Below are 57,671 nucleotides of genomic sequence, written 5' to 3'. Positions count from 1 at the left end.
ATTAAATCCGGGCTTTTTTTTAAAGCGGATTCGGGCGGCCGCGGAGAATACTGACTCCTTGGCCAGGTCTCAAGTGCCCCGCAACAGCGCACCGACGACAGGTTTGAAGCACGGTTGCGGGCCATCTTAAAAGTGCACCTTCACCAGCAGGCTGGCGGTGTTTTGGTGGGTGTCGAGGCTGGCGCTGTTTTCGACGCCGTACTTGTTCTTCCAGTAGCTGTATTCGGTGCCGACGTAGAACTGTTTCTGACTCCAGCCCAGCGCTTTGCCGAGGTCATATTTGATCTGCGGATTGATGTGCAGGTTGGCGTGGTAAGTGCCGCGAGCGTTCTGATCGTTATCCACCACCCAGTCCATGTAACCATCGATCAACAAGTCCGAGTTGCCCAAGGGAATGCTGTAGGACCAGGCGGGCGTGATCTGCCAGACACCATCGCCGGGGCGCGGGCCTTCGGTCTGGCGGCGATAGAAGTTCAATGTGAAATAGTTGAAGCCCGGCACTGCAAGGTCGAAACCGGGGCCGATCAGGTAGGCCTCGCTGTCGCCTTCGCCATACTCATAGGTCATGGCCAGCAGCACGTCCTTGATCGGGCCGTATTCGAAGCGGCGGTCGAGGATCTTGCCTAAGGAGAGGCGGGGGCTGAACTCGCCGTAGAAGGCGCGCGGGCCTTTGTTGCGGTCTTCCTCGCCGTTGTAGAAGATCTTGTCGACGAACAGGAAGTTGTCGCCGTACTTCCATTTGTCGGCGTGCTCGAACGTCACCGTCTGCTGGATCGACGGGTTGATCGCGAAATTCTTTCCGTACAAATAGCTCAGGCTGTTGGTCTGCCACAGCAATAAATCGCCGGCCATGGCTTGGCTGGCAGCCAGCAGGCCACCGACCAACAGCAGGTTTGTATGAGTCCGAATCATCTGTTGCTCCCTCTTGTTTTTATTTTTTGAGGCACAGGCAGCCCTGACCTGTGGGAGCGGGCTTGCTCGCGAAAGCGGTGTGTCAGTCAACAAAGATGTTGAGGCTGAAGGCCCATTCGTGAGCAAGCTCGCTCCTACAGGTGGCTGTGTAATTACCTGTCAGTGCGAGTGAGCGTGGCAGTCGTTGATCGCCGCGCGTTCGGCGCCGCCGAGAATGTTGAACAACAGGTTCAGCATCAGGGCGCTAAGGGTGGCCATGGCAATTCCGCTGTGCGTGATCGGACTCATCCACAATGGCAGGTGCGCAAAAAACTCCGGACGCACCACCGGAATCAGCCCCATGCCGATGCTCACTGCCACCAGCAACTGGTTGCGACGGTCACCGATGTCGGCCTCTTGAAGAATCTTGATCCCGGTGGCGGCGACCATGCCGAACATCGCAATCGCAGCGCCACCGAGTACGGCGGGGGGAATCGAGGCCACCAGGAACGCTGCTTTGGGCAGCAGACTCAGCACGATCAGCAAACCGCCGGCGACGATGGTCACTGAGCGGCAGCGCACACCGGTCATCTGCACCAGACCGATGTTCTGCGCGAACGAGGAGTGGGTGAAGGTGTTGAAGAACCCGGCGAAAAACGACGCGCCGGCATCACACAACAGGCCGCGACGCAGCATCCGCGGGCAGACTTCCTGACCGGTGATTTTGCCCAGCGCGAGGAACATCCCGGTGGACTCGACGAAGATGATCACGACCACCAGGCACATCGAAAGAATCGGCGCGAGTTCAAACTTCGGCATACCGAAGTGCAGCGGGGTGACGATTTGCAGCCAGGGCGCCTGAGCCATGCCGCTGAGGTCGACCATGCCGATCACACCGCAGATCGCATAGCCGAGGCACATGCCGATCAACACCGAAATGTTGACCCAGAAACCGCGCATGAAGCGATGAACCAACAGGATGGTGGCCAGCACCAGCGCGGCGATGGCCAGGTAAATCGGTGAACCGAATTGAGCGGCGCCAGCGCCGCCGCCCGCCCAATTAACCGCCACGGGGAACAGCGATAATCCGATCGAGGTGATGACCGTGCCGGTCACCAGCGGCGGGAAGAACCGAACGACTTTGGACATGAACGGCGCGATGATCATGCCGAAGAACCCGGCGGCGATGGTCGCGCCGAAGATTCCTTGCAGACCGATGCCCGGCATGCCGGCCATGGCGACCATGCTGCCGACCGCGGCGAAACTGGCGCCCATCATCACGGGCATGCGAATGCCCATCGGGCCGATGCCCAGCGATTGCACGATGGTGGCGATGCCGGCGACCAGCAGGTCGGCGTTGATCAGGAAGGCGATTTCTTCACGACTCAGGCCTGCGGCCTGCCCGATGATCAGCGGCACCGCGATGGCTCCGCCGTACATCAGCAAAACATGTTGCAGACCGACCAGGATCAGTTGCAAAAGGGGCAAACGCTGAATGGCGGGTGCGTCGGGGATGCGCGCTTCGGATAGCTCGGACATGCAACACCTCGGATCTTTTTTATTCTTGTGATTTTTGTATCAGGGAGACCTGTGGCGAGGGAGCTTGCTCCCGCTGGACTGCGCAGCAGTCCCCTTCTTTCCAGATAGAAAGGGGGGCCGCTTCGCGACCCAGCGGGAGCAAGCTCCCTCGCCACAAAAGCCCGCTTTCACAGGCTTTTGTGTTGCTTAGTTGGTCGGAGCTCCCTGAACAATCCACGCGCCGATCAGGTCACGTTCCTGCTGGGTCATCTGGGTGATGTTGCCCAGTGGCATGATCTGGCTGGTGACGGCTTGCGCCTGGATGCGCGCCGCGTTCTGGCGGATCTGCTCGGGGGTATCGAACATCACCCCGGCCGGTGCCGCGCTGAACAGCGGGCTGGTGGGTTTGGCCGAATGGCAAACCGAGCAACGTTCCTGGATCACGCTGTGGACCTTGTCGAAACTCGGGCCGGCGTTTGACGCCTGGACCGGTGCTTCAGCAGGTTTCGCAGCGGCAGGTTTGGCACCACCACCGAGTGCAGTTTCCGGCAGCGGTTGGTACTCGATGGTGCCAGGGGCCTTGGCTACTTCCGGTGCGCTCGGCATCTGCGCCGGGCCTGTCACGTAAGCCAGGCAGATCATGCCTACGGCTGCGACGGGCAGGGTCCAGGCGAACTTGTGGCTGTCGTGACGGGTGTTGAAGTAGTGACGCACCAACACCGCCAGCACCGCGATCCCGGCCAGGATCAGCCAGTTGTACTGGCTGCCGTAGGTGCTCGGGAAGTGGTTGCTGATCATGATGAACAGCACCGGCAAGGTGAAGTAGTTGTTGTGACGCGAACGCAGCAAGCCCTTGGCCGGCAGCGCCGGATCCGGCGTGCGGTTCTCGGCGATCGCCGCCACCAGTGCGCGCTGCGCCGGCATGATGATGCGGAACACGTTGCCGACCATGATGGTGCCGATGATCGCGCCGACGTGCAGGTACGCACCACGACCGCTGAACACCTTGCTGAAGCCGTAAGCGGCGCCAATGATCAGCACGAACAGGATGAAGCCGAGCAGGGCAGGGCGTTTGCCCAGCGCCGAGTCGCAGAGGAAGGAGTAGACGAGCCAGCCGACGAACAACGAAGCGATGCCCAGTGCGACCCCTTCAGGGCCGGTCAGGCTGCTGCCCGGTGCCAGCAGGTACAGCGTCGGGTTGGAGTAGAACACCACGCACAGCAGCGCGATCCCCGACATCCAGGTGAAGTAGGCTTCCCATTTGAACCAGTGCAGGTTGTCCGGCATGGTCGGTGGGGCCAGTTTGTATTTTTCCAGGTGATAGATACCGCCGCCGTGGATCGCCCACAAATCACCGGCCAGACCGCTTTTCGGGTTGACCCGATTGAGGTTGTTCTCCAGCCAGACGAAATAGAACGACGCACCGATCCAGGCCACGCCAGTAATCATGTGAACCCAGCGCACGCTCAGGTTCAGCCATTCCAACAGATGTGCTTCCACAGTCTTTACCTCTCGCCTGTCACTCTGTTGTCGAGTGATCAGACCTTCTCTTATTGGTGGGGGGCGAGGATCAAACGCTCATCCTCTTTGAAAAAATGCTCATCGCAGTTATTGCCTGTGCCACTGCGATCAACCACCAGGAAGTCATCCCGCTTTTCGATCGTCAGCACCGGATGGTGCCAAACGCCGCGATGGTAATTAATGCCCTGCCTGCCGTTGGTGACGAAGGCGCGGACCAAGCCTGATACAGGTTCATCGCCAAGGGGCGCGACCACGATCAGAAAAGGGTTGCCGAGCAGCGGAATGAAAGCCTGGCTGCCCAGCGGGTGACGCTCCAGCATGCAGACGGTCAGTGGCATGTCCTGCGCGTCGGCGCTGAAAATGCTGATGATCGCCTTGTCCTCTGGCGTGGCGGTTTCCACCGTCGCCAGTTTGTGGAAGCGCATGGTCGAACCGTTGTTGATCATGAAGTGATCGCTGCCGTCGGTTTCGATCACGTCACCGAAAGGGGCGAAGGCTTCTTTGGTCAGCGGTTCAATCGTCAGTGTGCGCATGCTGTTTTTATCCGAATTCTTTGTTGTTGGTTCTATTGCTATCGCAAGCAGGCTAGCTCCCACATTTGGAATGCATTCCCCTATGGGAGCCAGCCTGCTAGCGATTGGGTTCACCGTTTATTTAGCGACCTTGCCCAATACGCGCAGGCGGCTCACACCACCGTCCGGGAACACGTTCAGGCGGATGTGGGTAATCGGGCCCAGCGCCTTGATCTGCTCGGCGAAGGTGTGTTCGGCGTGCATTTCCAGTTTCTGCGCCGGCAACAGTTCACGCCAGAACAGCGATTGAGTTTCGATCTGGCTGTCGGTGCCGCCCTTGACGAACGCGCCCTGGATGGAGCATGTGTCCGGGTAGTTGCCCTTGAAGTGCAGGGTGTCGACGATGACTTTCTCGATCTCGCCGGCATGACCCAGCGCGACGATCACCCAGTCATTGCCCGGCGTACGACGACGCGCCGTTTCCCAGCCATCGCCCATATTGATGCCACGGCCCGGGTTGAGGATGTTGCTCATGCGACCGAAGTGTTCGTCGGAGCAGGCGAGGGCGCGGCCACCGTTGAGGGCTGCGGCCAGGTCAACCTGCTCGTTGTCGCCGACAGCGGACCAGTCGCGGAACGGAATACCGTACACACGCAGACGGGCCACGCCACCATCCGGGTAGATGTTGAAGCGCAGGTGGCTGAAGGCCTGATCGTTGCTGATTTCGTGATAGTGGTGGCTGTTGCCTTGCAGCTCGACGGCCGACAGCACTTCAGTCCACTGGGTGTTTTCGTCCGGCTCGCCCGAGGCGAGGAAGCAGGCTTCCAGCGAAGCCGACGGCGGGAAGTTGCCGGTGAAGAATGAAGTGTCGATGTCCACGCCTTTGATCGAGCCCGGTACGCCGAGGCGGATCACGGCGCTGTCGTAGCCTTCGAAGCGCTTGCGGCGCGACTCCCAGCCGTCCATCCACTTGCCGTTGTCATCGAACACGCCCTCCTTCCACACGGCCGGGGTCGGTTGGAACAGACGGTTGGCGTCTGCGAACCAGTCATCGGTGACCGAGATGATTTTGGTGCCCAGGCGGGCGTCGGCCAGGTTGACGAACTTCTCGAAAGGTACGGCGTAAGCTTTCATTCTTCTTGTCTGCCTTTAATTAGTTGGCTTGGGATGCTCTCAGGGCCCTGGGCGATGTATGCGTTCAGTGTCGCTCGGGCCAAGGTCGCTATAGGGTCAGTAATCGGAACAGAGCGATCTTGTTGATCTCCGCCAGCGCGCATTTGAATTCGGTGTCTGCCGAGTTGTGAATGCGCGTTTCGAACGCTGCGAGGATCTGATGCCGGTTGCTGCCTTTTACCGCCATGATGAAGGGAAACTTGAACTTGGCTTTGTAGGCGTCGTTCAGCTCGGTGAAGCGAGAAAACTCTTCGGCCGTGCATTGGTGAATACCGGCGCCAGCCTGTTCATTGGTGCTGGCTTCGGTCAGTTGGCCCTGAACGGCAGCTTTGCCGGCCAGGTCCGGGTGAGCATTGATCAGGGCCAATTGGCTTTCGTGATCAGCACTCAACAGGATGTCGCTCATGCGCTGGTGCAGGGTTTCGATCTCGTCGATCGAGGCGTCCTGGCCCAGGTCGAAGGCCTTCTCGGCCACCCATGGCGAATGTTCGTAGATGTCGGCGAAAGCGGCGACAAATGCGTCGCGGCTCAGGGTCGAGGGTTTCAGTGTCTGGAAGTGGCTCATTTCGCAGCCCCTTGGTACGGGTGGGTTTCGTGCCAGTGGCGAGCGATGTCGACGCGACGGCTGAACCACACCTGTTCATGACTTTTAGCGTATTCGATAAAGCGCTTGAGCGAGGCCAGGCGCGCCGGACGGCCGATCAGGCGGCAGTGCAGGCCGATCGACAACATCTTCGGTGCTTCGGCGCCTTCGGCGTAGAGCACGTCGAACGCGTCTTTGAGGTATTCGAAGAAATCGTCACCCTTGTTGAACCCCTGGACCTGGGTGAAACGCATGTCGTTGGTGTCCAGCGTGTACGGGATCACTAGGTGCGGCTTGCCGGTCGGGTTGTTCGGTTCCCAGTAGGGCAGGTCGTCGTCGTAGGTGTCGCTGTCGTAGAGGAAACCGCCTTCTTCCATTACTAGCCGGCGGGTGTTCGGACCGGTGCGGCCGGTGTACCAGCCCAGTGGGCGCTCGCCGGTAATTTCTGTGAGGACGCGGATCGCTTCGAGCATGTGCTCGCGTTCCTGCGCTTCGTCCATGTACTGGTAGTCGATCCAGCGGTAGCCGTGGCTGCAGATTTCGTGGCCGGCATCGACCATCGCGCGGATCACGTCCGGGTGGCGCTGGGCGGCCATGGCCACGGCGAAGATGGTCAGCGGAATGTCGAATTCCTTGAACAGTTTCAGAACCCGCCAGACGCCAGCGCGGCTGCCATACTCGTAAAGGGATTCCATGCTCATGTTGCGCTCGCCTTGCAGCGGCTGCGCCGAGACCATTTCAGAAAGGAAGGCTTCGGATTCTTTATCGCCGTGCAGGATGTTGCGCTCGCCGCCTTCTTCGTAATTCAGGACGAAGGACAGGGCGATGCGGGCATTGCCCGGCCAGTGTGGGTGAGGAGGGTTACTGCCGTAACCGATCAGGTCGCGTGGGTAGTCAGCGCTCACTGCAGTCTTCCTTCTTATTCGTTGACAGTTTGTGTGGCGTGCCTGCAAGTGGGAAGTCAGGCTGGCGTCACAGCGATGGGCTGATTGTATACAACTTTATATCCACTTTGTAAGCCTGAATTTTCGCATTTTTCATCGGCTGTCATCTTCACATGTTATTGCAAGAAACCTGCCTGATTGGTCAGCTAATGGATGGAAGGTCCTTGGATCGTATAGTTTGCCGACGGATTCGTTGGCAAATCCCGAATGGTGGCGGTAGCGCTAAAAATGTCGTTTTTATTGTGTACAATTTTTATGAAAAGTGTCTTAATCAGTCGCTCGCCGCAGCTTTTCGTGCTCCGAATCGGTGCGGTCTCCTTTTCAACTGACTTCGGGAGGCGCGAGGTCTGACTGCTCCACGCAGGCAGGCACGCAGAATCAATGGGACGTTTGACTACACACGTTTTGGACGCTGCACACGGTTGCCCGGGCAGCTCGATCAAGGTCGAGCTGTACCGCGTTGAAGGTTCGCAACTGGAATTGGTCGCCAGTGCGATGACCAACAGCGATGGCCGTGTCGATGCACCGTTGCTGCAGGGCGATGACTATCGCACCGGGGTCTATCAGCTTCAGTTTCATGCGGGCGATTACTACCGCGCCCGTGGCGTTCAGCTGCCGGAGCCTGCGTTCCTGGACGTGGTGGTGCTGCGGTTTGGCATCTCTGCAGAACAGGATCACTACCATGTGCCGCTGCTGATTTCGCCCTACAGCTATTCCACGTACCGCGGCAGCTGATCCCCCAAGCAGCTGTCTCCTCCGAGAAGCGACTGCGCATATAGCTTCTTTGGTCTTTCGCCCGCTCACACTGCGGGCTTTTTTTCGTCTGGAGAAATGTGGCGTCCGTGCAGACGTAATCGCAAGCAGGCTAGCTCCCACACTGGATTTGCGGCGTTCAACAAATCCCCCTGTGGGAGCTAGCCTGCTAGCGATGCTTTTGCCTTTAGCGGCTCAGCAATGAAACCGCACCCGCACCACTGAACAACCCCGCACTCACCCGGTTAAACCAGCTCTGGCCCTTGCCACTGCGCAAATACCGCGCCGCGCCATGCGCACCCAATCCGTAAGCCAGTTTGCACAGCAGATCCAGCACGGTCCAGGTGGCAATCATCACCAGCAACTGCGGCAGGAACGGTTGCTCAGCGTTCAAGAACTGCGGCAGGAAAGCGGCGAAGAACAGAATGTCTTTAGGATTGCTCGCACCCAAAACAAAGGCGCGCCCGAATAGGGCACGAAAGCGTGGTGCCGCAGCAGCCTGAGGCACTTCGGCGCCTACCGATGGCTGGCGCGATTGCTGCCAGCTCTGCCAGGCGAGGTAGAACAGGTACAACGCACCGACGATTTTCAGCGCGCTGAACAGCTGTTCCGACGCCAGCAACAACGCGCCCAAACCCAGGGCCGACGCGCTGAGCAAACAGATCGAAGCAAATACGCCACCCAGAAACGCCGGGTAAGAACGACGCAAACCGTAATTCAGACTGTTGCTGATCATTAGCAAAGACAGGGGCCCCGGGATCAGGATCACCACCAGCGCAGCGCCGCTGAACAGCAGCCAGGTTTCCAGACTCATCACTTGCCTCCATTTGTGCAAAAGCCCCACCCGACGGGGTGAGGCTGTTTTGAAACACTGTTTTTGAAACGTAGAAGGCTTACAAGAAAATGAACTTGGCGATGAAGATCGCGCAAAGCACCCACAGACTGACGGAAATTTCCTTGTACTTACCGGTGCCGGCCTTCAGCGCCACGTAGGTGATGAAGCCCAGCGCGATTCCGTCGGCGACCGAGAAGGTCAGCGGCATCATGATCGCGGTGACGATCGCCGGAATGCTGTCGGTCGCTTCGTCCCACTCGATGTGCGCCATGCCGCCCATCATCAGCATTGCTACATAAATCAGCGCGCCGGCGGTGGCATAGGCGGGGATCATGCCAGCCAGCGGTGCGAAAAACATCGCTGCAATAAATAGCACACCTACGGTCACTGCGGTAAGACCAGTCCGACCACCCGCGGCGACACCCGCGGCACTTTCAACGTAGCTGGTGACTGGCGGAACACCGACCACCGCCCCGAATACGCTGGAGGCGCTATCGGCTTTCATGGCACGGGAAAGGTTTTCGATCCGCCCGTCCGCGTTCACCAGGTTGGCGCGCTGGGCGACGCCCATCAGGGTGCCGGCGGTGTCGAACATGTGCACGAAGAGGAAGGCCAGCACCACGCTGATCATGCTGACGTTGAACACGCCGGCGACGTTCATGGCCATCCAGGTCGGGGCCAGGCTCGGCGGTGCCGACATGATCCCTTCGTAATGCACCAGGCCCAGGCCCCAACCAGCCAGCGTCACGGTGATGATGCTGATGAGGATCGCACCGAAAACCTTGTGGTAGCTGAGCATGGCGATCATCAGGAAACAGATGGCGGCCAGCAGCGGGCCGGGTTCGCGCAACGAGCCAAGCTTGATCAGGGTGGCCGGGCTATCGACGACGATACCGGCGGTTTTCAAGCCGATCAGCCCGAGAAACAGACCGACCCCCGCGCCCATCGCAAAGCGCAGGCTCACCGGAATGCTGTTGAGTAGCCATTCACGGATCCGGGAAAAGGTCAGGAACATGAACAACACGCCGGAAACAAACACCGCGCCAAGGGCGGTTTCCCAGTTGTAGCCCATAGTGCCGACCACGGTGTAGGTGAAGAAAGCGTTCAAGCCCATGCCCGGTGCCAGGCCGACCGGCCAGTTGGCGTACAGACCCATCAACAGGCAGCCCAGCGCGGCGGCGATGCAGGTGGCGACGAACGCAGCGCCGTGATCAATCCCGGCGTCAGCCATGATGTTGGGGTTGACGAAGATGATGTAAGCCATGGTGATAAAGGTTGTCAGACCGGCAATCAGCTCGGTCTTCACCGTGGTGCCATGCAAGCTGAGTTTGAAGATGCGCTCCAGCCAGCCAGTGCGTAACGGCGGCGAGAGTTCCAGCGTCGAGGCTTCGGATTTGCGGCTTTCCACAGCGAGTACTCCTCAAGAGTTTTATTGTTATTTCCAGGGCCGGACCCATGAGGGTGGCAGCGGCCCTTTGAGGCATTCGCGAATTTGTTGACCGCTTGGTCAGGAACTCGCACGCAGTGGATTATGCTTTTGTATACAAATAATGCAAATAATGTTTTTGATTTTGTAGACGAAAAAAATGGCAGGCGGGGTATATGGATAAGAAATGTAATGTGCAGCGAGCTTTTTGTGGCGAGGGAGCTTGCTCCCGCTGGGGCGCGCAGCGGCCCGACTCAGGCGCTGGTAATTTTTCAGGCATTGCGGCGTTATCGTTCTTTACGACTGCTGCGCAGCCGAGCGGGAGCAAGCTCCCTCGCCACAGTCAGGCGTCGTCCCGGTCAATTCTTGTTACTTCCCCTAACGCGAGATTCACCGCCAACCACCCATTCACCGCCACCTCCCCAGCCTCGGCAAACACCCGCTCCAGCAATTTCACCTGCTCACGCCGCAACGACTGTTCGAACCGTGCGCCGTCCACGGTCAGTTCCAGCAAGCGCTTGCGCTTGTCCGCCTCCGAGGCGACGCTGTTCACCAAATGCATTTCCACCAACTGGCGCAGTGGAATGTTCAACGCCTGCTTGCTCACACCCAGCAACGCCAGCAATTCCTTGACGCTCAGGTTCGGGTAACGGGCAATGAAAAACACGATGCGTTGATGCATCCGGCTCAAGCCGCGACGCTCGAGCATTTCGTCGGCCTTGGCAGTGAACGCCTGATAGCCGAAGAAAAACGCTTCCATGGCCTGCTGTTGGGAGGCGGGATTTTTAAGGTCAAGCATATTGACGTATCCGTTCGGGTTGTCGTAATTTCGGTCAACCAGTTTGACTCATTTTCCTCAGGCCTCGCTACCGGTGACCCCCATGGCTTTTTCCGAACGTGTCTCGCGCCTTAAAAGTTCTCTGATCCGTGAAATCCTTGCGGCGGCCCAACGGCCGGAAGTGATGTCGTTCGCAGGCGGCCTGCCGGCCGAAGCCATGCTGCCGAAGGTCGAGTGGGCCGACATGCCGCTGTCCATGGGCCAATACGGCATGAGCGAAGGCGAGCCAGCGCTGCGTGAAGCGCTGGCGGCGGAGGCACGAGCACTGGGTGTGCCGTGTGAGGCGAGCCAGGTGCTGGTGGTCAGCGGTTCCCAGCAAACCCTCGATCTGGCAGCGAAGCTCTACATCGACAAAGGCACCGAGATCCTGCTTGAAGCGCCGACTTATCTCGCGGCATTGCAGATCTTTCAGCTATTCGGCGCCGACTGCATCACCGTCCCGCTGGAGGCTGATGGTCCGAACCTGACGCAACTGCGTGTACGCCTGGAAAAACACCGCCCGGGGTTCATCTACCTGATCCCGACCTTCCAGAACCCGTCGGCCGTGCGCTACAGCGAAGCCAAGCGCGACGCTGTGGCCGCCTTGCTGGATGAGTTCGGCGTCACCCTGATCGAAGACGAGCCTTACCGCGAGCTGACTTTCGACGGAGGCTGCGCCACGCCGATTGTCAGTCGTTTGAAAAAGGCCAGCTGGATCTACACCGGCACCGTGTCGAAAACCTTGTTGCCGGGGTTGCGCGTCGGTTACCTGATTGCCAGCCCGGACCTGTTTCCGCACTTGCTGAAGCTCAAGCAATCGGCTGACCTGCACACCAATCGGGTCGGCCAGTGGCAGGCGCTGCAATGGATCGGCACAGAGAAATTTCAGCATCACCTGAGTGAATTGCGGGACTTCTACCGCGTTCGGCGGGACGCATTTCAGTCGGCGCTGGAAACCCATTTTTCTGATTTGGCCGATTGGAACGTGCCGCAGGGTGGGCTGTTTTTCTGGCTGACGTTGAAGCAACCGCTGGATACGCGGACGTTGCTCAAAGCGGCGTTGGCGGCGGATGTTGCGTTCATGCCGGGTGAGCCGTTTTTCCCTGAGCCGGACAAACATCCGGGGCATCTACGCCTGAACTTCAGCCATATCGATCCGGTGCGGCTGGATGAAGGGTTGAAGCGATTGGCGGCGGTGGTGCGTCAGGCGCAGGCTGCGAAAGCGGCCTGAGGGGAGGGCAGAAACAAATAAACCGGCCATTGGGCCGGTTTATTTTTGTCTGGATTTTGTGGTGTTAGGGCGGACGCATTCGCGGGCAAGCCTCGCTCCTACAGGAATCCGCGTTCTCCTGTAGGAGCGAGGCTTGCCCGCGAAGAGGCCATCAATTACACCACAACAACCTCAGGCCGCCGCGAAACGCTTATCCAGATAATCAATAATCACCTTGGACTCATACATCCACGTGGTCTGGCCATTCTCTTCAATACGCAGGCAAGGCACCTTGATCTTGCCACCCTGTTCCAGCAGCGTCTGGCGATCCTGCTCGTTATTCTTCGCATCACGCAGCGCCACCGGCACGTTCAAGCGGCGCAAGGTGCGGCGGGTTTTCACGCAGAACGGGCAGGCGTGGAACTGATACAGGGTCAGGCCTTTGGCGGCCGTTTCGACCTGAGCCTGAGCAGCGGAGGGGCGCTGCTTCTTGCCCGGGCGGGTGATGAAGTCGATGAAGATGATCAGTTGGCCAAGGCCGACACGAAGCGCTTTAACGAACACGGTACAAGCCTCACGGGGCGAAAGAAGGCGCGCAGCTTACCTGATTTTTCACAGGCGAAAAAAAACCGGCGATGAATGCCGGTTTTCTTCGTGTTGCAAATTATTTGATCAGGCTGAGGAATTCGCTGCGAGTGGCGGCGTTTTCGCGGAACTCACCCAGCATCACCGAGGTGATCATCGACGAATTCTGCTTTTCCACACCGCGCATCATCATGCACATGTGCTTGGCCTCGATCACCACCGCAACGCCCAGGGCGCCGGTGACTTGCTGGACCGCATCGGCGATCTGGCGGCTGAGGTTTTCCTGGATCTGCAGGCGGCGGGCGTACATATCGACGATCCGCGCGACTTTCGACAGCCCCAGCACCTTGCCGCTCGGGATGTAGGCGACGTGGGCCTTGCCGATGAACGGCAGCAGGTGGTGTTCGCACAACGAGTACAGCTCGATGTCTTTCACCAGCACCATTTCGCTGTTGTCAGAGCTGAACAAGGCACCGTTGGTGACTTCTTCAAGTGTCTGTTCATAACCGCGGCAGAGGTACTGCATGGCTTTGGCGGCACGCTTTGGCGTGTCGAGCAGGCCCTCGCGGGAGACGTCCTCGCCCAGTTGGCCGAGAATCGCGGTGTAATTCTGTTCCAGGGACATGAAACTACCTGTGGGATTTTACGCAAAGGGCAAGGGTACGGTGGCAAACACGGCGCTGCAAGCTTGACGCAACAGCTTTACTCGTCGCGACCTTCCATCATGGTGCGTTTGAGCATCACATACACCGCACCGGCGCCGCCATGTTTGGCCTGGCACGAAGTGAAGCCAAGCACCTGTGAGTGCTGGCGCAGCCAGGTGTTGACGTGGCTTTTGATCATTGGCCGCTTGCCGTCCAGGCGCACGGCTTTGCCGTGGGTGACGCGCACGCAGCGGATTTCGAATTTGGTCGCTTCGGCCAGGAAGGCCCAGAGGGTTTCCCGGGCCTTCTCCACGCTCATGCCGTGCAGGTCGAGGCTGCCTTCGAACGGGATCTGGCCGATCTTGAGCTTGCGCATCTGGCTTTCCTGCACGCCGTCGCGCGCCCACATCAGCTCGTCTTCCGGGCCGACGTCGATCACGAACTGATCGGACAGACCGTCAACGGTGGTGGCATCGGTGCGCACGGTGGCAGCTTGACGCAGCTTGGCGATCTGCGCGCGGTCAGCCTTGGGTTTGCCGGTTTCGGCGCGGTCGTGCTTGATCGGCTTGACGCCTTGGATCGCGCTTTTGAACAGGGAAAAATCGTCGTCTTGCATGTCAGCCTCCGCGAAGGGCGGCCAGTTTACCCAAGTCGAGACACGATCGATAACAATTGGGGCCTGCTAAAACGCCAGGCCGTCAATTCAGTCGTGTTTTTTCATCAGATGCGGGGACATGTTCAGCTCTCGCGACTGGCGAGCACGGCGACGGCAGCGACGCCACAGCCAAACGCCCAGGTAGAGCAGAAACAGGCCGACCGCCAGAATGATGGCCGAGCCCAGCGGGCTGGCGTTCAGCTCGCCGAGTGCCGGCGGGCGTCCCAGCAGGCTGGCGGCGCCGGCCATGGCCAGCAACACACCGCAGGTTGCCAGCAGAGCAGCGAACGCTGCGCCGAATCGAAAACGCCAGTTGCTTTGGCCTTTGGGCCGCAAGCGGCGTGCGTCAAAACCATCGGATAACTTCATTCCGACCTTCCTCAATGGGTATCGGCCCTTCGACCGGGAGTTGACCGGGATGTTCCTGAGGCTATGACATTTACAGCTAATGAGAGGCTTTTGCGGATGAGCGGCGGCATGAACCGCTCATCAAGCGTCATTCAGATCAGATCGTGGGTCAGGGCGAGGGTGGCGAAGTTGTCCGCCATGATCGCCATTTCGGTCTGTTGAACGTGGTCTGCGCTCAGCACACCGCCCTTGTAAGGCAAATCGCGGGTTGCGCAAGCGTCTTCAACCAAGGTGCAACGAAAACCCAGGTTTTTCGCGGCGCGCACAGTGGTGCTGACGCTGGAATGGCTCATGAAACCGCACACGATCAGGTCCAGTGAACCAAGATTCTGCAGGCGCTCCAGCAGTTCGGTGCCGTGAAACGCACTCGGCAGCAGTTTGCCGATGATGGTTTCGTCTGCCTGTGGTTCCAGGCCCGGGATGAACTCACCGCGTTCGCCTTGCGGGTCGAACAACCCGCCGACGGTACCGAGGTGGCGCACATGCACGATGGGCCGACCGGCTGCGCGGGCAGCGCTCACCAGTTGCTTGATGTTCGCGACGGCAGCATCCATGCCGACCAGCGCCAGGGGGCCGCTGAGGTATTCTTTCTGGGCATCGATGATGACAAGGGTCGCATGGCTCAGATTGGCTGCTGCATAACCGCGGCCGCTGAGTTGAAACATCGTTTTTGGAACGGACATTCTGGGGCTCCTTCGGGTGGGGCTTTTGCGACATTGTCCTCTGGCTGAGCGCTTCTGTGAATCGCTACCATCGCAGGGGCCGTCGTTGCTGGCCCGCAGCGTTGTCAAGATACTCGTTTTGTTCAATAGCCAGCGCAAAAAATGGAAGTGTCATACATCTGGGCCGGTGTTTTTCCTGCGTCGTCGTAACGCGTTTTGGCTGGTAGAATCGCCAGTCGTTTTTTCTGGAGTTTGCCCCCGTGATCACTTCCCGCCTTCGTACCCTGCGCGACCATATCCGTTGGGCCGTCAGCCACTTCCATGGGGAGGATCTGTTTTTCGGCCATGGGACCGACAACGCCTGGGACGAAGCCCGTCAACTGGTGTTGGGCGCGTTGCACCTGCCGTGGGAAATTGCTGACAGTTACCTCGACTGCAACCTCGAAGAGGGCGAGGTAGTCAAACTGCAGCGCATGCTCAAGCGCCGTATCGAAGAACGCATCCCGACCGCTTACCTGCTGGGCGAGGCCTGGTTCTGCGGCATGTCGTTCATTGTCGACGAGCGTGTGTTGATCCCGCGTTCACCGATTGGCGAGCTGATCGAAAAGCGTTTCGAGCCGTGGCTCGGCGCCGAACCTGCGCGGATTCTCGACCTGTGCACCGGCTCCGGTTGCATTGGTATCGCTTGTGCCTATGAGTTCCAGAACGCCGAAGTGGTGCTGGCCGACCTGTCGTTCGAAGCGCTGGAGGTGGCCAACAAGAACATTGAGCGTCATGGCGCCGATGAGCGTGTGTACACGGTTCAGGGCGATGGTTTCGACGGTTTGCCGGGGCAGCGTTTCGACCTGATCGTGTCGAACCCGCCTTACGTCGATGCCGAAGATTTCGCCGACATGCCGCAGGAATACCAGCACGAGCCCGAGTTGGGCCTGGCCTGTGGCGATGATGGTTTGAACCTGGTGCGCCGCATGCTCGCCGAAGCGGCGGATCATCTGACCGAGAAGGGCTTGCTGATTGTCGAAGTGGGCAACAGCCAGGTTCACGTTGACGCGTTGTACCCGGAAGTCGACTTCGCCTGGCTCGATTTCGAGCGCGGCGGCCATGGCGTGTTCATGTTGACGGCGCAGCAGTGCCGCGAGCATCAGGCGTTGTTCGCGTCCCGCGTCTGACCCCGATCATTGTGGTGAGGGAGCTTGCTCCCGCTCGAGCGCGAAGCGGTCGCAAAACAGGCGACCGCGGTTTAACTGCAGGAATGTGGTTTCAGGTTTGAGGGCTGCTTCGCAGCCCAGCGGGAGCAAGCTCCCTCGCCACAATTGGGTTCGACACTGATTACCGGTGTGTAGCAATCCAGATCAACAACCCCGCCTGAAACACCGCAAACGCTACCAGGCACGTAATGGTGAAACGCAGTCCCGCGTCTTCACGCTTGTACTTGCTGACCTTTTCCTCGTGCTTCTTCAGCTTCACTTCCTGCTCGGCCAGGTTCTGTTCAGCCTGCTGGAGCATCTGCGCCGCTTCGAGAATTTCCACCTGTTGCAGCTTTTCGGTATTCCAGTCGGCCAACAGGTCGCCGACCTGCACCTCTTTGACGCTGCCCTTCAAATGCTGAGCGTCGGCATACGCCACCTCAAAACCGTGCGCCTTCAGAAAATGATCGCGGCGCAGGCGCGTGTCTTCGTTCAGCGCGTCCTTGTTGTTCAGGTCGGTGCCGTCGACGGTGTAGCCGGGCCAGCGCTTTTTCGCCCAGGTAATGCCCTGGGCCGCCATGTAGCGCCCGATGCCACGGTTCATCGGTTCGATCTGCAAACCGCTGTCTGGCCCGAAATGCACGCGTTTGGTGGCGTGATCGACCCACACGTCGAGGTGATTCTGCTCTTTGCGCACGCGCTGGCCGGGCAAGGAGATGGTCATGCGCAACAGGCTGTGTTGCTTGTCGTTGCGTTCGGCATAGCCGAATTCGACAAAGCGCAATGGCCGCCCGCCGGTGTTGCGATCGGTCTGCAACGGCGCCAGGCGGAGCATCTTGTGGTGCTCGACGTGGACGTCCGCCCACGGCAGCTCGACCGCTGGCGGTGCGTCTTTTTCAGCGGTGGTGTCGGGTGAAGTCGGGGTATCAGTCATAACGGCGAGATCCTGTCCAAGCTCAGCTCGTCGCCAGTCATAACGCTGGCGACAAAGGCTTATCGGCCGTTTTTTTCAGGACTGGAGGGCAAAAGCGCTCAACTGGAGCGAAGTCCGTCAATAAATCCCAGGATTCGCGCACCCAGCTCGGCAGCCAATGGCAATTGCGAATCCTTATAAGAGGCCAATTGCCGTTTGACGTCGTTGGGTACGATGCGCATGACGTGGTTCATGCCATCGATCAGCGCCAGTTCGGCATCGGGTTTGGCGGCCTTGAGCAGCCGGGCGTCATCGACACCGACCTGAATGTCGTTGCTGCCCTGAATGATCAACGCCGGCATTTTCAGTTTGGCAAACGCCGCCGCCGGGTCCTGGCGGAACAGCGAAATCAGATACGGCTGCACACTCGGGCGGAAAATCACCTGCAACTGCGGCGGCACGTTGTCGTCGGTTTTCCCGGCCTTGAGGCTGTCGAGCAGTTCATTGCTGCGCAGCATCAGCGGCGGCGGCAGGCGATTGCTCAGTTGCTGGCGCAACACCTGATCGATCGGCCGGGCGCTGCCGGACATGGAAATCACCGCCGCGGCATCGACGCTCGGCGCCGCGAGGCTGGCAATCAGCGCGCCTTCGCTGTGGCCCAGCAGAATCAGTTGGCCGAAACGCGGATCGGTTTTGAGCTTCTGCCCCCAGGCTTCGGCGTCGGCCACATAGGCCTCCACCGACAGATTGCGTTCGTCCGGGGTCGCTGCCAGGCTGGCCGCCACGCCGCGCTTGTCGTAACGCACGCTGGCGATGTTGTGCTTGGCCAGCACCCAGGCGAGGCGCTTGAGGCTGTCGTTGCGCCCACCGTCCGGGTTGTTTCCGTCACGATCCGTAGGACCGGAACCGGAAATGATCAGGACAACCGGCACGGGTTTGTCTGATTTTGGCAGCAACAACGAGCCGAAAAGCTCTCCGGTGCCGGTATCCAGCGTGATCGGCCGTTGCAGGACAGTGGCCTGCACAAAGCCGGTAAACAAAGTAAGGCTCAAGGCTAAAACTCGCAGCATCATCACGCCATCATTCACAAAGGTGCCGGTTGGACTCGCGGGCACCCATAAGGTTCGAGGATGAACTACTTGGGTAGCCTGCGTATACTGGCGCGCATTACGTATTCAGGTTCATTTCACGGAGCGTCCTGCATGTCCGGCAATACCTACGGCAAGCTGTTCACTGTCACCACCGCAGGCGAAAGCCATGGTCCGGCGTTGGTCGCCATTGTCGACGGCTGCCCGCCGGGGCTGGAGATTTCCCTGGAGGATTTGCAGCGCGACCTCGACCGCCGCAAGCCCGGCACCAGCCGCCACACCACCCAGCGCCAGGAAGCGGACGAGGTGGAAATCCTCTCCGGAATTTTCGAAGGCCGCACCACCGGTTGCTCGATCGGCTTGTTGATCCGCAACACCGACCAGAAGTCCAAGGACTACTCGGCGATCAAGGATCTGTTCCGTCCGGCCCACGCCGACTATACCTATCACCACAAGTACGGCGAACGCGATTACCGCGGCGGTGGTCGCAGCTCGGCGCGGGAAACCGCCATGCGCGTGGCGGCCGGCGCGATTGCCAAGAAATACCTGGCCACCCAGGGCATCGTCATTCGCGGTTACATGAGCCAGCTCGGCCCGATCGAAATCCCGTTCAAGACCTGGGATTCGGTGGAAGAGAACGCGTTCTTCAGCCCAGACCCGGACAAAGTGCCGGAGCTGGAAGCCTATATGGACCAGCTGCGCCGCGACCAGGATTCGGTCGGCGCGAAGATCACCGTTGTCGCCGAAGGCGTGATGCCGGGCCTCGGCGAGCCGATCTTCGACCGTCTCGACGCCGAACTGGCCCATGCGCTGATGAGCATCAACGCGGTCAAAGGCGTGGAAATCGGCGCCGGTTTCGCCAGTGTTTCCCAGCGCGGCACCGAGCACCGCGATGAAATGACCCCGGAAGGTTTCCTCAGCAACAACGCGGGTGGCATTTTGGGCGGTATCTCGTCCGGTCAACCGATCGTCGCGCACCTCGCGTTGAAGCCGACCTCCAGCATCACCACGCCGGGCCGTTCCATCGACATCCATGGCAACCCGGTGGAAGTCGTCACCAAAGGTCGCCATGACCCATGCGTCGGCATCCGCGCCACGCCGATTGCCGAAGCGATGATGGCCATCGTGCTGATGGATCACCTGCTGCGTCACCGCGGGCAGAACGCCGATGTGCGCGTGAGCACGCCGGTGCTGGGTCAGCTTTAATGGCTGACCTCTCAGTCGCTGCGGTCTGATGACCGTGGCGGCGCTGCCGTACTGGCGGCTCTCCAGTTTCTATCTGTTCTATTTCGCCTTGCTCGGTTCGACAGCGCCGTTTCTGGCGCTGTACTTCGATCACCTGGGTTTTTCCAGCGCGCGCATCGGCGAGCTGGTGGCAATCCCGATGCTGATGCGTTGTGTCGCGCCGAACATCTGGGGCTGGCTCGGTGACTACACCGGCCGGCGCCTGGCCATCGTGCGTTTCGGCGCGGTCTGCACGTTGCTGACGTTTTCGCTGATTTTCGTCAGCAAGTCCTACGCCTGGCTGGCGATGGTCATGGCGTTGCATGCGTTTTTCTGGCATGCGGTGTTGCCGCAGTTCGAAGTCATCACCCTCGCGCATTTGAAGGGCCAGACGCAGCGCTACAGCCAGATTCGTTTGTGGGGCTCCATCGGTTTCATCATCACCGTGGTGGCGCTGGGGCGCTTGTTCGAATGGCTCAGCCTCGACATTTACCCGGTGGCGCTGGTGCTGATCATGGCCGGGATCGTGGTCAGCAGCCTGTGGGTGCCGAATGCCCAACCGGTTCAGGGCGAACGGATTGCCGGTGACGGCTTCCTCAGGCAATTGCGCAACCCCGGCGTATTGGCGTTTTACGGTTGTGTGGCGCTGATGCAGATGAGCCACGGCCCGTATTACACCTTCCTGACCTTGCACCTTGAGCGATTGGGTTACAGCCGTGGCTTGATCGGCATGCTCTGGGCGCTCGGCGTAGTCGCCGAAGTCTTGATGTTTCTGGCCATGAGCAAGATCCTTGCGCGCTTCTCGGTGCGCCGGGTGCTGCTGGCGAGTTTTCTGCTGGCGGCGCTGCGCTGGTTGTTGTTGGGTTCGTTTGCCGAATTTGTCTGGGTGCTGCTGTTTGCCCAAGTGCTGCACGCCGCGACATTCGGCAGTTTTCACGCAGCTGCCATCCAATTCGTGCAACGTAGCTTCGGTGCGCGCCAGCAAGGGCAGGGCCAGGCGTTGTACGCCGCGCTGGCCGGCACCGGTGGCGCACTGGGCGCGTTGTACTCCGGCTACAGCTGGAATGCCCTCGGGGCCATGTTCACCTTTAGTATTGCCAGTCTCGCAGCCTTCGCCGCTGCCGTTATCATTGCCACACGTATGCAAGAGGACAGGCCATGAGCCTTACCCGTGAACACCTCGCCCAGGAAATCATCGACGCCGGGCGTTTTCTGTATGGCCGCGGCTGGTCGCCGGCCACCAGCAGCAATTATTCGACCCGTCTGTCGCCGACCGAAGCCTTGCTGACCGTGTCCGGCAAGCACAAGGGCCAGTTGGGCCTCGACGATGTGCTGGCCACGGATCTGTCGGGCAACAGCCTGGAGCCGGGCAAGAAACCGTCCGCCGAAACCTTGCTGCACACTCAGCTCTACAGCTGGCGCCCGGAAATCGGCGCGGTGCTGCACACCCATTCGGTGAACGCCACCGTGCTGTCGCGCCTGACGCCGGAAGATTTCATCGAGTTCGAAGACTACGAACTGCAGAAAGCCTTCAGCGGCGTATCCACCCACGAATCCCGGGTGCGTGTGCCGATTTTCGACAACGATCAGGACATTGCGCGTCTCGCCGCCGAGGTGCAGCCTTGGCTGGACGCCCATCCCGATTGCGTCGGCTATCTGATCCGCGGTCATGGCCTCTACACCTGGGGTGCGCGCATGAGCGATGCGCTGCGGCAGATCGAGGCCTTTGAATTTTTGTTCGAGTGCGAGTTGAAGACGCGCTCACTCTTGAACCGTTAAGGAGTTGCCCTGATGAGCAGCCTGTCCGTCTACCACGTCTCAAGCCCTGATATTCCGAACAAGGTGCTGACCCATTTCGAAGACATTGCCTCGACCCTGGCCGAGCAGGGCGTGCGCTTCGACCGCTGGCAAGCGGCGGCGAAAATCCAGCCGGGCGCCAGCCAGGAAGAGGTGATCGCCGCGTATCAGGAGCAAATCGACAAACTCATGACCGAGCGCGGCTACATCACCGTCGATGTGATCAGCCTGAACAGCGACCACCCGCAAAAAGCCGAACTGCGCGCCAAGTTCCTCGACGAACACCGTCATGGCGAAGACGAAGTAAGATTTTTCGTCGCCGGCCGTGGCTTGTTCACCCTGCACATCGACGATTACGTGTACGCCGTGCTGTGCGAGAAGAACGACCTGATCTCGGTGCCGGCCGGCACGCCGCACTGGTTCGACATGGGCGAGCATCCGCATTTCGTCGCCATTCGTCTGTTCAACAATCCTGAAGGCTGGGTGGCCAATTTCACCGGCGAAGACATCGCCAGCCGTTTCCCGCGTCTGGAGGACTGAGCCGATGCCGATCAAAGCGATTCTCACCGACATCGAAGGCACCACCAGCGCGGTGAGTTTTGTGTTCGACGTGCTGTTTCCATATGCCGCCAAACACCTGCCGGACTTCGTTCGCCAACACGCCACGCGCGCCGATGTCGCCGAGCAACTGGCCGCCGTTCGCCGGGACAACAATGAGCCGGACGCGGACGTCGAGCGCATTATCGAGATCCTCCTGGGCTGGATCGCCGAAGACCGCAAAGCCACGCCGCTCAAGGCCTTGCAAGGCATGGTCTGGGAGCAGGGCTATCAGGCCGGGCAGTTGAAAGGCCACGTGTACCCGGACGCCGTCGAAGCGCTGAAACGCTGGCATCAGGAAGGTTTCAAACTGTTTGTTTACTCCTCCGGTTCGATTCAGGCGCAGAAATTGATTTTCGGCTGCTCGGAGGCGGGGGATTTGTCGCCGCTGTTCAGCGACTATTTCGACACCACGTCGGGGCCCAAGCGTGAAGCGCAGTCTTATCAGCGCATTACTCAGGCGATTGGCCTTGAAGCGGCGCAGATTCTGTTTCTGTCCGATATCGTCGAAGAGCTGGATGCGGCGCGCACGGCGGGTATGGCGACCTGCGGGCTGGCGAGAGAGGGCGGGGAGTTGGCAGGGCATGTGACTGTCGACAGCTTTGCGCGGATCGATCCTTCAACTTTCTAACTGTCGAAACACATCCCCTGTAGGAGCGAAGCTTGCTCGCGAAAGCGGCGTGTCAGACAACATTGATATCGCCTGACACGCCGCCTTCGCGAGCAAGCTTCGCTCCTACAGGGGATGGGTGCAGTTTCAAAAACAACTCAGGCCGTGAAGCGAGAGCTTTCACGGCCTGTTTGTTTGCAGCGTTAAAAAGATTTACGCCGAATGATAAGTGGGCAGTGCAAACCGCTGCTGGCTCTGCAGCATGGAAATCTGCGGCAGTTCGCTCGCCTGTTCAGCCAGGTCGCGACGGATAGCGCTGATCACCCACGACAGCTGATCACCGGCATGCAATTGCTGGTAGGAAATCGAGCGTTTGAACACCCGGCCTTCGGTGCTGCGCAAGGTGAGCAAAATGCCACCGTCAGGACGTGGCTGAGTGGTGACTTCGAAGTTGGAAAACAGGGACGAAAATTTTTCTTGGATCAGGCTCATGTCTATCAGCTCCGTAAGCGCTTGAATGGCAAGCATGCAGAGGTAGTTGCAGTGATTGTGCCAGCACCTGATTTCTTAAAAAACTGTTATAAATCAATAAGATAATTTTTAGGCTGATTTTTACTTTCGTGCAATCTGCATGAATGGCCATCGTGCATCCTGCATTTTGCGAGGTCGACGACGATTCGATGGAACCATTCAGCCCCTCAGGGTTCACGTTTTCATTTGCGTTAGCTGCGGATACAAAACATTTCAAAAACCGCGTGTACAGCTCAAGAACCGTTGACGTATTTTCGGGCTCAATCACCGTCGCCCGACAATAAAAAAATCGCACGGGAACTACCATGAGCCACACGACGAACGACACGATCACCTGGGGCATGATGCTCCGCAAGCTGCCTTCGATTGCCAAGGCCATCCCTCGGGTGGTGAAGGGCATGAAGGCCGCCAACGTCAAGGACCCGACCCAACCGTGTGGCCTCGGCTGGAGCTTCGAGCAGGCAACGTTGCGCAATCCCGAGGGCCCGGCATTGCTGCAGGGCGCCGTGAAACTCAGCTATTCACAGGTCAATCAATGGGCCAATCGCATTGCCCATCACTTGATTGCCCAAGGCATCCGCAAGGGCGACGTGGTGGCGGTGTTCATCGAGAACCGCCCGGAGTTGCTGGTGACGATCCTGGCGGTGGCCAAGGTCGGCGCGATCAGCGCCTTGCTCAACACTTCGCAGACTCGCGATACACTGGCCCATAGCCTGAACCTGGTGGCGCCTGCGGCGATCATCGTCGGTGAGGAGCTGGTGCCGGCGTTTTCGGCGGTGCGCGAGCGGGTTTCGATCGACGCGGCGCGCACCTGGTTTGTCGCCGACCGAGACACTTACAACCAGCCGGGCATTGCGCCCGACGGCTTCATCAACCTGATGTCGGCGACGGCGGACAGCCCCAGCGATAACCCCGCCAGCAGCCAGCAGGTTTTTCTCGACGATCCGTGTTTCTACATCTACACCTCGGGCACCACCGGATTGCCCAAGGCCGGTGTGTTCAAGCACGGCCGCTGGATGCGCAGTTCCGCGAGCTTCGGCTTGATCGCGCTGGACATGCGCCCCGAGGACATTGTCTATTGCACGTTGCCGCTCTATCACGCCACCGGGCTGTGCGTGTGCTGGGGCTCGGCCATCAGCGGCGCGTCGGGGTTTGCCATTCGCCGCAAGTTCAGCGCCAGTCAGTTCTGGAGCGATGTGCGCAACTACCGTGCGACCACCCTCGGTTACGTCGGTGAATTGTGCCGCTACCTCGTCGATCAACCGCCGAGTGCCGACGACAGCCGGCACGGCGTGACGAAAATGATCGGCAACGGTCTGCGCCCCGGTGCGTGGCGCGAATTCAAGACGCGCTTTGGCGTGAACCACATCTGCGAGTTGTATGCCGCCAGCGACGGCAATATCGGCTTCACCAACATGCTCAACTTCGACAACACCGTTGGTTTTTCCCTGATGTCCTGGGAGCTGGCGGCTTACGATCACGACAGCGGTGCACCAACGCGTGACGCCAAAGGCTTCATGCGCAAAGTTGCCAAAGGCGAGCAGGGGCTGTTGCTGGCGAAGATCGACGACAAGGCGCCACTGGACGGCTACACCGATCCGCAGAAGACCGAAAAAGTCGTGCTCCACGACGTGTTTGAGAAGGGCGACCGTTATTTCAACACCGGCGACCTGCTGCGCAACATCGGTTTTGGCCATGCGCAGTTCGTCGATCGCCTCGGTGACACCTACCGCTGGAAGGGTGAAAACGTCTCGACCACCGAAGTCGAGAACATCCTGCTGCAGCACCCGAACATTTCCGAAGCCGTGGCCTATGGCGTGGAAGTGCGCAACACCAACGGGCGGGCGGGGATGGCGGCGATCACACCGGCCGAATCCCTGGCGACTCTGGATTTCAGCGAACTGCTGGCCTTCGCCCGCGAACACATGCCAGCGTATGCGGTACCGTTGTTCCTGCGGGTGAAAGTGAAAATGGAAACCACCGGCACCTTCAAGTACCAGAAGACCCGGCTCAAGGACGAAGCCTTCGACCCTGGCAAAACCGGGGATGATCCGATCTACGCCTGGTTGCCGGGGACCGAGACGTACGTGCAGGTCACCGAACAATTGCTGGCGGACATTCACGGTGGCAAGTACCGCTATTGAATGTGGCTATGGCACGCCTTGAGAAAAAAGAAGTGACAGTGGCGGGGGCGCTCGGGAAACTGTCGGCTTTGCGAATAACTGTGAGTGGAGTCTCCAATGTCCGATCAAAGCCGCCAGATGACCCCCGAAGAAGCCGCCGAGTTTGCCGAACAGGTCTTCAACAAGGCGCGTGAGGGCGATGCGGCCATGATGGCTGCGCTGCTGACCAAAGGCCTGCCGCCGAACCTGCGCAACCACAAGGGCGACACCTTGCTGATGCTGGCCGCTTACCACGGCCATGTGGAAACCGTGAAAGTCCTGCTGGAGCACAAGGCCGACCCGGAGATCCGCAACGACAACGGCCAGAGCCCGATTGCCGGCGCAGCGTTCAAGGGCGACCTGGCCGTGGTCAAGGCGCTGGTCGAAGGTGGCGCACAAGTGGAAGGCTCATCGTTCGACGGCCGTACGGCGCTGATGATGGCGGCGATGTTCAACCGCGTGGAAATCGTCGATTACCTGATCAGCAAAGGCGCCGATCCGAAAGCCAAGGATGCCAATGGCGTGTCCGCGCTGGATGCCGCTAAAACGCTTGGCGCGGTGGATACCACGGCGCAGCTTGAGAAATTGCTCGGCTGATTTTCCAATACCCTGTGGCGAGGGAGCTTGCTCCCGCTTGAGTGCCAGCACTCACAAAAATCTGCATGAACTTGAGGTTTTTGGGGCCGCTACGCAGCCCAGCGCGAGCAAGCTCGCTCGCCACAGGGTTGTTGAAAATTCCAGGTTTCGTGATGTCAGTACACCCAAACCTCAACCCGCCGGTTCTTGATCCGCCCCTCATCCGCACTGTTGGCCGCCACCGGCATCTCGGCGCCAAAACCGCGTATCTCGCGAAACACCACGCCGCTTTTCACCAGCTCTCGCCGCACCGCCATGGCCCGCAGTTTCGACAGCAGGTCGGCCCGCGCCGGATCGCTTTTGGCATCGCCAAACCCCACCAGCGTCACCTGCCGGTTGGTCTTCTCGTTCTGCCGGATGTAATCGAGCACCCGCGTCAGGTCCTGCCGGGCCTTGTTATCCAGCGTCGCGCTGCCTTCTTCGAAACGGAAATTCACGGTCAGGCGCTGGGCGTGGCGGCTGAGTGCCTGATAGCCCTCGGGCATCAGCGCATTCGGTGTGACGGCCATGGCCTGCACGGTCTGGGCAATAAACCCGTTGGCCGCGACGATTGTCTGGCCTTCGCTGCTCTGCGCGAATTTCACCAACGCATCGGCCCAGGGATTTTTGCCGTTGGGCGGCAGGTAAAAGAACAGCCGGCGCGACAGCGGATAGTCTTCGGTGGCAATCAGGCTGTTGAGCGGCAACATGGCCTGGGACTGGCCATCGACGATCGCCACGGCTTTGGCCTGACGCACGTAGGGCAGGCCGATGAAGCCGATGCCTTGCGGATCGAGGCTGACCGCGTCGGACAACTGCTCGCTGGATTCGAAACGTTTCGCCGCGCTGTTCAGCGTTTTCCCACGACGGCTGAGCACCACTTCCTTGAAGGTGTCGTAAGTGCCCGAGTGGTCATCCCGTGCGTACAGATGAATCGGCCCGCCGCTGCCGCCGAGTTCTTCCCAGGTGTGGGCTTCGCCGCTGAAGATGCGCGCCAGTTGCTCGGTGTCGAGTTGATTCAACGGGTTTTGCGGATGAAGGATGATTGCCAGGCCATCGATGGCGATGACCTGCTCGGTGCCGGGGCTCTTCAGATCGCCAAGGGATTGCAGGGCCACCAGTTCACTGTCCTTGATCGGGCGCGAAGAGGCGGCAAGGTCCGCGGTGGCATTTTTCAGGGCGGTGAAGCCGGTGCTGGAGCCGTGGGCCGCGACTGCTACCTCGACCCGGTGACCCTGTGCGGTTTCGCCGACCACCCGCAGTTCGTTGGCGGTGTCCGGAGCTTCGCTGTGAACCTTGAGCAAGCCTTGCTCGCGCATCAAACCCTCGACCAGCGCCGGACCCAATGCCGCGCCAATGGTGTTGGAACCCTGGATTCGCAACACCGGACCCTGTTTGGGCGTCGGCAAGTCACCGGCCGACGCGGTGACTGGCAGTCCGGCGCACAGCATTAACAGGAATAAAACGCGCAGCGTCATGCCGGCACCTTATAAAGCGAAAGAAAGTGCGGGGAGATTAAGTCAGTAAGATGTCCGAAAGATGACAGTTACCAACATTAATGTGGGAGCGAGCCTGCTCGCGAAAGCGGTGTGTCAGTCAACATTGATGTCGACTGACACACCGGCTTTCGCGAGCAGGCTCGCTCCCACATTTGATCTGTGTCGACAGGTAGGGATCAGCTCAACTCAAGCCAGATCGGCGCATGGTCCGAGGGCTTTTCCATCCCGCGCAGTTCGTAATCCACGCCGGCATCCTTCACCCGCGGCAACAAGCCGTGGGACGCCATGATCACGTCAATCCGCAGACCGCGCTTGGGTTCATCCTCAAAGCCACGGCTGCGGTAGTCGAACCAGCTGAAACGGTCGGCCACGTCCGGGTTCAGGTGACGGAAGCTGTCCACCAGGCCCCAGTTCTTCAAACGGGCCATCCACTCGCGTTCTTCCGGCAGGAAGCTGCATTTGCCGGTTTTCAGCCAGCGTTTCATGTTGTCCGGGCCGATGCCGATGTCGCAATCTTCCGGGGAGATGTTCACGTCGCCCATCACCACCACTGGCTGTTCGTTGTTGAACTGGCTTTCCAGCAAGTGCTGCAGATCGTTGTAAAAACGTTCCTTGGCCGGGAATTTGGTCGGATGGTCGCGGCTTTCGCCCTGTGGGAAATAGCCGTTCATGATGGTCACCGGCACGCCATTGGCGTCGGCGAACGTGCCCCAGATGAAGCGGCGCTGAGCGTCTTCTTCATCGGTGACGAAACCTTTGTGCAGCGCCAGCGGTTCCTGGCGCGAGAGCAGGGCGACACCGTAGTGACCCTTTTGCCCGTGGAAATACACGTGATAGCCCAGCGCCTGAACTTCGGCCAGCGGGAACTGGTCGTCGTGGACCTTGGTTTCCTGCAGGCCGATCACGTCGGGTTGATGCTTTTCGATCAGCGCCGCCAGCTGATGGGGGCGGGCGCGCAGCCCGTTGATGTTGAAGGAGACGATCTTCATGGTCGGCAGTCCTGGCAAAAGGGCGATGCTAGCTGACCTGTGGGAATCGGGCCAGTCTGGGGTGAGGGGATTTGTTGTGTGCTGTCAGATCTTCATTGGCTACTCTGGCCTCTTCGCGGGCAAGCCTCGCTCCTACAGGTTTCGTGTTGTACCCAAATGATTCGGCAAACATAGAACCTGTAGGAGCGAGGCTTGCCCGCGAAGGCGGCAGCCCGGTCGATGAAGATCCCGACTTGGTCTATACCTGTCTGGGGAACTGTGAAGCCACCCAAACGCTCGTACCAATAAGAGCACAGCCATTTGAGCTGTGCCGGGGAGATCTACCGTTATGCCCGAAACCTCGACCGCCATCGCCGATATCCACATGCTCGACAGCGGCTATTCCCGCGAAGCCCGTTCCCTGTTGTACCAGGCTTACCGGCACGAACCGACCTTCGGCTACCTTTTCGAAGCCGAGCGTCCCGGTTATGAACAACGGGTCCGCGCCACCGTGCGCGAACTGGTCAAACAACACTTTCTTCAGGACTTGCCGGCCATCGGCCTGTTGGTCAACGACCGTCTGATCGGCATCGCCCTGATCGCGCCGCCGCAACGACGCCTGGGCATTACCGAAAGCTGGGCCTGGCGCCTGCGGATGGTGCTCAGCACCGGGTTTCGCTGCACGCGCCGCTACCTCGAGTACCACGATGCGGTGATGGCGTGCGTGCCGTCTGACTCGGTGCACTTGCTGCCGTTGCTGGGGATTCATCCGCAATTCCAGGGCAAGCACTTCGGCGAGCAGCTGTTGCAAGCCGTGCACAACTGGTGCGCGGTCGATGAGCACTCTGAAGGTGTGGTGCTCGATACCGGGAACCCGCGTTATCTGGAGTTCTACAAGCGTCAGGGTTATGAAGAAATCGGTGAGGTTGCCGTAGGACCGATCCGCGAACACGTGTTTTTCCATGCCAATCCGCAGGTGCTGCAAACCGCTTCGGCATAAACAGTAGAACTTTCGCGGGATGCGAGGCTCTATCACGCTCCCAAGCTCGTGATAGCATCCGCGCCTATGAAGTTTCCAGGAAGAATTACCAGCGGCGTGCTGATGCTGATCACCAGCTGCGCGGCGCTGGCGCAAAGTGAATTGGATGTGCGGATCAAACCGTCCAACGACGAACTGAAGGCCAATATAGAAGGCTATATCGGCAGCCTCGGCGATCGTGACGAAGAAGCCTTGTTGCGCTTCAGTCGTGGCGCCGAAGAGCAAGCGCGCAAGGCCGCCCAGGCCTTGGGTTATTACCAGCCGCAAATCGACACGGACGTGAAGGGCGGCAAGACGCCACGCCTGGTCATGAACATCGATCCCGGCGAGCCGGTGCATTTGCGCAATGTCACTATTCGCATCGACGGTCCGGCCGCGTCCCTCAAATCCTTTCGTGTACCAAAAAGCGACGCGCTGAAAACCGGCGCGGTGCTCAATCATGGCCGCTACGAAGACGCCAAGCGGCTGATCCAGAACCAGGCTTCGCGGTTCGGTTTTTTCAGTGGCTACTTCACTCGGCAGAAACTGTCAGTCGACCCGCGAGCGGGTGTTGCCGACATCGAACTGATCTATGAAAGCGGCCCGCGTTACGCCCTCGGCAAGGTCAGTTTCGAAGGCGATACGCCGTTCGACGAAGAATTGCTGCAACGTATGGTGCCGTTCAAGGCGGGTGCGCCTTATGACTCCGAACTGATTGCCGAACTGAATCAGAATCTGCAATCGAGCGGCTATTTCGAAGGCGTGCGCGTTGATGCCGCGCCAACGGCGTCCAAGAACGACGTGATCCCGGTGGACGTCAAACTTGAAACCCGCAAGCCACGGACGATGGGCCTCGGTCTGGGTTTTTCCACCGACGTCGGCCCTCGGGTCAAGGCCAACTGGACCCGGCACTGGGTCAACCCCCAGGGCCACAGCTATGGCTGGGAAACCGAAGTCTCCGCGCCACGGCAGAACGTCGGGCTGTTCTACGACATTCCGCTCGACCCGCCGCTGACCGACAAGCTGCGCTTCGCCGGTGGCTATCAAAGTGAAGAAATTGCCGACAAGGACAGCCTGAGCAAGTTGCTGACCCTCGGACCCGAGTGGCACAGCAAGTTGCCCAGCGGCTGGCAGCGGGTGGTGTCGCTGAAATGGCAGCGCGAAGAATATCGACTTGGCGACGACTCGGGCCTGAGCACTTTACTGATGCCGGGCGTGAGCTATTCGTACCTAAAAAGCGACAACCGCATCGACCCGCACAACGGCTATCGCCTGCAATTCGAAACCAAAGTCGCCAAGGAAGGATTGGGTTCCGACACCAACCTGGTTTACGGCACGGCGCTGGTCAAAGGCTTGACCACGGTGTTCGATAAACACCGTTTCCTCGGTCGGGTGCAGGTGGGCGGCAGCGCCACCAACGGCTACAAATCGGTGCCACCGTCGCTGCGCTTCTTCGCCGGTGGCGATCAGAGCGTGCGCGGTTATGACTATCAGAGCCTGTCCCCGGAAAACTCCGATGGCGACCGCATCGGTGGTCGCTACATGATTGCCGGCAGTGTCGAATATCAATATTCCATCGCCGAAAAATGGCGGGTTGCGACCTTCATTGACCAAGGCAACTCCTTCAACAAACTCGAACTGCCCGACCTCAAGACCGGCGTCGGTATCGGTGTGCGCTGGGTGTCACCGGTGGGGCCGATTCGCCTCGACCTGGCCCACGCGATGGACGATGACGGCGGCATTCGACTGCACTTTTCCATGGGGCCTGAGCTGTGAAGCGTGGTTTGAAAGTAACGCTGCTGGCGATTCTGGCGCTGCTGATGCTGGCGCTGCTGACCGTGACCGCGGTGCTGGGCACGGCGACCGGCAGCCGCTGGGCGCTCGGCTTTGTGCCGGGTCTGACCGTCGAGAATTTTCAGGGCCGTCTGGGCGGGCAGTGGAGCGCCGACCATTTGGTCTGGCAGCAAGACACCAGCCGGGTCGAGCTGGATAAAGTGATTTTCGCCTGGTCGCCGTTGTGCCTGACGCGCATGACGTTGTGTATCGAGCAGTTGAAGGCCGATCAGGTCAGCCTGCAATTCCCGCCGGGCACCGAAGAAGACAGCAGCGGACCGATTACGCTGCCGGACCTGAAGTTGCCATTGGCGATCGAACTGGGCGACGTGCAGGTCGGCAGTCTGCTGTTCAACGGCAGCGAAGAACTCAAAGGCCTGCAACTGGCGGCGCACTGGACCGAACAGGGGTTGCAGATCGACTCCGTGCAGCTGCAACGCGACGACCTGAGCCTGAATCTGTCGGGTCTGCTGCAACCGAGCGGCAACTGGCCGCTCAAGGCCGAGGGCAAACTGACCCTGCCGGCCCCGGGACCTTGGGCGCTGGCGCTGAAGGTTGACGGCGATCTGCTGAAAACCCTGAAGTTGAAAGCCGACAGCAGCGGCTACCTGAACGGCCAACTGACCGGCGAGTTGCAGCCGCTGGTGGACAACCTGCCGGCCAAGGTGCGGATCACGGCTGACGGCTTCAAGCCGAGCGCTGATCTGCCGGATACGCTGCAACTCAATCAAGTGGAGCTAACCGGCGACGGCGACCTGAAAAACGGCTATCAGGTGCGCGGCAACGCCACGTTGCCCGCCGAGCAAGGCCCGGTTGCGTTATTGCTGCAAGGCAAGGTCGACGCCAACGGCGCGCAGATCGCCGCGCTGGACCTGACCGCCAACGACAAGCAAAGCCTCAAACTCACTGGCGTTCTGGACTGGAGCAAAGGCCTGAACGCCACGGCGAAAGTCGACTGGCTGGATTTCCCCTGGCACCGGCTCTATCCGCTGATCGACGAGCCGGAAGTGGCCTTGCGCAGCTTCAACGGTGAAATCTCGTATACCGACGGCAAATACCTCGGCAACTTCAAAGCCGCGCTGGATGGCCCGGCCGGAGCGTTCAGCCTGAGCAGCCCGTTCGCCGGTGACCTGACGAAAATCTACCTGCAACAAATCCAGCTCGAAGCCGGGCAGGGCAAGGCCGAGGGGCACCTGAACCTGCAATTTGCCGACGGCATTGCCTGGGACACTGCGCTCGACCTTTCGGCGATCAACCCGGCGTATTGGGTCGCGGAATTGCCGGGCACCCTGGCCGGACCGTTGCGCAGCAAAGGCGAGATGAAGAATGAAAAACTCAGCCTGAGCGCGGACCTGGATTTGAAGGGCAAGTTGCGTGGCCAACCGGCCGTTCTGCAAGCCAAGGCCGATGGCGCCGGTGAGCTATGGAACCTCAGTGCGCTGCAAATCCGTCTGGGTGATAACAGCATCACCGGCAAGGGCAGCCTGCAACAGAAACTCGCCGGCCAGATCGACATCAAGCTGCCGCGTCTGGCACAGCTCTGGCCGCAATTGCGTGGTCAGCTCAACGGCCGCGTCGATGTCGCCGGCACGCTCAAGGCGCCACAAGGCAAGCTCGGGTTGCAGGGCACGCAATTGGCTTTCGAAGACAATCGCCTGCAGAGCCTGAACCTCGACGCCACCCTCGACAGCGCGCAACGGGCGAAAATCGACCTCAAGGGCAGCGGCATTCAGGCCGGCGACACCTCGCTGGGCACGCTGACCGCCAGCGGCAGCGGCGATATCAAAAACCAGAAACTGGCGCTTGATCTGCAAGGCCCGCAGCTGAAACTGGCCCTTGGCTTCGACGGTGCGTTGGACAAAGGCAACTGGCGCGGGCGCCTGGCCAGTGGCGATATCCAGGCCGGCGGTCAGGACTGGAAGCTGCAAGGTCCGGCGAAACTCGAGCGGCTGGCGGACGGCAAAATCAACTTCGGCGCCCATTGCTGGATGTCCGGGCCGGCCAGCCTGTGCGGTGAAGACCAGCGCCTGATGCCGGAGCCGAAGCTGCGTTACCACCTCAAGCAATTCCCGATCGACAGCCTGGCGCAGTGGCTACCCAAGGATTTCGCCTGGAAGGGCCGGCTCAACGCCGACCTGCAACTGGACCTGCCGGCCAGCGGTCCGAACGGCCAGATCAGCCTCGATGCCAGCGGCGGCACCTTGCGCATCAAGGATAAGGATCAGTGGCTGGATTTCCCGTACCAGACCCTGAAACTCACCAGCAAACTCACGCCCAAGCGCATCGACACCGACCTCAATTTCGTCGGCGGCAAGCTCGGCGAATTGAGTGTGCAGGCGCAGATCAATCCGCTGCCGAAGAACAAACCGCTGACTGGCTCGTTCCGTCTCAATGGCCTCGATTTGTCCGTGGCGCGACCATTTGTGCCGATGGTCGAGAAACTGAGCGGACGCCTGAATGGCAGCGGCACGATCGCAGGCACGCTGATGGCGCCTCTGGTAAACGGCAACCTGCTGCTCAGCGACGGTGAAGTCTCCGGGCCTGAGCTACCGATGGAAATCGAAGCCTTGCAGCTTCAAGCGGTGATCGCCGGTGAAACCGTGCAATTGAACGGTGGCTGGAAAAGCGGCAAGAGCGGGCAGGGCAGCCTGAACGGCAATATCGGCTGGGGTCAGGCACTGGTGGTAGATCTGGCGCTCAAGGGCACGCAATTGCCGGTCACCGTCGAGCCGTACGCCAAGCTGGAAGTGGCGCCGGACCTGAAGATCTCGATGAAAGGTGACGAGCTGGCCATCGCCGGCAAAGTGCTGGTGCCCAGAGGTGAAATCACCGTGCGCGAGTTGCCGCCGTCGACGGTCAAGGTGTCCGATGACACGGTGATCATCGGTCAGCAAACCGAAGAGGGCAAACCGCCGCTGGCGATGAAAATGGACATCGACGTGGCGGTCGGCGAGGACAAACTGAGCTTCGCCGGGTTTGGCCTCACCGCCAACCTGCAAGGGCATGTGCACATCGGCGACAACATGGACACCCGCGGCGAGCTGTGGCTCAACGACGGGCGTTATCGCGCTTACGGCCAGCGGTTGACGGTGCGCCGGGCGCGCTTGCTGTTTGCCGGCCCGATCGATCAGCCGTATCTGGACATCGAGGCGATTCGCCAGACCGACGACGTCATTGCTGGTATTCGCCTGAGCGGCAGCGCCGAGCAGCCGACCACGCAGATTTTCTCCGAACCGGCGATGAGTCAGGAACAGGCTTTGTCCTATCTGGTGCTGGGGCGTCCGCTGAGCACCACCGGTGAAGACAACAACATGCTGGCGCAGGCCGCGCTTGGCCTGGGTTTGATGGGTAGTTCCGGGGTGACCGGCAAACTGGCCAGCGATCTGGGGATTCAGGATTTCCAGCTCGATACCGAAGGCAGCGGCAACACGACGAGTGTGGTGGCCAGCGGCAACCTCTCCGAGAAGCTCAGCCTTCGTTATGGCGTAGGCGTGTTCGAGCCGGCCAACACCATTGCCTTGCGCTATAAGCTGAGCAAGAAGGTTTACCTCGAAGCGGCGGGCGGCGTGGCCAGTTCGCTGGATATCTTCTACAAGCGGGATTTCTAGACCCGCGTTCCCCTCCAAAACCGAGTCGCTGTTTTCGCGGGCAAGCCTCGCTCCTACATGGGATTACACCGAACCTGTAGGAGCGAGGCTTGCCCGCGATGGCGTCAGTGTGTTTATCACAAAAATCCGCGCCATTTATCCGCCAAATACAAAGCAACCTAACTATTACGTTGACATTCGCTGCCTAGGCAGTAACATCTCGACATACATTCTCTGCCTAGGCAGCTAATTGGTGGTCAGATGAAACATTTCACCCCGGACGAGTTCCACACTTGCCATCTCGGCCTCTTGCTCGGGCGCGCTGCGCTGCTCAAGGACCGGATCATCGACACGCACATGGAACCCCACGGCATCACCGCCGCGCAGTTCAAAGTGCTGATCATCATGGCTCAGTTCGGTGTTGATACCCCGGCCGAGCTGTGCCGCCACCTGTCGCTCGACAGTGGTTCGATGACCCGCATGCTCGATCGTCTGGAACAGAAAGGTTTCCTCGCCCGCCAGCGTTCCGAGGCGGATCGCCGTCAGGTGCAGCTTGTGTTAACTGAGCAAGGCCAACAGTTGACAGACCGCCTGCCGGAAATCGGCGCTGACGCCATGAACGAACTGGCCGGTGCGATCACCCCGGAAGAGTTGAAAACCCTGGAACGGATCCTGAAGAAAATTTTGGTGGCAGCCGGTGACTCGATCACGCTGCTGCGGGTAGGTGACAAATGAGCAGCACAATCCTGCGTACCGGCCTGAGCCTGGTGCTGGCGGCCATGACCCTGGCCGGTTGCGCCAGCTACAGCGGGCTGACCACCGAAGGCAAAAGCCTGGATGCAAAAAACCTCAAGGCCGGGCAATCCCTCAGCGGCGTGACCCTGTCGCCCGCGGCCTGGCCGAAAAGCGATTGGTGGAAAAGCCTCGGCGACCCGCAGCTGGACGGTCTGATTCGCGAAGCCCTGCACGACAGCCCGGACATGCAGATCGCCGACGCCCGCGCCCATCAGGCCAGCGCTGCTGCGTACGCTGCCGACGCTGCGCGGATGCCGACCCTCGATGCCAGCGCCGGTGTCAGCCGTTCGCGTTTGGCGCGGGATCAAGACCCACGAGGCGAGGGCGATGCGTACTCCACCGTGCGCAACATCGGCGCCAGTTTCAATTACAACTTCGACCTTTGGGGCGGTCAGCGTGACGCCTGGGAAGCGGCGTTGGGCCAGGCCCGCGCTGCCGAAGTCGATCAGCAGGCTGCTCAACTGACGTTGGCCGCCGACGTTGCCCGCGCTTATAGCGATCTGGGGCAGGCGCATATCGTCCATGACCTGGCCCAGGAAGACCTCAAACGCACCAGGCAAATGCTCGACCTGAGCCAGCGTCGCCTGAGCTCTGGCATCGACAGCCAATACCAGTTCCAGCAAACCGAAAGCCTGGAAGCCACGTCCGAAGCCAGCCTGATCGATGCCGAGAAACGCCTGCAAAGTGCGAAAATCGCCTTGGCGGTGTTGCTCGGCAAAGGCCCGGATCGCGGCAACGACATCGCCCGGCCGAAGATCCTTCAGGCCAGCGCCGTCGCGTTACCGTCGGTCCTGCCCGCCGAGTTGCTCGGTCGTCGTCCGGACCTGGTCGCCGCGCGCTGGCGGGTCGAGGCGGCGAGCAAAAACATCGACGCCGGCAAGACCCAGTTCTATCCCAACCTCAACCTTAGCGCCGCAGCCGGTGCCGAATCGTTGTTGGGCGACGCGATGTTCGGTTCGGCCAGTCGTTTCTTCAACATCGCGCCGACCATCTCAGTGCCGATTTTCGACGGTGGCCGCCTGCGCGCCGACCTTGATTCCCGTGACGCCGATTACGACCTCGCGGTGGCGCAGTACAACAAAAACCTGGTGAAAGCGCTGGGTGATGTCAGCGACACCATCAACCAGTTGCGCGATATCGGCCGGCAAATCGGCGCTCAACAGCACGCCACCGACATTGCCCAGGATTCTTACAACACCGTGGTCCAGCGTTACGGTTCCGGCATCGGAAACTACCTGGACGTGCTCAGCATCGAGCAGCAATTGCTCCAGGCCCAGCGTCAGCTGGCCAACCTGAATGCCGAGCAGATCGACCTGTCGATCCAACTGATGCAGGCGCTGGGCGGCGGTTTTCAGGGCGAAACCCTGACCGCGGCCAACGCAACCCCAGCCACGCAGCACAACTAATTCAAGGTAATGGTCATGGCCACTGCAGAAAACACACAAATCCCGGACAACGCGCAAGACACCAGCAACCCGCGCAAACGCAAGGTCATGCTGGTGGTGCTGGCAATCGTGGTGATCCTCGCCGGTGTCGGCGTCTGGGGTTATCACGAATTCTACGGGCGCTGGAACGAGAGCACCGACGACGCCTATGTGAACGGCAACGTGGTGGAAATCACGCCGCTGGTCACCGGCACCGTGGTCAGCATTGGCGCCGACGATGGCGACCTGGTCCATGAAGGCCAGGTACTGATCAACTTCGACCCGAACGACGCCGAAGTCGGCCTGCAAAGTGCCCAGGCCAACCTGGCCCGCACCGTGCGCCAGGTGCGCGGTTTGTACAGCAACGTCGACGGCATGAAAGCCCAGGTCAACGCCCAGCAGGCGGAAGTGCAAAAGGCCCAGGACAACTTCAACCGCCGGAAAAATCTCGCCGCTGGCGGAGCGATTTCCCAGGAAGAACTGTCCCACGCTCGCGACGACCTGACCTCGGCGCAAAACGCCCTGGCCAATGCCAGGCAGCAACTGAAAACCACCAGCGCCCTGGTGGATGACACCGTGGTGTCGTCGCACCCGGACGTGATGTCGGCCGCTGCGCAATTGCGCCAGGCGTACTTGAACAATTCTCGCAGCACTTTGATTGCACCGGTGACCGGTTACGTCGCCAAGCGCTCTGTACAACTCGGTCAACGGGTCCAGCCGGGCACCGCGCTGATGGCGGTGATTCCGCTGGATCAGCTGTGGATCGACGCCAACTTCAAGGAAACCCAGCTGCGCGACATGCGCATCGGCCAGCCGGTCGATATCCAGGCCGACCTCTACGGCAGCGACGTGAAGTTCAGCGGCACCATCGACAGCCTCGGCGCCGGCACCGGCAGCGCGTTTGCCCTGCTGCCGGCGCAGAACGCCACCGGTAACTGGATCAAGATCGTGCAGCGTGTGCCGGTGCGGATTCACATCAACGCCGAAGAACTGGCCAAACACCCGTTGCGCGTGGGGCTGTCGACTCAGGTCGATGTGAACCTGCGCGACCAGAGCGGCCCGGTGCTGGCGCAACAGCCGCCGCAAAAGGCCTCGTTCAGCACCAACGTCTACGACCGTCAACTGGCCGAGGCCGACGCGATGATCACTCAGTTGATCCACGACAATAGCGCCGCGGTCAGCAAGACCGTTCAACGCTGACACCGCCCCTCTTGGAGCGAGCCTCTGTGGCGAGGGAGCTTGCTCCCGCTCGGCTGCGAAGCAGTCGCAAAGCTTTTGGGGCCGCTTCGCAACCCAGCGGGAGCAAGCTCCCTCGCCACAAAAAGCTGACTTGCCACAAAAGCTGTCCCACCACAAAAGCTGCCTCATCACAGAGGCTCCCTTGCCACAAAGGCTCGCTCCCACAGGGTCAGCTGCGTCTGTAACAGGCGCAGCGTCAATCAGGTTTCAAAGGATTCGCGATGAGCAATAACGCGTCTTTCACACCGCCCAGCCTGCTGCTCAGCACCATCGGCCTGTCGCTGGCGACCTTCATGCAAGTGCTCGACACCACCATCGCCAACGTGGCGTTGCCGACGATTTCCGGCAACCTCGGCGTGAGTTCGGAGCAGGGCACCTGGGTGATCACCTCGTTTGCGGTGAGCAACGCCATCGCGCTGCCGCTGACCGGTTGGCTCAGCCGACGGTTTGGTGAAGTGAAGCTGTTTGTCTGGGCGACCATTCTGTTTGTGCTGGCCTCGTTTCTCTGCGGTATTTCCACCTCGATGCCGGAACTGATCGGCTTCCGCGTGCTGCAAGGCCTGGTCGCGGGGCCGTTGTACCCGATGACCCAGACGCTGCTGATCGCGGTCTATCCCCCCGCCAGGCGCGGCATGGCCCTGGCGTTGCTGGCGATGGTCACGGTGGTGGCGCCGATTGCCGGACCGATTCTTGGCGGCTGGATTACCGACAGCTACAGCTGGCCGTGGATCTTCTTTATCAACGTGCCGATCGGGATTTTCGCGGTGATGGTCGTGCGCTCGCAGCTCAAGGCGCGACCAGTGGTGACCAGTTATCAGCCGATGGACTACGTCGGTCTGATCACGCTGATCATCGGTGTCGGCGCGTTGCAGGTGATCCTCGACAAGGGCAATGACCTGGACTGGTTCGAATCGAACTTCATCCTCATCGGCGCGGCCATTTCGGTGGTAGCGCTGGCGGTGTTCGTGATCTGGGAAATGACCGACCAGCACCCGGTGGTCAACCTGCGCTTGTTCGCCTACCGCAATTTCCGCATCGGCACGCTTGTGCTGGTGTTGGGTTACGCCGGGTTCTTCGGGATCAACCTGATCCTGCCGCAATGGCTGCAAACGCAGATGGGTTACACGGCAACGTGGGCCGGGCTGGCAGTGGCGCCGATTGGGATTCTGCCGGTACTGATGTCGCCATTTGTCGGCAAGTACGCGCACAAGTTCGACCTGCGGTTATTGGCGGGCCTGGCGTTCCTGGCAATTGGCCTGAGCTGCTTCATGCGCGCCGGTTTCACCAACGAAGTGGACTTCCAGCACATCGCGCTGGTGCAACTGTTCATGGGGATTGGCGTGGCGCTGTTCTTCATGCCGACCTTGAGTATTTTGATGTCGGACCTGCCGCCGAGCCAGATCGCCGACGGCGCGGGCCTCGCGACTTTCCTGCGGACGCTGGGCGGCAGTTTTGCGGCGTCGTTGACGACCTGGATCTGGATTCGCCGGGCGGACCAGCATCATGCCTATATGAGCGAAAGCATCAGCACTTATGAACCTGCGACCCGGGAGGCGTTGAACAGCCTGGGCGGTGCGAGCAACCCGGCGTATGCGCAGCTGGATCATGTGCTGACCAGTCAGGCGTACATGCTCTCCACCGTGGATTACTTCACGTTGCTGGGGTGGGCGTTCATGGGTTTGATCGTGATTGTGTGGCTGGCGAAGCCGCCGTTTGCGGCGAAGGCCGGGCCTGCGGCTTCCGGCCACTGAGTCAACCACAGAGGTTGTGTGTCTGGCTCAAGACTTGAAAAACTACAGATCCCCTGTGGGAGCGGGCTTGCCCGCGATAGCGGATTCACATTCAACAACTTTGTTGACTGATCCACCGTCATCGCGGGCAAGCCCGCTCCCACAGGTTCTTTTGTCGGTAGTCAGTTTGCGGGGGCGGCCAATTGCGGCGGCGGGGCGAAGTCGAACGGCGCCAGCGCAAACCCGTGCTCATCCACCTGCAACGCCCACCCCTGACGATCCCAATCCCCCAACACAATGCGCTTGGCCGCTTGCTCGCCAATCTGCAGCTTGTGGATGGCGGGACGATGGGTATGCCCGTGGATCAAGGTTTTCACGCCATAGGCCTGCATGATCCGCGGCACTTCTTCCGGCGTGACATCCACGATGTCATTGGCCTTCATCCGTGTTTGCGCACGGCTTTCACTGCGTAGCTTGCGTGCCAGTTTTTGCCGGGTGCCCAGGGGCAGGTGGCGCAGGATAAACAGGGTGATCGGGTTGCGCAGGTAGCGACGCAGCTTCATGTAAGCCTCGTCGCGGGTGCAGAGGCTGTCGCCGTGCATCAACAGCGCCGGCTCGCCGTAAAACTGCACGACACTCGGGTCTTTCAGCAATGTGCAGCCGGCCTGTTTGCAAAAGGCCTGGCCCAGCATGAAGTCGCGATTGCCGTGCATCAGAAAAATGGCCGTGCCGCTGTCGCTGAGGTCGCGCAGGGCCTGGCAGATGGAACGCTGAAAGGGCGTCATGGCATCGTCGCCAATCCACGCCTCGAAAAAGTCGCCCAGGATGTACAACGCACTCGCCGCGCGGGCGCGTCCGGCGAGCAAATCCAGAAACGCCCGGGTGATGTCCGGGCGCTCCTCTTCCAGATGCAAGTCTGAAATCAGCAGTATCACGCTTCGATGATCTCGGCTTTCTCGATGATCACGTCTTCTGCCGGTACGTCCTGGTGGCCGGATTTCATGGTGGTGGAAACACCTTTGATCTTGTCGACAACGTCGGTGCCGGCAACGACTTTGGCGAACACGGCGTAGCCCCAGCCCTGAGTGGTCTTGGCGCTGTGGTTCAGGAAGCTGTTGTCAGCGACGTTGATGAAGAACTGGGCGGAAGCCGAATGCGGCTCCATGGTGCGCGCCATGGCGACGCTGTACTTCTCGTTCGGCAGGCCGTTGTCGGCTTCGTTCTGGATGCTTGGGCGCTTGTCTTTCTTTTCTTTCATGCCTGGCTCGAAACCGCCGCCCTGGATCATGAAGTTACCGATGACGCGGTGGAAAACGGTGTTTTCGTAGTGACCGGCTTTGACGTACTCGATGAAGTTGGCAACGGTCAGCGGTGCCTTTTCAGCGTTCAGTTCCAGGACGATGTCGCCATGGTTGGTGGTCAGTTTGACTTGGGTCATGATCGGTACTCTTTCTGGGAATTCGTGGGTTTCGGGGCTCTGCAGCCCTCAACCGGTCCGGCCAGATTCGGCCAAGGCTCGCAGTTTAGCGTGCCGGGCGCGAATTTCGAGGCAGTTTTTCATTGGCAACCGATTAAATGCAGCCGATTGCCGGCCTGTACTGTCAGCGGCTTGACGGCATCGGCTATGATAAGCCCCTTTGTTTTAACCGCCGCTTTGATTTGGCCAACTGGCCGCGCACTTGTACGTTCAAGGATCCTATGAGCAAGCCCACTGTCGACCCTACCTCGAATTCCAAGACCGGCCCTGTCGTGCCGGTCAATTTCCTGCGCCCGATCATCCAGGCGGACCTGGACTCGGGTAAGCACACGCAGATCGTCACCCGTTTCCCGCCTGAGCCCAACGGTTACCTGCACATCGGTCACGCCAAGTCGATCTGTGTGAACTTCGGCCTGGCCCAGGAGTTTGGCGGCGTCACCCACCTGCGTTTCGACGATACCAACCCGGCCAAGGAAGACCAGGAATACATCGACGCGATCGAAAGCGACGTCAAATGGCTGGGCTTCGAATGGTCCGGCGAAGTGCGCTATGCCTCGCAGTATTTCGACCAGTTGCACGACTGGGCCGTCGAGCTGATCAAGGCCGGCAAGGCCTACGTCGATGACTTGAGCCCTGAACAGGCCAAGGAATACCGTGGCAGCCTGACCGAGCCGGGCAAGAACAGCCCGTTCCGCGATCGCTCCGTAGAAGAAAACCTCGACTGGTTCGCCCGCATGCGTGCCGGCGAATTCCCGGACGGCGCACGCGTGCTGCGGGCCAAGATCGACATGGCTTCGCCGAACATGAACCTGCGTGACCCGATCATGTACCGCATCCGTCACGCGCATCACCACCAGACGGGCGACAAGTGGTGCATCTACCCGAACTACGACTTCACCCACGGTCAGTCGGACGCCATCGAAGGCATTACCCACTCGATCTGCACCCTGGAGTTCGAAAGCCACCGTCCGCTGTACGAATGGTTCCTCGATAACCTGCCGGTGCCGGCGAACCCGCGTCAGTACGAATTCAGCCGCCTGAACCTGAACTACACCATCACCAGCAAGCGCAAGCTCAAGCAACTGGTCGATGAAAAGCACGTTCACGGTTGGGACGATCCGCGCATGTCCACGCTGTCCGGCTTCCGCCGCCGTGGCTACACGCCAGCGTCGATCCGCAATTTCTGCGACATGGTCGGCACCAACCGTTCCGACGGCGTGGTCGACTTCGGCATGCTTGAATTCAGCATCCGTCAGGATCTGGACCAGAACGCGCCGCGCGCCATGTGCGTCCTGCGTCCGCTGAAGGTCGTGATTACCAACTATCCGGAAGACAAGGTCGATCACCTCGAACTGCCGCGTCATCCGCAAAAAGAAGAACTGGGCGTGCGCAAGCTTCCGTTCTCCCGTGAAATCTACATCGACCGCGATGACTTCATGGAAGAGCCACCAAAGGGCTACAAGCGCCTGGAGCCGAACGGCGAAGTCCGTCTGCGCGGCAGCTACGTGATCCGTGCCGACGAAGCGATCAAGGACGCCGATGGCAACATCGTCGAACTGCGTTGCTCCTACGACCCGGAAACCTTGGGCAAGAACCCTGAAGGCCGCAAGGTCAAAGGCGTGGTTCACTGGGTGCCGGCCGCGGCCAGCGTCGAGTGCGAAGTGCGTTTGTACGATCGCCTGTTCCGCTCTCCGAACCCGGAGAAGGCCGAAGACAGCGCGAGTTTCCTGGACAACATCAACCCTGATTCGCTGCAAGTTCTCACTGGTTGTCGTGCCGAGCCTTCGCTGGGCAACGCACAGCCGGAAGACCGTTTCCAGTTCGAGCGCGAAGGCTACTTCTGCGCGGATATCAAGGACTCGAAACCCGGTCATCCGGTGTTCAACCGTACCGTGACCTTGCGTGATTCGTGGGGCCAGTGATTCAAGGAACCTCTAACGTGCTTTCGATCTACAACACGCTCACCAAGAGCAAAGAAGTCTTCAAGCCTCTGGATGGCAACAATGTGCGCATGTACGTCTGCGGGATGACCGTGTACGACTACTGCCACATTGGCCACGGCCGCAGCATGGTCGCGTTCGACCTGGTGACCCGCTGGTTGCGCTTCAGCGGTTATAACCTGACTTATGTGCGCAACATCACCGACATTGAAGACAAGATCATCAATCGGGCCAAGGAGAACGGCGAGCCGTTCGACGTGCTGACCGAGCGCATGATCACCGCAATGCACGAGGACGAGGCGCGCCTCAATATCCTCAAGCCGGACATGGAACCGCGGGCCACCGATCATATCGCTGGCATGCAGGCCATGATCCAGACCCTGATCGACAAGGGTTATGCCTACGCCCCGGGCAATGGCGACGTGTACTACCGCGTCGCCAAGTTCATGGGCTACGGCAAGCTGTCGCGCAAGAAGATCGAAGACCTGCGCATCGGCGCGCGGATTGAAGTCGACGAGTCCAAGCAGGACCCGCTGGACTTCGTGCTGTGGAAAGGCGCCAAGCCGGGTGAACCGAGCTGGCCTTCGCCGTGGGGCGACGGGCGTCCGGGCTGGCACATCGAATGCTCGGTGATGTCGACCTGCTGCCTCGGCGAGACCTTCGACATTCATGGCGGCGGCAGCGACCTCGAGTTTCCGCACCACGAAAACGAAATCGCCCAGAGCGAAGCGGCGACCGGCAAGACCTACGCCAACGCGTGGATGCATTGCGGGATGATTCGCATCAATGGCGAGAAGATGTCCAAGTCCTTGAACAACTTCTTCACCATTCGCGACGTGCTGGAAAAGTATCACCCGGAAGTCGTGCGTTACCTGCTGGTGTCGAGCCACTACCGCAGCGCGATCAACTACTCGGAAGACAACCTCAAGGACGCCAAAGGCGCACTCGAGCGTTTCTACCATGCGTTGAAAGGCCTGCCGAACGTGGCGCCGGCGGGTGGCGAAGCCTTTGTCGAGCGCTTCACCCAGGTGATGAACGACGACTTCGGCACGCCGGAAGCCTGCGCGGTGCTGTTTGAGATGGTTCGCGAGATCAACCGTCTGCGCGAGAGCGATCTTGATGCAGCGGCGGGTCTGGCGGCGCGCTTGAAGGAACTGGCCAGTGTGTTGGGGGTGTTGCAGCTCGAAGCTGATGACTTCCTGCAGGCCGGTGCTGAAGGGCGGGTTGATGCGGCTGAAGTTGATGCGCTGATTGCTGCGCGTCTGGCGGCTCGTGCGGCTAAAGACTGGGCCGAATCCGACCGTATCCGCGACCAGCTCACCGCCATGGGCGTGGTGCTGGAAGATGGCAAGGGCGGCACGACCTGGCGTCTGGCTGACTGATTGGCTGACTCGCTCTAAACAAAAACCCGCCTTGTGCGGGTTTTTGTTTTTGGGTTGGGCTCAAGTGCTGTGGTGCCTGCGCTGACGTCTTCGCGGGCAAGCCTCGCTCCTACAGGGGCCGCGCCGTTCGCTAATATGGACGCGGTCCTGTAGGAGCGAGGCTTGCCCGCGAATGGTCTTGAGCCGAACACCACCAGCACGGCTCACTCGTTACTCGACCTGGCGCAACCGCTTGTAAAGGGTATTACGGCTAACCCCGAGCCTGCGCGCCAAATGCGAAATATTTCCCCCAGCCGCCTGCAACTGCCGATTCAAATCCTCGGCATCATTCAAATCCACCGCCAGGGTTTCCGGCGAATCCACCGGCTCCATTTCCAGATCGACAAAAAAATCGTCCGGCAAATGCTCTGGCCGCACCGGTTGTTCCTCCGCCATGGCCAGCGCCACCTGCATCACGCTGCTGACCTGCCTTAAATTCCCCGGCCACGGATGACGGCTGAACAACTCCATCACTTCACGGCTCAATCCGGCCCACTGCGACGGCTCGCGATGTTGCTCCCACAACCGTTTGAACAGGGCCTGCTTGTCACTGCGTTCCCGTAGCGGTGGCAATTCCAGGGTCAAACCGCCGATCCGGTAATAAAGGTCTTCGCGAAACCGGCCTAACTGAACCTGCTCGCGCAATGAGCGGTTGGTGGCCGAAATGATCCGGATGTCCACCGGGTACAACTCGCTGCTGCCCACCGGTTGAACGCAACGTTCCTGCAAAACCCTTAACAGCCGCGCCTGAGTCGGCAGTGGCATGTCGCCAATTTCATCAAGGAACAGCGTGCCTTTGTCAGCCTTGCGGATCAGCCCGATGCTGCCTTTCTGATTCGCGCCGGTGAACGCACCTTTCTCGTAGCCAAACAGCTCGGATTCCACCAGTTCGGCGGGGATCGCTGCACAGTTGACGGCAATGAACGATTGTTTGCTGCGAGAACTGGCCTGATGCAGGGCTTTGACGAAGACTTCCTTGCCGACTCCGGTTTCGCCGTGAATCAACAGCGGTATGTCTTTCTCCAGCAAGCGCTCGGCCTGGCGCACGGCTTTTTCCACGCGGCTGTCGCCGAAGTGCAGCGTATTGAGGTTGATCGCGGCAGGTTCGGCGCTCTTGGTTTCCGCGCTCTTTGTTTCAGAAAATAGCCGCGCCTGAATCGGTGCCTGTTTCGGACGCTTCAACAGGCACTGGAAGCGGTTACGCCCCGAGGCCTGAAGGGAGAAGGGCAGGCCATCCGGCTGATTCAGCAGTTCCAGCAACGAGACCTTGAACAGACTCTCGATACTGACCCGCGACAGGCTGATGCCGAGCAAATTGTCGGCCCGGCGATTGGCGGACAACACCTGGCCGGTTTCATCGAAAATCAGCAACCCTGCCCATTGGCTGTCGAGGTTGTTCAACCCGGTGTTGAACGTCAGTTGAAAATGCTGGCCGTGGAACAGGTTGAGGATCAGCCGGTTTTCCACGGTCTGGCTCATCATCTTGACCATGCCGAGGGTGTGGGACGGCGGCAGGTAGCTGTCGCTGGACACGTCCAGCACCGCGATCACCTTGCGTTCGGCATCGAAAATCGGCGCAGCGGAGCCGGTCATGAAGCGGTTGGCCTTGAGGAAGTGTTCATCGTGCTCGATGTGCACCGCCTGCTCGCAGGCCAGTGCGGTGCCGATCGCATTGGTGCCGCTGCAGCGTTCCATCCAGCTCGCGCCGGCGCTGAAACCGCGGGTCAGGCTCGGCTCGATAAAGCGCTGGGTTCCCCAGGAGGTCAAGACCTGGCCCTGATTGTCGGCGAGCATGATCAGGCAATTGGAATTGCTCAGGATGTTCTCGTAGTACGGCAGGACTTCCTGATGGGTGGTCTGCACCAGCGAATGCTGGCTTTCCAGTAGCTGCGCGATGCTCTCGGCGGGCAGCTGGTCGAAGGCGGGGGTGCTTTGGTGATCGAGACCGAACGCGCGGCAACGGGACCAGGAGTCCTGGATGATGGCATCGTGTGACAAAACGGGGGCAGGTGCGGCCATTACAGTCAGCCTCTGAATAACGCTTTTATTGTTGTTATAGGTATTCCCCCTGTGGGAGCGGGCTTGCTCGCGATAGCGGTGGGTCAGTCGACATCAACATTGACTGACATACCGCTATCGCGAGCAAGCCCGCTCCCACAGGTTTTGCAATTCTAGTCTTGCATCTGAAGCGTACTGTAGGTGCACGGCTTGCCGGCGAAGGCGATTTCAAGGACGCCTTCGCCGGCAAGCCGTGCTCCTACAGGGACCGTGAACAGTCCGTAGAGTGTTGTTCACTATTGTTCATTGTCAACCGTTGAACTGTTCAATTGTTCAGTCGCGGTTGTTCATTTCTGTTCAGCAACGAACCCGGTTTTTCCTCTTGTTGAAGGATTTTCAAACCAGATCAACCACTTGCAATTTCTGGCACGAATGTCGCTCTGTAGCTCCGGTCGCTTGACTCCAATAATAAAAAGGCCGAGCCATGTCACTCACTCTGGAGCACGTCAGCCGCACCGTCGAGGGCCAGACCTGGATCGACGATGCGTGCCTTAGTTTTGAACCCGGTTCCTTCAACGTTTTGCTCGGCCGCACGCTGTCCGGCAAAACCAGTCTCATGCGCCTGATGGCGGGTCTGGACAAGCCCGACAGCGGGCGCATCCTGATGAACGGCGTCGACGTCACCCAACGCCCGGTGCGCCTGCGCAACGTGTCGATGGTCTATCAGCAGTTCATCAATTACCCGACCATGACGGTGTTCGAGAACATCGCCTCGCCGTTGCGCCAGGGCGGCGTTTCCAACGAGCTGATCCAGAGCAAGGTGCTGGAAACCGCGAAGATGCTGCGCATCGAGAAGTTTCTCCAGCGCTACCCGCTGGAGCTCTCCGGCGGCCAGCAACAGCGCACCGCCATGGCCCGCGCATTGGTCAAGGACGCCGAGCTGATCCTGTTCGATGAGCCGCTGGTCAACCTCGACTACAAACTGCGCGAAGAGCTGCGTCAGGAAATGCGCGAGCTGTTCAAGGCGCGGCACACCATCGCCATCTACGCCACCACCGAGCCCAACGAAGCGCTGGCGCTGGGCGGCACCACGACCATTCTTCATGAAGGCCGGGTGATCCAGAGCGGCAAGTCCTCCGAGGTCTATCACCAGCCGCAATCCGTGCTGGCGGCGGAGTTGTTCTCCGAACCGCCGATCAACCTGATGCCGGGCCGCATCGCCGGCAACGAAGTCAGTTTCGCCAATTTCGTGCACTTCCCGCTGAACGTGGATTTGCGCCCGGTGGGCGAGGGCGAATTCCGTTTTGGTGTGCGGCCGAGCCATATCTCACTGGTGCCGAGCAACGACGATGACCTTGAACTCGCGGTGACCGTCGAGGTGGCCGAGATCAGCGGTTCGGAAACTTTCCTGCACGTGCGCAACGAGCATTTCCTGTTGGTGCTGCACTTGCCCGGCGTCCATGAATACGACGTCGATGCGCCGATTCGCATCTACATCCCGACCCATAAACTGTTTGTGTTCGATGCGCAGGGGCGGCTGGTCCAGGCGCCCGGTCGCCGCATCGCGAGGGTTGCCTGATGGCCGAAATCCGATTGCAGCACCTCGCCCACAGCTACACCAGCACGCCGACCGGCCCCGAGGATTACGCGATCCGCGAGATGGATCACGTCTGGGAGCAGGGCGGTGCTTACGCCTTGCTCGGGCCTTCGGGCTGCGGCAAGTCGACGTTGCTCAACATCATTTCCGGGTTGCTCAGCCCGTCCCAGGGCCAGGTGCTGTTCGACAGCAAAGTGGTCAACGACCTGACCCCCGAGAAGCGCAACATCGCCCAGGTTTTCCAGTTTCCAGTGGTCTACGACACCATGACGGTGTTCGACAACCTGGCCTTCCCACTGCGCAATCAGGGCATGGCCGAAGCGAAAATTCACAGCAAGGTGCAGGAAATTGCCGAGGTCCTCGACCTCCAGGCGCTGCTGAGCAAAAAGGCGCGCAACCTCACCGCCGACGAAAAACAGAAAGTCTCCATGGGCCGCGGATTGGTGCGTGATGACGTCTCGGCCATCCTGTTCGATGAACCGCTGACCGTGATCGACCCGCACCTGAAGTGGAAGCTGCGGCGCAAGCTCAAGCAGATCCACGAGCAGTTCAACATCACCATGGTCTACGTCACCCACGATCAACTGGAGGCCTCGACCTTCGCCGACAAGATTGCGGTGATGTACGGCGGGCAGATCGTGCAATTCGGTACGCCGCGAGAATTGTTCGAGCGGCCGAGCCACACATTTGTCGGCTACTTCATCGGCAGCCCGGGGATGAACCTGATCGAGGTGCAGCCGCAACCGGGTGGCGTCGGATTCGCCTCGACGCACTTGCCGTTGTCCGAGGCGCAGCAGCAACGCATCGCTGAGTCCGAGTGGAAAACCCTGAAGGTCGGCATCCGTCCGGAGTTCGTGCATGTGTGGGACGAGCCGTTTGATGACGCGATGCAGGCACAGGTCATACACGTCGAAGACCTCGGCACCTACAAGATCATGACCCTCAACCTCGACGGCGCGCCGTTGAAAGTGCGCCTGGCCGAGGACAAACCGGTGCCGGAAGGCACGGCGTACATCAGCTTCCCGGCACAGTGGTTGATGGTCTACGCCGATGATTACCTGCTGGAGGTGCTGCCATGAACAAGGTGCAGAACAACAAGGCCTGGTGGCTGGTCCTGCCGGTGTTTTTGCTGGTGGCGTTCAGTGCGGTGATCCCGATGATGACCGTGGTCAACTATTCGGTGCAGGACATCTTCGACCAGTCCAGCCGCTACTTCGTCGGCGCCGACTGGTACAAGCAGGTGCTGCTCGACCCACGGCTGCACGACTCGCTGCTCCGTCAGTTCATCTACTCCGGTTGTGTGTTGCTGATCGAAATCCCGCTGGGCATCGCCATCGCCCTGACCATGCCGACCAAGGGTCGCTGGTCATCGTTGGTGCTGATCATTCTGGCGATTCCGCTGCTGATTCCGTGGAACGTGGTCGGGACGATCTGGCAGATTTTCGGCCGGGCCGACATTGGTTTGCTCGGGTCGAGCCTCAATGCGATGGGGATCAGCTACAACTATGCGGCCAACACCATGGACGCCTGGGTCACGGTGCTGGTGATGGACGTCTGGCACTGGACGTCGTTGGTGGCGTTGCTGTGTTTCTCAGGTCTGCGGGCGATTCCGGACGTGTATTACCAGGCAGCCCGGATTGATCGGGCATCCGCCTGGGCGGTTTTCCGACACATCCAGTTGCCCAAGCTCAAGAGCGTGCTGTTGATCGCGGTGATGCTGCGGTTCATGGACAGTTTCATGATCTACACCGAGCCGTTCGTGCTCACGGGCGGCGGGCCGGGAAATGCCACGACCTTCCTCAGCCAGACCCTGACGCAGATGGCCATCGGGCAGTTCGACCTCGGCCCCGCGGCGGCTTTCTCGCTGGTGTATTTCCTGATCATCCTGTTGGTGTCCTGGCTGTTCTACACCGCCATGACTCACTCTGACGCCAACCGCTGAGGTCTGCCATGAGTAAAAGAAAGCTCATTCCGCTGCTGATCTACATCCTGTTCCTGCTGGTGCCTATCTACTGGCTGCTGAACATGTCCTTCAAGAGCAACACTGAAATCCTCAGCGGCCTGACGCTGTTTCCGCAGGATTTCACCTTTGCCAACTACAAGGTGATCTTCACCGATCCGGCCTGGTACACCGGTTACCTAAACTCGCTGTATTACGTGAGCCTGAACACGGTGATCTCCCTGAGCGTGGCGTTGCCGGCAGCGTATGCGTTCTCGCGTTATCGCTTTCTGGGCGACAAGCACCTGTTCTTCTGGCTGCTGACCAACCGCATGGCGCCCCCGGCCGTGTTTCTGTTGCCGTTCTTCCAACTGTATTCCTCGATCGGTCTGTTCGACACGCACATCGCGGTGGCATTGGCGCATTGCCTGTTCAACGTGCCGTTGGCGGTGTGGATTCTCGAGGGCTTCATGTCCGGCGTTCCGAAAGAAATCGACGAAACCGCCTACATTGATGGCTACAGTTTTCCCAAGTTCTTCGTGAAGATTTTCGTGCCGCTGATTGGCTCGGGGATCGGTGTGACGGCGTTTTTCTGCTTCATGTTTTCCTGGGTCGAGCTGCTGCTGGCGCGGACGCTGACGTCGGTGAATGCCAAGCCGATTGCAGCGGTGATGACCCGCACCGTCTCGGCATCCGGCATCGACTGGGGTGTGCTGGCGGCGGCAGGGGTGTTGACCATCCTGCCGGGCATGCTGGTGATCTGGTTTGTCCGTAACCACGTGGCCAAGGGCTTTGCCTTGGGCCGGGTATGAGGAACTGATGATGGAATGGATGAGCTGGACCGTCCCGACGGCAACGTTTTTCTGTGTCATTGCCTTGATCCTGGTCGGCATGACGACCTGGGAGTTGCGTTCGCCGAGCATTCTTCGGCGTGGTTTTTTGCCGATTGCCACCACCCGTGGCGATCGGCTGTTTATCGGTCTTCTCGGCAGCGCCTACCTGCATTTGCTGGTAATCGGCGTCACCGACTGGAGCATCTGGGTAGCGTCCGCGTTGTCCCTGGTGTGGCTGTTGGCTGTGATGCGTTGGGGCTAGTCGAGTCGCTCGGCAATGTTGCTCCGAAACCCAATAAGGAGGTCTCTATGTTCGACAAAAACAATAAGCTGCGACATAGCATTTCATTGGCAGCCATGCTGGCACTCAGCGGTTTGAGCGCTTCGGCCTGGGCCGATGCCTATGAAGACGCCGCGAAGAAATGGATCGGCAGTGAATTCAAGCCGTCCACGCTGACGGCCGAACAACAACTCGAAGAGCTGAAGTGGTTCATCAAGGCGGCCGAGCCGTTTCGCGGGATGAGCATCAAGGTGGTGTCGGAAACCATCGCCACCCACGAGTATGAGTCGAAAACGCTGGCCAAGGCCTTTACCGAGATCACGGGGATCAAGCTGACCCACGACCTGCTGCAGGAAGGCGACGTGGTGGAAAAGCTGCAGACCCAGATGCAATCGGACAAAAACATCTATGACGGCTGGGTCAACGACTCGGACCTGATCGGTACGCACTTTCGCTACGGCAAGACCGAGTCGATCACCGACCTGATGGCCAACGAGGGCAAGAACTTCACCTCGCCGACACTCGATATCAAAGACTTTATCGGCATCTCCTTCACCACCGCGCCGGACGGCAAGATCTATCAGTTGCCCGACCAGCAGTTCGCCAACCTGTACTGGTTTCGCGCCGACTGGTTCGAACGCGCGGACCTGAAAGCCAAGTTCAAGGAAAAGTACGGCTACGAGTTGGGCGTACCGGTGAACTGGTCGGCCTATGAAGACATCGCCAAGTTCTTCAGCGAAGACGTCAAGGAAATCGACGGCAAGCGCGTTTACGGGCACATGGACTACGGCAAGAAAGACCCGTCCCTGGGTTGGCGCTTCACCGACGCCTGGTTCTCCATGGCCGGTGCTGGCGACAAAGGCATCCCCAACGGTTTGCCGGTGGACGAGTGGGGCATCCGCGTCGAGGACTGCCATCCGGTGGGCTCCAGCGTAACCCGCGGCGGCGACACCAACGGCCCGGCGGCCGTGTTTGCCACCACCAAATACGTCGACTGGCTGAAGAAGTACGCGCCACCGGAAGCGGCGGGCATGACCTTCTCCGAATCCGGTCCGGTGCCGTCCCAGGGCAACATCGCCCAGCAGATCTTCTGGTACACCGCGTTCACCGCCGACATGACCAAACCGGGTCTGGCGGTGATGAACGCCGACGGCACACCGAAATGGCGCATGGCGCCATCACCACGTGGGCCGTACTGGGAAGAGGGCATGAAGCTGGGGTATCAGGACGTGGGTTCCTGGACGTTCATGAAGTCCACGCCTGAGAAACAGAAGCTCGCCGCCTGGCTCTATGCGCAGTTCGTGACGTCGAAAACCGTTTCGCTGAAGAAAACCATTGTCGGCCTGACCCCGATCCGCGAGTCGGACATCAACTCGCAAGCCATGACCGACCTGGCACCGAAACTCGGTGGCCTGGTGGAGTTCTATCGCAGCCCGGCCCGTGTGCAATGGACCCCGACCGGGACCAACGTGCCGGACTATCCGCGTCTGGCGCAACTGTGGTGGAGCCACATCGCCGAAGCCGCCAGCGGCGAGAAAACCCCGCAACAGGCACTCGACGGTCTGGCCAAGGATCAGGACGCGATCATGTCCCGTCTGGAACGCTCGAAGGCACAAACCACCTGCGCACCGAAAATGAACCCTGAGCGCGACGCGCAATACTGGTTCGATCAGCCGGGTGCACCGAAACCGAAACTGGCGAACGAGAAGCCTAAGGGTGAAACCGTGAACTACAACGAACTGCTGAAATCATGGGCAGACGCGCGTAAGTAATGGTTGGACTGTGAAAGGCGAACGGCACCGGAAGGTGCCGTTTTTTTTGGTGCCTGTGCCACCGCTTTCGCGGGCAAGCTCGCGAAGAGGCCATCTGAGACAACACCGTTCTCCAGTCTAAACATAGTCATCAGGACAACAGATTACCTGTGGCGAGGGAGCTTGCTCCCGCTCGGCTGCGAAGCAGGCGCTAACTTCAACCTGCTGTGGTTGAACTGACACACCGTGTTCACTGAAAGTGGGACTGCTGCGCAGTCCAACGGGAGCAAGCTCCCTCGCCACAGGTTTCTATAACCCTCAAACGCAAAAACGGCACCCGAAGGTGCCGTTTTTGTTGGTGCCTGCGCCACCGCTTTCGCGGGCAAGCTCGCGAAGAGGCCATCTGAGACAACACCGTTCTCCAGTCTAAACATAGTCATCAGGACAACAGATTACCTGTGGCGAGGGAGCTTGCTCCCGCTCGGCTGCGAAGCAGGCGCTAACTTCAACCTGCTGTGGTTGAACTGACACACCGTGTTCACTGAAAGTGGGACTGCTGCGCAGTCCAACGGGAGCAAGCTCCCTCGCCACAGGTTTCTATAACCCTCAAACGCAAAAACGGCACCCGAGGGTGCCGTTTTTGTTGGTGCCTGTGCCACCGCTTTCGCGGGCAAGCTCGCGATGGGGCCATCTGAGACAACACCGTTCTCCAGTCTAAACATAGTCATCAGGACAACAGATTACCTGTGGCGAGGGAGCTTGCTCCCGCTCGGCTGCGAAGCAGGCGCTAACTTCAACCTGCTGTGGTTGAACTGACACACCGTGTTCACTGAAAGTGGGACTGCTGCGCAGTCCAACGGGAGCAAGCTCCCTCGCCACAGGTTTCTATAACCCTCAAACGCAAAAACGGCACCCGAAGGTGCCGTTTCTGTTTTCTACCGGGTATCGCTAAACGATCAACCCGCCAACCCCGACTGCTGAACCAGTGCCAGCAACGGCTGCGGATACAGCCCGAGGAAGAACGCCAGTACGGCGATGGCCAGCAGCATCACGCCGCCTGCACGTTGTTCCCAGTGCAGTTGCGCATCGTGGCGACGCAGGTTTGGCTCCATCAGGTACAGGGTGACCATGACGCGCAGGTAGTAGAACACGCCGATGGCGCTGCCCAGTACCAGGGAACCGACCAGCCACCATTGGTGCGACTCGACACCGGTGGCGATGATGTAGAACTTGCCGATGAAGCCCGCAGTCAGCGGGATACCGGCCAGGGACAGCATCATCACGGTCAGGACGGCGGTCAGGTACGGACGGCGCCAGAACAGGCCTCGGTATTCGTACAGGGCATCGGCGTCACGGCCGTTGTACGGCGAGGACATCAGGGTGATCACGCCGAACGCGCCGAGGCTGGTGATCACATAGGTGACCAGGTACACGCCAATGGCTTCCACGGCCAGACCCTTGCTCGCCACCAGGGCGATCAGCAGGTAACCGAAGTGAGCGATGGACGAATAACCCAGCAGACGCTTGAGGTTGCTCTGGGTCAGTGCCAGCAGGTTACCGAACAGGATCGAGGCGATGGCGATGATGGTCAGCACGTCGCTGAGTACACCGCTGCTCGCCGCTGGCGAGATCTGGAACAGACGCACCATCACCGCGAACACCGCGACTTTGGAAGCGGTCGCCAGGAACGCCGCCACCGGTGCCGGAGCACCTTCGTAAACGTCCGGGGTCCAGAGGTGGAACGGCACCAGCGACAGTTTGAACGCCAGACCGATCAGCATCATGCCCAGGCCCAGTTGCGCCAGCGAGCTTGGCAGGCCGGTGGCCGCGAGGGCCTGGCCGATGCCGACGAAGCTCAGGCTGCCGGAGTCGGCGTAGAGCAGGGCCATACCGAACAACAGGAACGCGGAACCGGCGGCCGACAGCACCATGTACTTGATACCGGCTTCCAGCGAACGCTTGTTGAAGAAGGCGTAAGCCACCAGGCCGTAGACCGGCACCGACAACAGTTCCAGGCCGATGAACAACCCGGCCAGGTGCTGCGCGCTGACCAGAACCAGGCCACCGGCGGCGGCCATCAGGATCAGCAGGTACAGTTCTTCGCGGTTGCCCGGGTAACCCGAACCGCCATCGCCGAGGTAGGCGTGGGCGAGGGTCACACAAGCGAGGGTGGCGACCAGGATCAGCGCCATGTACAAGCAGGCGAAGTTATCGATCTGCAGCAGTGGAGTCACCGCCAGTGGCGCGACTTTCAGGGCTGGCAGGATCGACAGCAGCGCCAGGTTCAGACCCGCCACGGAAATCAGGAAGGTCTGCGAGTGGTTGCGGCGCCAGGCGATCGCCAGCATCACCACGATGATCGTGGCGCTGGTGATCAACAACGGCGCTAGCGCGATAAAGTGTTGAGTCGTGAATTCCATAGCGCTCTTACCGGGCCGAAGCGAGTTGAGTGAAGGCGGTGCCGAGCCATTGCTGCACGCCATGCATCGTCGCGGCAGAGGTATCGAGGAACGGTTGCGGGTACACGCCGATGTAGATCAGCAGCGCCGCAAGCCCGACCACCATGATCAGTTCGCGACCGTCCATGCCATGCAGTACCGCGTCCGATTTGGCCGGACCGAAATACGCACGGTGGATCATGATCAGCGAGTAGACCGAACCGAACACCAGGCCCGACGTCGCGATGATGGTGACCAAAGGCGCAGCGGGGAAGGTGCCGATCAGGATCAGGAACTCACCGACGAAGTTACCGGTACCCGGCAAGCCCAGGGACGCCGCTGCAAAGAACAGGCTGAGGGCTGGCAGGTAAGCGATCTTCGACCACAGGCCACCCATTTCACGCATGTCGCGGGTATGGGTGCGCTCGTACAGTTGACCACTGAGGATAAAGAGTGCCGCGGCCGACAGACCGTGCGCCAACATCTGCATCACCGCGCCCTGCAGCGCCAGTTGGCTGCCGGAGTAGATGCCGATCAGTACGAAGCCCATGTGGGAAACGGACGAGAAGGCGATCAGACGCTTGATGTCGGTTTGTGCGAAGGCCAGGAACGCGCCGTAGAAGATCCCGATCAGACCGAGGGTCATGGCGATCGGCGCGAACTCGGCCGAGGCATTCGGGAACAGCGGCAGGGCGAAACGCAGCAGACCGTAAGCAGCGGTTTTCAACAGGATACCGGCCAGGTCGACCGAACCCGCGGTTGGCGCCTGGGCGTGAGCGTCAGGCAACCAGGAGTGGAACGGCACCACTGGCAGCTTCACCGCGAAGGCGATGAAGAAACCGAGCATCAGGATGTACTCGGTGGTCAGCGACATCTTGGTTTTCAACAGGTCGGCGTAGTTGAAGGTAATCACGCCGGTGTCGTTGAAGTTGACCAGAACCAGACCGAGGATCGCCACCAGCATGATCAGGCCGGAAGCCTGAGTGAAGATGAAGAACTTGGTCGCCGCGTAGATCCGGGTTTTCTTGCCGTCCGAAGAACTGTGACCCCAGAGCGCGATGAGGAAGTACATCGGCACCAGCATCATTTCCCAGAAGAAGAAGAACATGAACAGGTCGAGGGCGAGGAACACGCCGACGACACCGCCCAGGATCCACATCAGGTTCAGGTGGAAGAAGCCAACGTGACGTTGAATCTCTTTCCACGAGCAGAGGACCGAGAGTACGCCCAGCAGACCGGTCAGCATGATCATCAGCAGCGACAGGCCGTCGAGGGCCAGGTGCACGCTGATGCCGAAGCGCTCGATCCAGATGTGCTTGAACTCAAGCGCCCAGGTCGGGTCGGCGCCAGGCGCCGGGGCAAATGAATAGTCACCGTTGGCCCACAGCCAGAGGCCGAGGGAGAGCAACAGGGACATGGTGATCAGCGCAATCCAGCGGGGGAGGGTGGCGCCGAAGCGCTCACCCATCCAGCACAGCAGGCCGCCGATGAAGGGGATCAGGATTAGCCAAGGCAGAATCATGACGGGCTCAATTCCTTTCGCAAGTTCGCAAGGTTCATATTCAGACCGCTACCAGCACGATGGCGCCGATGACCAGCACGGAGCCGGCTGCCATCGAGGCCGCGTACCAACGCAGTTGACCGGTTTCGGTACGGCTCAGGGCGGTGTGACCGCCTTTGGCCATACGCGGGATCAGACCGATGGTCTGGTCGAGCGGGTCTTTGCGCAGTACGTGGCTGATCGCCAGGTATGGCTTGACGAACAGTTTGTCGTAGATCCAGTCGAAGCCCCAGGCAGCGAACCACCAGGCCGAAAGGAAGCGGCCGATGCCGCTGTTGGCGATTGCAGTGACGAAACGACGCTTGCCGAGGAACAGCAGCGCGGCCAGCAGGATACCGGCCAGGGCGATGGCGCCCGAAGCGATTTCCAGACTGTGCTTGGCTTCGCCGCCGGCGTGGCCGACGCTTTGTGGCAGCACACCGTGCAGCGGCGGAACGATCATCGCGCCAATGGCGGTGGACAATACGATCAGTACCGACAGT

At 60.0% G+C, this 57,671-nt stretch carries 51 protein-coding genes and 1 pseudogene (2 of these 52 running past the window's edge); 25 read left to right on the top strand and 27 right to left on the bottom strand.

Annotated elements, in window-relative coordinates:
• The 8 genes from KJF94_RS15850 to puuE form a co-directional block, all read right to left on the bottom strand.
• Window positions 1–125, bottom strand: the 5' end (the start) of a protein-coding gene (locus KJF94_RS15850) for a hypothetical protein (RefSeq protein WP_214377258.1). It extends 253 nt beyond the left edge of the window; 125 of the gene's 378 nt are visible here — the first part of the coding sequence; its start codon is at window positions 123–125; its stop codon lies off the left edge, out of view.
• Between the two features lies 1 nt (window position 126).
• Entirely contained in the window at window positions 127–912 is a 786-nt protein-coding gene (locus tag KJF94_RS15845; protein ID WP_214377257.1) for an outer membrane protein OmpK, read from the bottom strand.
• A 159-nt stretch (window positions 913–1,071) separates the two neighbouring features.
• A complete protein-coding gene (locus KJF94_RS15840; protein WP_214377256.1) occupies window positions 1,072–2,430 on the bottom strand; it encodes a nucleobase:cation symporter-2 family protein in 1,359 nt (452 codons plus the stop codon).
• A gap of 186 nt (window positions 2,431–2,616) precedes the next feature.
• Window positions 2,617–3,909, bottom strand: a complete 1,293-nt coding sequence (locus KJF94_RS15835; RefSeq protein WP_214377255.1) for a urate hydroxylase PuuD — start codon at window positions 3,907–3,909, stop codon at window positions 2,617–2,619.
• Window positions 3,910–3,959: 50 nt separating this feature from the next.
• Complete coding sequence (locus KJF94_RS15830) at window positions 3,960–4,463, bottom strand: ureidoglycolate lyase (protein WP_214377254.1); 504 nt, start codon at window positions 4,461–4,463, stop codon at window positions 3,960–3,962.
• A 117-nt stretch (window positions 4,464–4,580) separates the two neighbouring features.
• The gene (gene alc, locus KJF94_RS15825; protein ID WP_008146152.1) at window positions 4,581–5,576 is read right to left on the bottom strand and encodes an allantoicase; all 996 of its coding nucleotides are present in this window, start codon (window positions 5,574–5,576) and stop codon (window positions 4,581–4,583) included.
• Window positions 5,577–5,664: 88 nt separating this feature from the next.
• Window positions 5,665–6,180 carry a 2-oxo-4-hydroxy-4-carboxy-5-ureidoimidazoline decarboxylase gene (gene uraD, locus KJF94_RS15820; RefSeq protein WP_214377253.1) on the bottom strand — a complete coding sequence of 172 codons (516 nt, stop codon included), beginning with the start codon at window positions 6,178–6,180 and terminating at the stop codon, window positions 5,665–5,667.
• On the bottom strand, window positions 6,177–7,103 hold the full coding sequence (puuE, locus tag KJF94_RS15815; protein WP_017339773.1) for an allantoinase PuuE: 927 nt from the start codon (window positions 7,101–7,103) through the stop codon (window positions 6,177–6,179). The genes uraD and puuE overlap by 4 nt, the downstream gene beginning before the upstream one ends.
• Window positions 7,104–7,523: 420 nt before the next feature.
• On the opposite strand from puuE, the gene uraH reads away from it, so the two are divergent.
• Window positions 7,524–7,877, top strand: a complete 354-nt coding sequence (gene uraH / locus KJF94_RS15810; protein WP_214377252.1) for a hydroxyisourate hydrolase — start codon at window positions 7,524–7,526, stop codon at window positions 7,875–7,877.
• 205 nt (window positions 7,878–8,082) lie between these two features.
• Here the strand turns inward: uraH and KJF94_RS15805 are convergent, their stop codons facing one another.
• From KJF94_RS15805 to KJF94_RS15795, 3 genes are all read right to left on the bottom strand, one after another.
• Entirely contained in the window at window positions 8,083–8,709 is a 627-nt protein-coding gene (locus tag KJF94_RS15805) for a LysE family translocator (RefSeq protein ID WP_214377251.1), read from the bottom strand.
• A 79-nt stretch (window positions 8,710–8,788) separates the two neighbouring features.
• Window positions 8,789–10,138: an NCS2 family permease gene (locus KJF94_RS15800; protein WP_214377250.1), complete on the bottom strand. Its 1,350-nt coding sequence runs from the start codon at window positions 10,136–10,138 to the stop codon at window positions 8,789–8,791.
• 361 nt (window positions 10,139–10,499) lie between these two features.
• Window positions 10,500–10,955, bottom strand: a complete 456-nt coding sequence (locus tag KJF94_RS15795) for a MarR family winged helix-turn-helix transcriptional regulator (protein WP_214377249.1) — start codon at window positions 10,953–10,955, stop codon at window positions 10,500–10,502.
• 82 nt (window positions 10,956–11,037) lie between these two features.
• Here KJF94_RS15795 and KJF94_RS15790 point away from each other — a divergent pair, with 82 nt between their 5' ends.
• Complete coding sequence (locus KJF94_RS15790; RefSeq protein ID WP_214377248.1) at window positions 11,038–12,204, top strand: aminotransferase-like domain-containing protein; 1,167 nt, start codon at window positions 11,038–11,040, stop codon at window positions 12,202–12,204.
• Window positions 12,205–12,375: 171 nt separating this feature from the next.
• Here the strand turns inward: KJF94_RS15790 and KJF94_RS15785 are convergent, their stop codons facing one another.
• The 5 genes from KJF94_RS15785 to KJF94_RS15765 form a co-directional block, all read right to left on the bottom strand.
• Window positions 12,376–12,747, bottom strand: coding sequence for a glutathione S-transferase N-terminal domain-containing protein (locus tag KJF94_RS15785; RefSeq protein ID WP_214377247.1), 372 nt, complete (start codon window positions 12,745–12,747; stop codon window positions 12,376–12,378).
• Between the two features lie 100 nt (window positions 12,748–12,847).
• Window positions 12,848–13,393 carry a GTP cyclohydrolase I FolE gene (gene folE / locus KJF94_RS15780; RefSeq protein ID WP_003204506.1) on the bottom strand — a complete coding sequence of 182 codons (546 nt, stop codon included), beginning with the start codon at window positions 13,391–13,393 and terminating at the stop codon, window positions 12,848–12,850.
• Window positions 13,394–13,470: 77 nt separating this feature from the next.
• Window positions 13,471–14,028 carry a Smr/MutS family protein gene (locus tag KJF94_RS15775; protein ID WP_008146127.1) on the bottom strand — a complete coding sequence of 186 codons (558 nt, stop codon included), beginning with the start codon at window positions 14,026–14,028 and terminating at the stop codon, window positions 13,471–13,473.
• Window positions 14,029–14,115: 87 nt separating this feature from the next.
• A complete protein-coding gene (locus KJF94_RS15770; RefSeq protein WP_017339763.1) occupies window positions 14,116–14,436 on the bottom strand; it encodes a hypothetical protein in 321 nt (106 codons plus the stop codon).
• Between the two features lie 131 nt (window positions 14,437–14,567).
• A complete protein-coding gene (locus tag KJF94_RS15765) occupies window positions 14,568–15,158 on the bottom strand; it encodes a cysteine hydrolase family protein (protein ID WP_084323850.1) in 591 nt (196 codons plus the stop codon).
• A gap of 239 nt (window positions 15,159–15,397) precedes the next feature.
• On the opposite strand from KJF94_RS15765, the gene prmB reads away from it, so the two are divergent.
• Window positions 15,398–16,306: a 50S ribosomal protein L3 N(5)-glutamine methyltransferase gene (prmB, locus tag KJF94_RS15760; protein ID WP_214377246.1), complete on the top strand. Its 909-nt coding sequence runs from the start codon at window positions 15,398–15,400 to the stop codon at window positions 16,304–16,306.
• 160 nt (window positions 16,307–16,466) lie between these two features.
• On the opposite strand, the gene KJF94_RS15755 is transcribed toward prmB, so the two are convergent.
• Entirely contained in the window at window positions 16,467–17,258 is a 792-nt protein-coding gene (locus KJF94_RS15755) for a hypothetical protein (protein WP_214377245.1), read from the bottom strand.
• A gap of 98 nt (window positions 17,259–17,356) precedes the next feature.
• A pseudogene (locus KJF94_RS15750) lies at window positions 17,357–18,356 on the bottom strand (alpha/beta hydrolase).
• 83 nt (window positions 18,357–18,439) lie between these two features.
• Here KJF94_RS15750 and aroC point away from each other — a divergent pair.
• From aroC to mtnC, 5 genes are read left to right on the top strand one after another with little or no spacing between them, the layout of a single operon-like run.
• Window positions 18,440–19,531, top strand: coding sequence for a chorismate synthase (aroC, locus tag KJF94_RS15745; RefSeq protein ID WP_214377243.1), 1,092 nt, complete (start codon window positions 18,440–18,442; stop codon window positions 19,529–19,531).
• Between the two features lie 28 nt (window positions 19,532–19,559).
• Window positions 19,560–20,711 carry an MFS transporter gene (locus tag KJF94_RS15740; protein ID WP_214377242.1) on the top strand — a complete coding sequence of 384 codons (1,152 nt, stop codon included), beginning with the start codon at window positions 19,560–19,562 and terminating at the stop codon, window positions 20,709–20,711.
• Entirely contained in the window at window positions 20,708–21,328 is a 621-nt protein-coding gene (locus KJF94_RS15735) for a methylthioribulose 1-phosphate dehydratase (RefSeq protein WP_214377241.1), read from the top strand. Before KJF94_RS15740 ends, KJF94_RS15735 begins: the two co-directional genes overlap by 4 nt.
• A gap of 12 nt (window positions 21,329–21,340) precedes the next feature.
• Window positions 21,341–21,886: a 1,2-dihydroxy-3-keto-5-methylthiopentene dioxygenase gene (locus tag KJF94_RS15730; protein WP_034151296.1), complete on the top strand. Its 546-nt coding sequence runs from the start codon at window positions 21,341–21,343 to the stop codon at window positions 21,884–21,886.
• A gap of 4 nt (window positions 21,887–21,890) precedes the next feature.
• Window positions 21,891–22,574 carry an acireductone synthase gene (gene mtnC / locus KJF94_RS15725; protein ID WP_214377240.1) on the top strand — a complete coding sequence of 228 codons (684 nt, stop codon included), beginning with the start codon at window positions 21,891–21,893 and terminating at the stop codon, window positions 22,572–22,574.
• 192 nt (window positions 22,575–22,766) lie between these two features.
• Here mtnC and KJF94_RS15720 read toward each other — a convergent pair whose 3' ends face one another.
• A complete protein-coding gene (locus KJF94_RS15720) occupies window positions 22,767–23,045 on the bottom strand; it encodes a DUF3509 domain-containing protein (protein WP_214377239.1) in 279 nt (92 codons plus the stop codon).
• A 344-nt stretch (window positions 23,046–23,389) separates the two neighbouring features.
• On the opposite strand from KJF94_RS15720, the gene KJF94_RS15715 reads away from it, so the two are divergent.
• Window positions 23,390–25,228 carry a long-chain-acyl-CoA synthetase gene (locus KJF94_RS15715; protein WP_214377238.1) on the top strand — a complete coding sequence of 613 codons (1,839 nt, stop codon included), beginning with the start codon at window positions 23,390–23,392 and terminating at the stop codon, window positions 25,226–25,228.
• 96 nt (window positions 25,229–25,324) lie between these two features.
• Window positions 25,325–25,843, top strand: coding sequence for an ankyrin repeat domain-containing protein (locus KJF94_RS15710; RefSeq protein ID WP_017339632.1), 519 nt, complete (start codon window positions 25,325–25,327; stop codon window positions 25,841–25,843).
• A gap of 155 nt (window positions 25,844–25,998) precedes the next feature.
• On the opposite strand, the gene KJF94_RS15705 is transcribed toward KJF94_RS15710, so the two are convergent.
• Window positions 25,999–27,339 carry a substrate-binding domain-containing protein gene (locus KJF94_RS15705; RefSeq protein WP_214377237.1) on the bottom strand — a complete coding sequence of 447 codons (1,341 nt, stop codon included), beginning with the start codon at window positions 27,337–27,339 and terminating at the stop codon, window positions 25,999–26,001.
• A 197-nt stretch (window positions 27,340–27,536) separates the two neighbouring features.
• On the bottom strand, window positions 27,537–28,349 hold the full coding sequence (gene xthA / locus KJF94_RS15700; RefSeq protein WP_214377236.1) for an exodeoxyribonuclease III: 813 nt from the start codon (window positions 28,347–28,349) through the stop codon (window positions 27,537–27,539).
• Between the two features lie 328 nt (window positions 28,350–28,677).
• On the opposite strand from xthA, the gene KJF94_RS15695 reads away from it, so the two are divergent.
• The 7 genes from KJF94_RS15695 to KJF94_RS15665 all read left to right on the top strand — a co-directional run bounded on the left by KJF94_RS15695 (window position 28,678) and on the right by KJF94_RS15665 (window position 39,975).
• Window positions 28,678–29,328 (top strand): GNAT family N-acetyltransferase, encoded by a 651-nt coding sequence (locus tag KJF94_RS15695; RefSeq protein ID WP_214377235.1) that lies wholly within the window; start codon window positions 28,678–28,680, stop codon window positions 29,326–29,328.
• A 66-nt stretch (window positions 29,329–29,394) separates the two neighbouring features.
• The gene (locus KJF94_RS15690; RefSeq protein WP_214377234.1) at window positions 29,395–31,122 is read left to right on the top strand and encodes an autotransporter assembly complex protein TamA; all 1,728 of its coding nucleotides are present in this window, start codon (window positions 29,395–29,397) and stop codon (window positions 31,120–31,122) included.
• Window positions 31,119–34,787, top strand: coding sequence for a translocation/assembly module TamB domain-containing protein (locus KJF94_RS15685; protein WP_214377233.1), 3,669 nt, complete (start codon window positions 31,119–31,121; stop codon window positions 34,785–34,787). The genes KJF94_RS15690 and KJF94_RS15685 overlap by 4 nt, the downstream gene beginning before the upstream one ends.
• 240 nt (window positions 34,788–35,027) lie before the next feature.
• Window positions 35,028–35,501 carry a MarR family winged helix-turn-helix transcriptional regulator gene (locus KJF94_RS15680; protein ID WP_214377232.1) on the top strand — a complete coding sequence of 158 codons (474 nt, stop codon included), beginning with the start codon at window positions 35,028–35,030 and terminating at the stop codon, window positions 35,499–35,501.
• Window positions 35,498–36,967, top strand: coding sequence for an efflux transporter outer membrane subunit (locus tag KJF94_RS15675; protein ID WP_214377231.1), 1,470 nt, complete (start codon window positions 35,498–35,500; stop codon window positions 36,965–36,967). Before KJF94_RS15680 ends, KJF94_RS15675 begins: the two co-directional genes overlap by 4 nt.
• A gap of 15 nt (window positions 36,968–36,982) precedes the next feature.
• Window positions 36,983–38,185 carry an HlyD/EmrA/EmrK family protein gene (locus KJF94_RS15670; protein WP_214377230.1) on the top strand — a complete coding sequence of 401 codons (1,203 nt, stop codon included), beginning with the start codon at window positions 36,983–36,985 and terminating at the stop codon, window positions 38,183–38,185.
• A gap of 260 nt (window positions 38,186–38,445) precedes the next feature.
• Window positions 38,446–39,975, top strand: a complete 1,530-nt coding sequence (locus KJF94_RS15665; RefSeq protein ID WP_214377229.1) for a DHA2 family efflux MFS transporter permease subunit — start codon at window positions 38,446–38,448, stop codon at window positions 39,973–39,975.
• 161 nt (window positions 39,976–40,136) lie between these two features.
• On the opposite strand, the gene lpxH is transcribed toward KJF94_RS15665, so the two are convergent.
• Both lpxH and KJF94_RS15655 read right to left on the bottom strand, forming a co-directional pair.
• The gene (gene lpxH / locus KJF94_RS15660; protein ID WP_214377228.1) at window positions 40,137–40,889 is read right to left on the bottom strand and encodes a UDP-2,3-diacylglucosamine diphosphatase; all 753 of its coding nucleotides are present in this window, start codon (window positions 40,887–40,889) and stop codon (window positions 40,137–40,139) included.
• A complete protein-coding gene (locus KJF94_RS15655; RefSeq protein ID WP_214377227.1) occupies window positions 40,886–41,392 on the bottom strand; it encodes a peptidylprolyl isomerase in 507 nt (168 codons plus the stop codon). Before KJF94_RS15655 ends, lpxH begins: the two co-directional genes overlap by 4 nt.
• A 260-nt stretch (window positions 41,393–41,652) precedes the next feature.
• Here KJF94_RS15655 and KJF94_RS15650 point away from each other — a divergent pair, with 260 nt between their 5' ends.
• Entirely contained in the window at window positions 41,653–43,353 is a 1,701-nt protein-coding gene (locus KJF94_RS15650) for a glutamine--tRNA ligase/YqeY domain fusion protein (RefSeq protein WP_214377226.1), read from the top strand.
• Window positions 43,354–43,370: 17 nt separating this feature from the next.
• Window positions 43,371–44,753 carry a cysteine--tRNA ligase gene (cysS, locus tag KJF94_RS15645; protein ID WP_214377225.1) on the top strand — a complete coding sequence of 461 codons (1,383 nt, stop codon included), beginning with the start codon at window positions 43,371–43,373 and terminating at the stop codon, window positions 44,751–44,753.
• 210 nt (window positions 44,754–44,963) lie between these two features.
• On the opposite strand, the gene KJF94_RS15640 is transcribed toward cysS, so the two are convergent.
• Window positions 44,964–46,811, bottom strand: coding sequence for a sigma-54-dependent Fis family transcriptional regulator (locus KJF94_RS15640; RefSeq protein WP_214377224.1), 1,848 nt, complete (start codon window positions 46,809–46,811; stop codon window positions 44,964–44,966).
• 463 nt (window positions 46,812–47,274) lie between these two features.
• Between KJF94_RS15640 and KJF94_RS15635 the strand changes: the two genes are divergently transcribed.
• The 6 genes from KJF94_RS15635 to KJF94_RS15610 are packed head-to-tail and all read left to right on the top strand — an operon-like array spanning window position 47,275 to window position 53,211.
• The gene (locus KJF94_RS15635; RefSeq protein WP_084321340.1) at window positions 47,275–48,369 is read left to right on the top strand and encodes an ABC transporter ATP-binding protein; all 1,095 of its coding nucleotides are present in this window, start codon (window positions 47,275–47,277) and stop codon (window positions 48,367–48,369) included.
• Window positions 48,369–49,466: an ABC transporter ATP-binding protein gene (locus KJF94_RS15630; protein ID WP_214377223.1), complete on the top strand. Its 1,098-nt coding sequence runs from the start codon at window positions 48,369–48,371 to the stop codon at window positions 49,464–49,466. Before KJF94_RS15635 ends, KJF94_RS15630 begins: the two co-directional genes overlap by 1 nt.
• A complete protein-coding gene (locus KJF94_RS15625) occupies window positions 49,463–50,329 on the top strand; it encodes a carbohydrate ABC transporter permease (protein WP_033057091.1) in 867 nt (288 codons plus the stop codon). The genes KJF94_RS15630 and KJF94_RS15625 overlap by 4 nt, the downstream gene beginning before the upstream one ends.
• An 8-nt stretch (window positions 50,330–50,337) precedes the next feature.
• Window positions 50,338–51,138 (top strand): carbohydrate ABC transporter permease, encoded by an 801-nt coding sequence (locus tag KJF94_RS15620; RefSeq protein ID WP_017339615.1) that lies wholly within the window; start codon window positions 50,338–50,340, stop codon window positions 51,136–51,138.
• 10 nt (window positions 51,139–51,148) lie between these two features.
• Window positions 51,149–51,421: a DUF2160 domain-containing protein gene (locus KJF94_RS15615; protein ID WP_031319023.1), complete on the top strand. Its 273-nt coding sequence runs from the start codon at window positions 51,149–51,151 to the stop codon at window positions 51,419–51,421.
• 47 nt (window positions 51,422–51,468) lie between these two features.
• Complete coding sequence (locus tag KJF94_RS15610; RefSeq protein ID WP_214377222.1) at window positions 51,469–53,211, top strand: ABC transporter substrate-binding protein; 1,743 nt, start codon at window positions 51,469–51,471, stop codon at window positions 53,209–53,211.
• Between the two features lie 935 nt (window positions 53,212–54,146).
• Here KJF94_RS15610 and nuoN read toward each other — a convergent pair.
• The 3 genes in view from nuoN to nuoL are tightly spaced (at most 40 nt apart) and all read right to left on the bottom strand, a layout consistent with a single transcriptional unit that may run on beyond the window.
• The gene (gene nuoN, locus KJF94_RS15605) at window positions 54,147–55,610 is read right to left on the bottom strand and encodes an NADH-quinone oxidoreductase subunit NuoN (RefSeq protein ID WP_214377221.1); all 1,464 of its coding nucleotides are present in this window, start codon (window positions 55,608–55,610) and stop codon (window positions 54,147–54,149) included.
• A 7-nt stretch (window positions 55,611–55,617) separates the two neighbouring features.
• Window positions 55,618–57,150 carry an NADH-quinone oxidoreductase subunit M gene (nuoM, locus tag KJF94_RS15600; RefSeq protein WP_214377220.1) on the bottom strand — a complete coding sequence of 511 codons (1,533 nt, stop codon included), beginning with the start codon at window positions 57,148–57,150 and terminating at the stop codon, window positions 55,618–55,620.
• A gap of 40 nt (window positions 57,151–57,190) precedes the next feature.
• Window positions 57,191–57,671: the 3' portion of an NADH-quinone oxidoreductase subunit L gene (gene nuoL / locus KJF94_RS15595; RefSeq protein ID WP_214377219.1), read on the bottom strand. It continues 1,373 nt past the right edge of the window; the window shows 481 of its 1,854 coding nt (coding positions 1,374–1,854); the start codon falls outside the window, past its right edge; it ends in the stop codon at window positions 57,191–57,193.

This window comes from Pseudomonas hormoni, from assembly GCF_018502625.1.
Classification (GTDB): Bacteria; Pseudomonadota; Gammaproteobacteria; order Pseudomonadales; family Pseudomonadaceae; genus Aquipseudomonas; species Aquipseudomonas hormoni.
The sequence above is the reverse complement of the archived record's forward strand: the minus strand, read 5'-3'. Positions and strand labels throughout refer to the sequence as shown.

Bases quoted from the DNA above. Each gene is read 5' to 3' on its own strand.
- KJF94_RS15775 (WP_008146127.1), bottom strand. From the start codon at position 14,028: ATGCAAGACGACGATTTTTCCCTGTTCAAAAGCGCGATCCAAGGCGTC.
- nuoN (WP_214377221.1), bottom strand. From the start codon at position 55,610: ATGGAATTCACGACTCAACACTTTATCGCGCTAGCGCCGTTGTTGATC.
- KJF94_RS15845 (WP_214377257.1), bottom strand. From the start codon at position 912: ATGATTCGGACTCATACAAACCTGCTGTTGGTCGGTGGCCTGCTGGCT.
- KJF94_RS15610 (WP_214377222.1), top strand. From the start codon at position 51,469: ATGTTCGACAAAAACAATAAGCTGCGACATAGCATTTCATTGGCAGCC.
- KJF94_RS15705 (WP_214377237.1), bottom strand. From the start codon at position 27,339: ATGACGCTGCGCGTTTTATTCCTGTTAATGCTGTGCGCCGGACTGCCA.
- KJF94_RS15625 (WP_033057091.1), top strand. From the start codon at position 49,463: ATGAACAAGGTGCAGAACAACAAGGCCTGGTGGCTGGTCCTGCCGGTG.
- mtnC (WP_214377240.1), top strand. From the start codon at position 21,891: ATGCCGATCAAAGCGATTCTCACCGACATCGAAGGCACCACCAGCGCG.
- KJF94_RS15650 (WP_214377226.1), top strand. From the start codon at position 41,653: ATGAGCAAGCCCACTGTCGACCCTACCTCGAATTCCAAGACCGGCCCT.
- aroC (WP_214377243.1), top strand. From the start codon at position 18,440: ATGTCCGGCAATACCTACGGCAAGCTGTTCACTGTCACCACCGCAGGC.
- KJF94_RS15655 (WP_214377227.1), bottom strand. From the start codon at position 41,392: ATGACCCAAGTCAAACTGACCACCAACCATGGCGACATCGTCCTGGAA.
- folE (WP_003204506.1), bottom strand. From the start codon at position 13,393: ATGTCCCTGGAACAGAATTACACCGCGATTCTCGGCCAACTGGGCGAG.
- KJF94_RS15795 (WP_214377249.1), bottom strand. From the start codon at position 10,955: ATGCTTGACCTTAAAAATCCCGCCTCCCAACAGCAGGCCATGGAAGCG.
- KJF94_RS15670 (WP_214377230.1), top strand. From the start codon at position 36,983: ATGGCCACTGCAGAAAACACACAAATCCCGGACAACGCGCAAGACACC.
- nuoM (WP_214377220.1), bottom strand. From the start codon at position 57,150: ATGATTCTGCCTTGGCTAATCCTGATCCCCTTCATCGGCGGCCTGCTG.
- KJF94_RS15735 (WP_214377241.1), top strand. From the start codon at position 20,708: ATGAGCCTTACCCGTGAACACCTCGCCCAGGAAATCATCGACGCCGGG.
- KJF94_RS15720 (WP_214377239.1), bottom strand. From the start codon at position 23,045: ATGAGCCTGATCCAAGAAAAATTTTCGTCCCTGTTTTCCAACTTCGAA.
- KJF94_RS15730 (WP_034151296.1), top strand. From the start codon at position 21,341: ATGAGCAGCCTGTCCGTCTACCACGTCTCAAGCCCTGATATTCCGAAC.
- KJF94_RS15715 (WP_214377238.1), top strand. From the start codon at position 23,390: ATGAGCCACACGACGAACGACACGATCACCTGGGGCATGATGCTCCGC.
- KJF94_RS15710 (WP_017339632.1), top strand. From the start codon at position 25,325: ATGTCCGATCAAAGCCGCCAGATGACCCCCGAAGAAGCCGCCGAGTTT.
- KJF94_RS15635 (WP_084321340.1), top strand. From the start codon at position 47,275: ATGTCACTCACTCTGGAGCACGTCAGCCGCACCGTCGAGGGCCAGACC.
- uraD (WP_214377253.1), bottom strand. From the start codon at position 6,180: ATGAGCCACTTCCAGACACTGAAACCCTCGACCCTGAGCCGCGACGCA.
- KJF94_RS15740 (WP_214377242.1), top strand. From the start codon at position 19,560: ATGACCGTGGCGGCGCTGCCGTACTGGCGGCTCTCCAGTTTCTATCTG.
- KJF94_RS15755 (WP_214377245.1), bottom strand. From the start codon at position 17,258: ATGACTGATACCCCGACTTCACCCGACACCACCGCTGAAAAAGACGCA.
- KJF94_RS15630 (WP_214377223.1), top strand. From the start codon at position 48,369: ATGGCCGAAATCCGATTGCAGCACCTCGCCCACAGCTACACCAGCACG.
- KJF94_RS15840 (WP_214377256.1), bottom strand. From the start codon at position 2,430: ATGTCCGAGCTATCCGAAGCGCGCATCCCCGACGCACCCGCCATTCAG.
- xthA (WP_214377236.1), bottom strand. From the start codon at position 28,349: ATGAAGATCGTCTCCTTCAACATCAACGGGCTGCGCGCCCGCCCCCAT.
- KJF94_RS15690 (WP_214377234.1), top strand. From the start codon at position 29,395: ATGAAGTTTCCAGGAAGAATTACCAGCGGCGTGCTGATGCTGATCACC.
- KJF94_RS15665 (WP_214377229.1), top strand. From the start codon at position 38,446: ATGAGCAATAACGCGTCTTTCACACCGCCCAGCCTGCTGCTCAGCACC.
- KJF94_RS15805 (WP_214377251.1), bottom strand. From the start codon at position 8,709: ATGAGTCTGGAAACCTGGCTGCTGTTCAGCGGCGCTGCGCTGGTGGTG.
- uraH (WP_214377252.1), top strand. From the start codon at position 7,524: ATGGGACGTTTGACTACACACGTTTTGGACGCTGCACACGGTTGCCCG.
- KJF94_RS15615 (WP_031319023.1), top strand. From the start codon at position 51,149: ATGGAATGGATGAGCTGGACCGTCCCGACGGCAACGTTTTTCTGTGTC.
- KJF94_RS15680 (WP_214377232.1), top strand. From the start codon at position 35,028: ATGAAACATTTCACCCCGGACGAGTTCCACACTTGCCATCTCGGCCTC.
- alc (WP_008146152.1), bottom strand. From the start codon at position 5,576: ATGAAAGCTTACGCCGTACCTTTCGAGAAGTTCGTCAACCTGGCCGAC.
- KJF94_RS15620 (WP_017339615.1), top strand. From the start codon at position 50,338: ATGAGTAAAAGAAAGCTCATTCCGCTGCTGATCTACATCCTGTTCCTG.
- KJF94_RS15640 (WP_214377224.1), bottom strand. From the start codon at position 46,811: ATGGCCGCACCTGCCCCCGTTTTGTCACACGATGCCATCATCCAGGAC.
- KJF94_RS15675 (WP_214377231.1), top strand. From the start codon at position 35,498: ATGAGCAGCACAATCCTGCGTACCGGCCTGAGCCTGGTGCTGGCGGCC.
- KJF94_RS15765 (WP_084323850.1), bottom strand. From the start codon at position 15,158: ATGTCCGTTCCAAAAACGATGTTTCAACTCAGCGGCCGCGGTTATGCA.
- KJF94_RS15830 (WP_214377254.1), bottom strand. From the start codon at position 4,463: ATGCGCACACTGACGATTGAACCGCTGACCAAAGAAGCCTTCGCCCCT.
- KJF94_RS15695 (WP_214377235.1), top strand. From the start codon at position 28,678: ATGCCCGAAACCTCGACCGCCATCGCCGATATCCACATGCTCGACAGC.
- KJF94_RS15770 (WP_017339763.1), bottom strand. From the start codon at position 14,436: ATGAAGTTATCCGATGGTTTTGACGCACGCCGCTTGCGGCCCAAAGGC.
- KJF94_RS15790 (WP_214377248.1), top strand. From the start codon at position 11,038: ATGGCTTTTTCCGAACGTGTCTCGCGCCTTAAAAGTTCTCTGATCCGT.